General features: G+C 32.3%; 60 protein-coding genes (1 of these 60 running past the window's edge). 13 read left to right on the top strand and 47 right to left on the bottom strand.

Going from position 1 to position 57,671, the window contains the following annotated elements; all coding sequences use genetic code 11:
- The first annotated feature begins 12 nt into the window (after positions 1–12).
- From BLQ93_RS06020 to folD, 4 genes are read left to right on the top strand one after another with little or no spacing between them, the layout of a single operon-like run.
- Positions 13–1,530 carry a 2-isopropylmalate synthase gene (locus BLQ93_RS06020; protein WP_092128920.1) on the top strand — a complete coding sequence of 506 codons (1,518 nt, stop codon included), beginning with the start codon at positions 13–15 and terminating at the stop codon, positions 1,528–1,530.
- A gap of 55 nt (positions 1,531–1,585) precedes the next feature.
- Positions 1,586–1,765 carry a hypothetical protein gene (locus BLQ93_RS06025; protein ID WP_092128922.1) on the top strand — a complete coding sequence of 60 codons (180 nt, stop codon included), beginning with the start codon at positions 1,586–1,588 and terminating at the stop codon, positions 1,763–1,765.
- Positions 1,737–2,606 (top strand): DNA integrity scanning protein DisA nucleotide-binding domain protein, encoded by an 870-nt coding sequence (locus BLQ93_RS06030; RefSeq protein WP_025391373.1) that lies wholly within the window; start codon positions 1,737–1,739, stop codon positions 2,604–2,606. Before BLQ93_RS06025 ends, BLQ93_RS06030 begins: the two co-directional genes overlap by 29 nt.
- Before the next feature lie 9 nt (positions 2,607–2,615).
- Positions 2,616–3,464 carry a bifunctional methylenetetrahydrofolate dehydrogenase/methenyltetrahydrofolate cyclohydrolase FolD gene (folD, locus tag BLQ93_RS06035; protein ID WP_092128924.1) on the top strand — a complete coding sequence of 283 codons (849 nt, stop codon included), beginning with the start codon at positions 2,616–2,618 and terminating at the stop codon, positions 3,462–3,464.
- On the opposite strand, the gene BLQ93_RS06040 is transcribed toward folD, so the two are convergent.
- The 28 genes from BLQ93_RS06040 to mobA all read right to left on the bottom strand — a co-directional run bounded on the left by BLQ93_RS06040 (position 3,461) and on the right by mobA (position 31,854).
- Positions 3,461–3,997, bottom strand: coding sequence for a DUF805 domain-containing protein (locus tag BLQ93_RS06040; RefSeq protein ID WP_092128926.1), 537 nt, complete (start codon positions 3,995–3,997; stop codon positions 3,461–3,463). The two genes, folD and BLQ93_RS06040, sit on opposite strands and share 4 nt — an antisense overlap.
- 62 nt (positions 3,998–4,059) lie before the next feature.
- Entirely contained in the window at positions 4,060–5,229 is a 1,170-nt protein-coding gene (locus tag BLQ93_RS06045) for a nicotinamide-nucleotide amidohydrolase family protein (RefSeq protein WP_092128927.1), read from the bottom strand.
- Positions 5,226–6,446, bottom strand: a complete 1,221-nt coding sequence (locus BLQ93_RS06050; protein WP_084323507.1) for an MFS transporter — start codon at positions 6,444–6,446, stop codon at positions 5,226–5,228. Before BLQ93_RS06050 ends, BLQ93_RS06045 begins: the two co-directional genes overlap by 4 nt.
- A 67-nt stretch (positions 6,447–6,513) precedes the next feature.
- The gene (locus tag BLQ93_RS06055; protein ID WP_092128929.1) at positions 6,514–7,314 is read right to left on the bottom strand and encodes a tetratricopeptide repeat protein; all 801 of its coding nucleotides are present in this window, start codon (positions 7,312–7,314) and stop codon (positions 6,514–6,516) included.
- A complete protein-coding gene (locus BLQ93_RS06060; protein WP_092128931.1) occupies positions 7,307–9,202 on the bottom strand; it encodes a type II secretion system protein GspD in 1,896 nt (631 codons plus the stop codon). Before BLQ93_RS06060 ends, BLQ93_RS06055 begins: the two co-directional genes overlap by 8 nt.
- Positions 9,186–9,596 carry a hypothetical protein gene (locus BLQ93_RS06065; protein ID WP_092128934.1) on the bottom strand — a complete coding sequence of 137 codons (411 nt, stop codon included), beginning with the start codon at positions 9,594–9,596 and terminating at the stop codon, positions 9,186–9,188. Before BLQ93_RS06065 ends, BLQ93_RS06060 begins: the two co-directional genes overlap by 17 nt.
- Positions 9,593–9,976, bottom strand: a complete 384-nt coding sequence (locus BLQ93_RS06070; protein ID WP_092128936.1) for a hypothetical protein — start codon at positions 9,974–9,976, stop codon at positions 9,593–9,595. Before BLQ93_RS06070 ends, BLQ93_RS06065 begins: the two co-directional genes overlap by 4 nt.
- Complete coding sequence (locus tag BLQ93_RS06075; RefSeq protein ID WP_092128938.1) at positions 9,963–11,288, bottom strand: hypothetical protein; 1,326 nt, start codon at positions 11,286–11,288, stop codon at positions 9,963–9,965. The genes BLQ93_RS06070 and BLQ93_RS06075 overlap by 14 nt, the downstream gene beginning before the upstream one ends.
- Entirely contained in the window at positions 11,289–12,119 is an 831-nt protein-coding gene (locus tag BLQ93_RS06080) for an ExeA family protein (protein ID WP_092128940.1), read from the bottom strand.
- Positions 12,116–13,309: a type II secretion system F family protein gene (locus BLQ93_RS06085; protein WP_092128942.1), complete on the bottom strand. Its 1,194-nt coding sequence runs from the start codon at positions 13,307–13,309 to the stop codon at positions 12,116–12,118. Before BLQ93_RS06085 ends, BLQ93_RS06080 begins: the two co-directional genes overlap by 4 nt.
- A complete protein-coding gene (locus BLQ93_RS06090; protein WP_092128944.1) occupies positions 13,306–14,946 on the bottom strand; it encodes a GspE/PulE family protein in 1,641 nt (546 codons plus the stop codon). Before BLQ93_RS06090 ends, BLQ93_RS06085 begins: the two co-directional genes overlap by 4 nt.
- 52 nt (positions 14,947–14,998) lie before the next feature.
- On the bottom strand, positions 14,999–15,937 hold the full coding sequence (locus BLQ93_RS06095) for a type II secretion system protein (RefSeq protein WP_092128946.1): 939 nt from the start codon (positions 15,935–15,937) through the stop codon (positions 14,999–15,001).
- Positions 15,938–15,983: 46 nt separating this feature from the next.
- Positions 15,984–16,682 (bottom strand): type II secretion system protein, encoded by a 699-nt coding sequence (locus BLQ93_RS06100; RefSeq protein WP_092128948.1) that lies wholly within the window; start codon positions 16,680–16,682, stop codon positions 15,984–15,986.
- A 241-nt stretch (positions 16,683–16,923) separates the two neighbouring features.
- Entirely contained in the window at positions 16,924–18,381 is a 1,458-nt protein-coding gene (locus BLQ93_RS06105) for an NADH-quinone oxidoreductase subunit N (RefSeq protein ID WP_092128950.1), read from the bottom strand.
- Between the two features lie 3 nt (positions 18,382–18,384).
- Entirely contained in the window at positions 18,385–19,953 is a 1,569-nt protein-coding gene (locus tag BLQ93_RS06110) for an NADH-quinone oxidoreductase subunit M (RefSeq protein WP_092128952.1), read from the bottom strand.
- Between the two features lie 14 nt (positions 19,954–19,967).
- On the bottom strand, positions 19,968–21,857 hold the full coding sequence (gene nuoL, locus BLQ93_RS06115) for an NADH-quinone oxidoreductase subunit L (protein ID WP_092128954.1): 1,890 nt from the start codon (positions 21,855–21,857) through the stop codon (positions 19,968–19,970).
- Positions 21,858–21,869: 12 nt separating this feature from the next.
- The gene (gene nuoK / locus BLQ93_RS06120) at positions 21,870–22,166 is read right to left on the bottom strand and encodes an NADH-quinone oxidoreductase subunit NuoK (RefSeq protein ID WP_025391355.1); all 297 of its coding nucleotides are present in this window, start codon (positions 22,164–22,166) and stop codon (positions 21,870–21,872) included.
- Between the two features lie 8 nt (positions 22,167–22,174).
- Positions 22,175–22,681 carry an NADH-quinone oxidoreductase subunit J family protein gene (locus BLQ93_RS06125; RefSeq protein WP_025391354.1) on the bottom strand — a complete coding sequence of 169 codons (507 nt, stop codon included), beginning with the start codon at positions 22,679–22,681 and terminating at the stop codon, positions 22,175–22,177.
- Complete coding sequence (locus BLQ93_RS06130; RefSeq protein ID WP_025391353.1) at positions 22,678–23,127, bottom strand: NuoI/complex I 23 kDa subunit family protein; 450 nt, start codon at positions 23,125–23,127, stop codon at positions 22,678–22,680. The genes BLQ93_RS06125 and BLQ93_RS06130 overlap by 4 nt, the downstream gene beginning before the upstream one ends.
- Positions 23,128–23,137: 10 nt before the next feature.
- A complete protein-coding gene (nuoH, locus tag BLQ93_RS06135; RefSeq protein ID WP_216818752.1) occupies positions 23,138–24,139 on the bottom strand; it encodes an NADH-quinone oxidoreductase subunit NuoH in 1,002 nt (333 codons plus the stop codon).
- The gene (locus BLQ93_RS06140) at positions 24,136–26,490 is read right to left on the bottom strand and encodes a 2Fe-2S iron-sulfur cluster-binding protein (RefSeq protein ID WP_092128956.1); all 2,355 of its coding nucleotides are present in this window, start codon (positions 26,488–26,490) and stop codon (positions 24,136–24,138) included. Before BLQ93_RS06140 ends, nuoH begins: the two co-directional genes overlap by 4 nt.
- A 9-nt stretch (positions 26,491–26,499) precedes the next feature.
- Entirely contained in the window at positions 26,500–27,696 is a 1,197-nt protein-coding gene (gene nuoD / locus BLQ93_RS06145) for an NADH dehydrogenase (quinone) subunit D (RefSeq protein WP_025391350.1), read from the bottom strand.
- A gap of 9 nt (positions 27,697–27,705) precedes the next feature.
- Entirely contained in the window at positions 27,706–28,251 is a 546-nt protein-coding gene (locus BLQ93_RS06150; protein ID WP_025391349.1) for an NADH-quinone oxidoreductase subunit C, read from the bottom strand.
- 13 nt (positions 28,252–28,264) lie between these two features.
- Positions 28,265–28,726, bottom strand: coding sequence for an NADH-quinone oxidoreductase subunit B (locus BLQ93_RS06155; protein WP_025391348.1), 462 nt, complete (start codon positions 28,724–28,726; stop codon positions 28,265–28,267).
- Positions 28,717–29,067 carry an NADH-quinone oxidoreductase subunit A gene (locus BLQ93_RS06160; protein WP_092128958.1) on the bottom strand — a complete coding sequence of 117 codons (351 nt, stop codon included), beginning with the start codon at positions 29,065–29,067 and terminating at the stop codon, positions 28,717–28,719. Before BLQ93_RS06160 ends, BLQ93_RS06155 begins: the two co-directional genes overlap by 10 nt.
- A gap of 51 nt (positions 29,068–29,118) precedes the next feature.
- Positions 29,119–29,811, bottom strand: coding sequence for a pseudouridine synthase (locus tag BLQ93_RS06165; protein WP_025391346.1), 693 nt, complete (start codon positions 29,809–29,811; stop codon positions 29,119–29,121).
- Positions 29,808–31,283, bottom strand: coding sequence for an RNA polymerase sigma factor RpoD (rpoD, locus tag BLQ93_RS09805; protein WP_092128960.1), 1,476 nt, complete (start codon positions 31,281–31,283; stop codon positions 29,808–29,810). The genes BLQ93_RS06165 and rpoD overlap by 4 nt, the downstream gene beginning before the upstream one ends.
- Positions 31,276–31,854 (bottom strand): molybdenum cofactor guanylyltransferase, encoded by a 579-nt coding sequence (gene mobA, locus BLQ93_RS06175; protein ID WP_092128962.1) that lies wholly within the window; start codon positions 31,852–31,854, stop codon positions 31,276–31,278. The genes rpoD and mobA overlap by 8 nt, the downstream gene beginning before the upstream one ends.
- Before the next feature lie 84 nt (positions 31,855–31,938).
- On the opposite strand from mobA, the gene BLQ93_RS06180 reads away from it, so the two are divergent.
- The 6 genes from BLQ93_RS06180 (at position 31,939) to rpsT (ending at position 39,040) form a co-directional block, all read left to right on the top strand.
- Positions 31,939–33,924 (top strand): mechanosensitive ion channel family protein, encoded by a 1,986-nt coding sequence (locus tag BLQ93_RS06180; protein WP_092128964.1) that lies wholly within the window; start codon positions 31,939–31,941, stop codon positions 33,922–33,924.
- A complete protein-coding gene (locus BLQ93_RS06185; RefSeq protein ID WP_025391342.1) occupies positions 33,921–34,256 on the top strand; it encodes a phage holin family protein in 336 nt (111 codons plus the stop codon). Before BLQ93_RS06180 ends, BLQ93_RS06185 begins: the two co-directional genes overlap by 4 nt.
- A gap of 11 nt (positions 34,257–34,267) precedes the next feature.
- Positions 34,268–35,422, top strand: coding sequence for a nicotinate phosphoribosyltransferase (locus tag BLQ93_RS06190; RefSeq protein WP_092128966.1), 1,155 nt, complete (start codon positions 34,268–34,270; stop codon positions 35,420–35,422).
- Complete coding sequence (locus tag BLQ93_RS06195) at positions 35,419–36,174, top strand: TatD family hydrolase (protein WP_092128968.1); 756 nt, start codon at positions 35,419–35,421, stop codon at positions 36,172–36,174. The genes BLQ93_RS06190 and BLQ93_RS06195 overlap by 4 nt, the downstream gene beginning before the upstream one ends.
- Positions 36,164–38,653 carry a GGDEF domain-containing protein gene (locus tag BLQ93_RS06200; protein WP_092128970.1) on the top strand — a complete coding sequence of 830 codons (2,490 nt, stop codon included), beginning with the start codon at positions 36,164–36,166 and terminating at the stop codon, positions 38,651–38,653. Before BLQ93_RS06195 ends, BLQ93_RS06200 begins: the two co-directional genes overlap by 11 nt.
- A 105-nt stretch (positions 38,654–38,758) precedes the next feature.
- Positions 38,759–39,040 carry a 30S ribosomal protein S20 gene (gene rpsT / locus BLQ93_RS06205; RefSeq protein WP_025391338.1) on the top strand — a complete coding sequence of 94 codons (282 nt, stop codon included), beginning with the start codon at positions 38,759–38,761 and terminating at the stop codon, positions 39,038–39,040.
- Here rpsT and polX read toward each other — a convergent pair.
- The 19 genes from polX to BLQ93_RS06300 all read right to left on the bottom strand — a co-directional run bounded on the left by polX (position 39,027) and on the right by BLQ93_RS06300 (position 56,768).
- Entirely contained in the window at positions 39,027–40,748 is a 1,722-nt protein-coding gene (polX, locus tag BLQ93_RS06210; RefSeq protein WP_092128971.1) for a DNA polymerase/3'-5' exonuclease PolX, read from the bottom strand. The two genes, rpsT and polX, sit on opposite strands and share 14 nt — an antisense overlap.
- Positions 40,745–42,595 carry a hypothetical protein gene (locus BLQ93_RS06215; RefSeq protein ID WP_092128973.1) on the bottom strand — a complete coding sequence of 617 codons (1,851 nt, stop codon included), beginning with the start codon at positions 42,593–42,595 and terminating at the stop codon, positions 40,745–40,747. Before BLQ93_RS06215 ends, polX begins: the two co-directional genes overlap by 4 nt.
- Entirely contained in the window at positions 42,592–45,198 is a 2,607-nt protein-coding gene (locus BLQ93_RS06220) for a valine--tRNA ligase (protein WP_092128974.1), read from the bottom strand. The genes BLQ93_RS06215 and BLQ93_RS06220 overlap by 4 nt, the downstream gene beginning before the upstream one ends.
- A gap of 3 nt (positions 45,199–45,201) precedes the next feature.
- On the bottom strand, positions 45,202–46,719 hold the full coding sequence (locus BLQ93_RS06225; RefSeq protein ID WP_092128976.1) for a bifunctional diguanylate cyclase/phosphohydrolase: 1,518 nt from the start codon (positions 46,717–46,719) through the stop codon (positions 45,202–45,204).
- On the bottom strand, positions 46,716–47,276 hold the full coding sequence (locus tag BLQ93_RS06230) for an indolepyruvate oxidoreductase subunit beta (protein WP_092128977.1): 561 nt from the start codon (positions 47,274–47,276) through the stop codon (positions 46,716–46,718). Before BLQ93_RS06230 ends, BLQ93_RS06225 begins: the two co-directional genes overlap by 4 nt.
- Positions 47,269–49,026, bottom strand: a complete 1,758-nt coding sequence (gene iorA, locus BLQ93_RS06235) for an indolepyruvate ferredoxin oxidoreductase subunit alpha (RefSeq protein ID WP_092128979.1) — start codon at positions 49,024–49,026, stop codon at positions 47,269–47,271. The genes BLQ93_RS06230 and iorA overlap by 8 nt, the downstream gene beginning before the upstream one ends.
- Positions 49,004–49,399, bottom strand: coding sequence for a preQ(1) synthase (gene queF, locus BLQ93_RS06240; protein WP_025391331.1), 396 nt, complete (start codon positions 49,397–49,399; stop codon positions 49,004–49,006). Before queF ends, iorA begins: the two co-directional genes overlap by 23 nt.
- 43 nt (positions 49,400–49,442) lie before the next feature.
- Complete coding sequence (locus BLQ93_RS06245) at positions 49,443–51,386, bottom strand: transglycosylase domain-containing protein (protein WP_092128981.1); 1,944 nt, start codon at positions 51,384–51,386, stop codon at positions 49,443–49,445.
- Between the two features lie 256 nt (positions 51,387–51,642).
- Entirely contained in the window at positions 51,643–51,837 is a 195-nt protein-coding gene (locus BLQ93_RS06250) for a twin-arginine translocase TatA/TatE family subunit (RefSeq protein WP_025391329.1), read from the bottom strand.
- 94 nt (positions 51,838–51,931) lie between these two features.
- Positions 51,932–52,633 (bottom strand): DNA-3-methyladenine glycosylase, encoded by a 702-nt coding sequence (locus BLQ93_RS06255; RefSeq protein ID WP_159427506.1) that lies wholly within the window; start codon positions 52,631–52,633, stop codon positions 51,932–51,934.
- A gap of 102 nt (positions 52,634–52,735) precedes the next feature.
- Positions 52,736–53,056, bottom strand: a complete 321-nt coding sequence (cutA, locus tag BLQ93_RS06260; protein WP_092128985.1) for a divalent-cation tolerance protein CutA — start codon at positions 53,054–53,056, stop codon at positions 52,736–52,738.
- A 65-nt stretch (positions 53,057–53,121) separates the two neighbouring features.
- Positions 53,122–53,577, bottom strand: coding sequence for a DsrE/DsrF/DrsH-like family protein (locus BLQ93_RS06265; protein WP_092128987.1), 456 nt, complete (start codon positions 53,575–53,577; stop codon positions 53,122–53,124).
- 8 nt (positions 53,578–53,585) lie between these two features.
- Complete coding sequence (locus tag BLQ93_RS06270) at positions 53,586–53,903, bottom strand: TusE/DsrC/DsvC family sulfur relay protein (RefSeq protein WP_025391325.1); 318 nt, start codon at positions 53,901–53,903, stop codon at positions 53,586–53,588.
- A gap of 17 nt (positions 53,904–53,920) precedes the next feature.
- Positions 53,921–54,415 (bottom strand): hypothetical protein, encoded by a 495-nt coding sequence (locus BLQ93_RS06275; RefSeq protein ID WP_092128989.1) that lies wholly within the window; start codon positions 54,413–54,415, stop codon positions 53,921–53,923.
- Between the two features lie 111 nt (positions 54,416–54,526).
- Positions 54,527–54,835: a hypothetical protein gene (locus BLQ93_RS06280; RefSeq protein ID WP_092128991.1), complete on the bottom strand. Its 309-nt coding sequence runs from the start codon at positions 54,833–54,835 to the stop codon at positions 54,527–54,529.
- Positions 54,836–54,849: 14 nt separating this feature from the next.
- Positions 54,850–55,227 carry a tetratricopeptide repeat protein gene (locus BLQ93_RS06285; protein WP_092128993.1) on the bottom strand — a complete coding sequence of 126 codons (378 nt, stop codon included), beginning with the start codon at positions 55,225–55,227 and terminating at the stop codon, positions 54,850–54,852.
- A gap of 8 nt (positions 55,228–55,235) precedes the next feature.
- On the bottom strand, positions 55,236–55,763 hold the full coding sequence (locus BLQ93_RS06290) for a Slp family lipoprotein (RefSeq protein WP_143338711.1): 528 nt from the start codon (positions 55,761–55,763) through the stop codon (positions 55,236–55,238).
- A gap of 8 nt (positions 55,764–55,771) precedes the next feature.
- Positions 55,772–56,266 (bottom strand): hypothetical protein, encoded by a 495-nt coding sequence (locus BLQ93_RS06295; RefSeq protein WP_092128997.1) that lies wholly within the window; start codon positions 56,264–56,266, stop codon positions 55,772–55,774.
- A 10-nt stretch (positions 56,267–56,276) separates the two neighbouring features.
- Positions 56,277–56,768: a hypothetical protein gene (locus BLQ93_RS06300; RefSeq protein ID WP_092128999.1), complete on the bottom strand. Its 492-nt coding sequence runs from the start codon at positions 56,766–56,768 to the stop codon at positions 56,277–56,279.
- 82 nt (positions 56,769–56,850) lie between these two features.
- Between BLQ93_RS06300 and BLQ93_RS06305 the strand changes: the two genes are divergently transcribed.
- The 3 genes in view from BLQ93_RS06305 to BLQ93_RS06315 are tightly spaced (each overlapping or abutting the next) and all read left to right on the top strand, a layout consistent with a single transcriptional unit that may run on beyond the window.
- Positions 56,851–57,159: a hypothetical protein gene (locus BLQ93_RS06305; protein WP_092129001.1), complete on the top strand. Its 309-nt coding sequence runs from the start codon at positions 56,851–56,853 to the stop codon at positions 57,157–57,159.
- A complete protein-coding gene (locus BLQ93_RS06310; protein ID WP_092129003.1) occupies positions 57,105–57,560 on the top strand; it encodes an efflux RND transporter periplasmic adaptor subunit in 456 nt (151 codons plus the stop codon). The genes BLQ93_RS06305 and BLQ93_RS06310 overlap by 55 nt, the downstream gene beginning before the upstream one ends.
- Positions 57,557–57,671 carry the beginning of an efflux RND transporter permease subunit gene (locus tag BLQ93_RS06315; protein ID WP_092129005.1) on the top strand. Its footprint extends 2,924 nt past the window's final position, so the window shows 115 of its 3,039 coding nt (coding positions 1–115); its start codon is at positions 57,557–57,559; its stop codon lies beyond the right edge, outside the window. The genes BLQ93_RS06310 and BLQ93_RS06315 overlap by 4 nt, the downstream gene beginning before the upstream one ends.

The raw sequence follows: 57,671 nt of genomic DNA on the forward strand, positions 1-57,671 counted from the left end.
GGAGGGTTAACCATGAGCTCCAGGATAGTAAAAATATTTGACACAACACTAAGGGATGGAGAACAATCACCGGGTGCCAGTTTAAATATTGAAGAAAAAATAGCAATTGCAAAACAACTTGAAAAGTTAGGTGTTGATGTTATTGAAGCAGGCTTTGCTGCAGCAAGTCCAGGTGATTTTGAAGCAATAAATGCAATAGCAAAAATAATAAAGAATTCTACCATAGCATCCCTTGCCAGAGCAGTAAAGCAAGATATTGAAAAAGGTTTAGAAGCAATAAAACCAGCTCCACGCAAAAGACTGCACACATTTATAGCAACAAGCCCTATACATGTAGAAAAGAAACTAAAAATGAGCTATGAAGCTGTGCTTGATGCAGCAGTAGATGCTGTGAAATTTGCAAGAAATGGCTGCGAAGAAGTAGAGTTTTCTGCAGAAGATGCAACACGCTCAAACTGGGATTACCTTTGCAAAGTTGTCGAAAGTGTAATTAATGCAGGAGCAAGCGTTGTAAATTTACCAGACACAGTGGGATACACTACACCTCAAGAATACTATGAGCTTATAACCTACATAAAAAATAAAGTACCAAATATTGATAAAGCAGAAGTTTCTGTCCACTGTCACAATGATTTAGGTATGGCTGTTGCTAACTCTCTGTCTGCAGTTTTGGCTGGTGCAGATCAGGTAGAATGCACAATAAACGGCATAGGAGAACGTGCAGGGAACGCCTCTTTGGAAGAAATTGTTATGGCTATAAAGGTTAGAAACGATATATATAAAGCCTCAACAAATATAAATACAAAAGAAATCTACCGCACAAGCAGGCTTGTAAGCAAGCTAACAGGCATAGATATCCAGCGCAATAAAGCTATAGTGGGTAAAAATGCCTTTGCACATGAAGCTGGTATACACCAAGACGGTGTAATTAAAGAAAAAAGCACATACGAAATCATGAAACCAGAAGATGTAGGTATTGACTCAAGTTCACTTGTGCTTGGCAAACACTCAGGCAAACACGGACTTGAAAAAAGGCTTGTTGAGCTTGGCTATCAGTTAACCAAAGAACAACTTGAAGACATATTTGAAAAATTCAAAGTCCTTGCAGACAAGAAAAAAGAAGTATACGACGAAGACCTACATGCACTCGTAGAAGATAAAATAAAATTCAGTCCATCAGTGTATGAAATTGTGAGCTTGCAGGTAAGCTCTGGCACAAACATTACACCTACTGCTACAATAAAGTTATCTAAAAACGGTGAGATCTTTGAAGATGCAGCATTGGGAGATGGTCCGGTAGATGCAGTTTATAAAGCTTTAGAGCGCATTACATTCGTCAAAGGTCAACTTAAATTTTATGAAATCAAATCCATAACAGAAAGCAGAGAAGCCCTGGGTGAAGCAACTGTAAAAGTATATTTTCCTGATATTGATAAAAATATAATTGGCAGAGGTGTTGCAACAGATGTTATAGAAGCAAGCGCCAAAGCTTATCTGGATGCTATTAATAAAGCGCTGATGTATATGTAAAATTTTGAAAAACTAAAAACTTTGCAAAATTTTATTGAAGGTGTATAATAAAATTATGGAAAATAAAAGCTGTTTGATTTGTGCGTGGAGAGAATTTTGTGCAAAAAAAGAAATTATAGAAAACAGATATTGTCCAGACTTTACACTTGATGTAGCTTTTCTAAAAAAACAAGAAGATAAAAAAGAAAAAGAAAGGCAAACCGAAAATGCAAATAAGCGAACAAATACTAAATAGCGCAATCAGTATAATAGAAACGGATAAAGATATCAGCTTGCTTGTATATTATAGTGATATAAAAAAATTAAACATAGATGAGCTTCTAAAAAAAGACATAAGAAAAATTATTGTTTTCAAACGTACCGAGATTGAAGAAGATAATCATGAACAACTCCAAAATTTAAAAAACCTTCCAAGTATCACAGTACCAAATATAAGTTTTACAAGAACCAATAAACTGAAAGTAGCCATTGTTATGGCTCTTGCTGCAAATATTTTATCCAAAGATTCAAGGCTTATAGCTTTAACTGGTCTAAATAATATAGATAGTATGATCTATTTAGAAATAGAAAAAGAAAAAGAACTTTTACTTTTTAGAGAAAATATTGATTTTGGTGAGAGTATAAGACCAGAAGTATTTGAAAAAATATTGCGTATTGCACTTGAGCTAGCAAACCAAGGAAGAGAAGGAAAATCTGTTGGCGCTTTGTTCGTATTAGGTGATATTGAAAATATAAAGCCATACATTAAGCAAATGATTTTTAATCCTTTTAAGGGCTACGATCCTAAAGAAAGAAATATTATGTTATCCAACCTTGATGATACAATAAAAGAATACAGTGTGTTAGATGGTGCTTTTTTAATCAGCGGGGATGGTACATTGGAGTCGGCTGGGGCTCATATTGCAGCTTCTGCTGACACTACTGATCTACCCAAAGGTTTGGGTTCAAGACACATGGCTGCTGCTGCTATCACTAGTGTATCAAATGCAATGAGCATAGTTGTATCAGAATCGACAGGAGACGTTAGCGTTTTTAAAAACGGAAAACTAATAACACAAATTGAAAAAGCTATATAAGAGTGTTGCATGGTTGTATTAGACGGTAAAACACTGGCAAATAAAATTAAGTCTCAGGTAAAAGATGAAATATATCAGTTAAAATCTAAAGGTATTATACCAGGTTTGGCTGTTATCCTTGTGGGTAATAACCCGGCAAGCCAAGTATACGTTAATATGAAAACAAAGGCTTGTGAAGAAGTAGGAATATACTCTATAAATCATAGAATGCCTGAAGAAGTAAATGAAAAAGATTTACTTTATGTAATAGATATGTTGAACAAAAATCCTCTGGTTAATGCAATTTTAGTACAATTACCTCTACCTTCAAAAATTAACGAAGAACGTGTAATAGAAGCAATTGATCCTAAAAAAGATGTAGATGGATTTCACCCATACAATATGGGAAGATTATTGCGCGGTAAACCATTTATTTATCCATGTACACCATATGGCGTAATGAAGTTATTTGAAGAGTACAATATAGAATTAAAAGGCAAAGATGTATGCGTAATAGGCACAGGCAATATTACAGGTAAACCCATGTCTTATATGCTTTTGAATGAATATGCCAGTGTACAAATCTGTCACATATATACAAAAAATCTCAAAGATAAAACAAAAAATGCAGATATCATAATAAGCGCTACAGGCAAAGCCCATTTAATTACCCAAGATATGGTAAAAGAAGGTGCAGTTGTAGTGGATGTAGGTATAACTAAAATTAATGATAAAATCGTAGGCGATGTTGATTTTGAAAATGTATCAAAAATTGCTAGCTACATAACACCAGTCCCAGGTGGTGTTGGGCCTATGACTATAGCTGTGCTAATAGAAAATACTGTATTTTTAGCTAAACAACAAAACAATATAGTTTAAGCAAGTGGATTTGGACCATATTTATTTTCTTGACTTGAGCCTTTAATAAAACCAAGTAGGACAAAAAGCCACATATCTATCAAAAAACATACTATGAAAATAGCTACAAAAATAGCAAATTTACTGCTTTCTTCTGACACGTGTTCTAAAAAACTAGATAAATACCCTAGCAAAAAATTACATACAAAAAACAAAATTGTATAAAAACCACTTTTGTTTAAATCGTGAAAACGCCTTGTCTGCAATGAAAGCGCTGGCAATAACAAAATAATCCTCCATACAATAACAAAAGTTGAGTAAATTGCAACTAACTGAGTATAATCTGTAACTTTAAATATATATAAAACAAGCGTTAGTAAAGATATCAAAATAACAAATACTATAATATTTCCCAGATAAAACATCCAAAATTCTTTTCTAGGCGATCGTGTTTTAAAATCCAATGAGTGTTTTAAAACATATAACCAATATTTTAAAGGATTATTTGAACTATAAATTGTTTCTTGAGTTTCATGCATTTCTAGATTGTTCATGAAACCTTCTTGCAAAAAAAGTATAAACAATTATTAGTGTATTGTAAAGCAAAAAATAATTTTTAAGAAAGTGCAAGTCTAACTAAATTTAGGGCAAACTGAGAAATATACAATCTTGTATAGTTTCTTTGTGCCTGATAAATCTCTTTATAAATACTAATATTGTCTTTTACCATAATACCTATATAGTGCAAACCTACTGGTTTTTCAGATGTACCACCACCTGGTCCAGCAATACCTGTATCAGCTAAAACAATATCTGCGCCAAAAAGACGCTTAGCACCAAGAAGCATTTCTTTTGCCGTTTGCTCACTAACTGCACCAAAAGATTTTAGCGTTTGCTCTTTTACACCAAGTATGTTCATTTTTGCCTGGTTAGAGTAGCTAACTATACCACCCAAACAATAATCAGACGATCCTGCTACATTTACAATTCTTGATACAATAAGGCCACCTGTTGAGGATTCAGCTGTCGCAATCGTTAATTGCTTTTGCCTTAATAGCTTTCCAACTATTTCCTCCATTTCAGACTCATCGTGTGCATATATGTATTTACCAAGAACAGCTTCAATTTTACTGGCACTTGTGGATTCTTTGGCATAAACATCAACACCCAAAGCCGAAACATTAATAAATGTATTGCCAAAATCTTTAACTAAACTGCTAACATCACTTTCTTTTAAGCCAAATGTCCTAAACAATGAAATTTCTCTAATTTTTTTTGTATAACCCAACTCATTAAAAGCTTTAATTAGCATACTTTTTGCTTCTTGCGGTATGCCTGGCAAAACAATTGTTACTTTGTGGTTTTTTTCATAGATAAAACCTAAAGCTTTACCGTAATCATTGGTTATTGGCTTTGAATTTAAAAGTCTAAGCGCCATATTTTTCCTTGCATTTGTGAATTCTACATTGCGCAAACTATACTCATTTTCTAAATACTTAAGCCACGCTTCATCGTAAATTAACTTTTCATTGAATGCTTTTGATAATGCCTGACGTGTTACATCATCAAATGTCGGACCCAGTCCACCGCTTACAATAAGTATATCGCACATTTCAAGCGCAAATTGAACACTTTTTTCAATCTCCTCTTCAATATCTTTGCAAATATGTATAAAAGCTACATCAAGACCTCGTTCAAATGCTATTTTTGCAAAAATAGACGAATTTGTATCCTGTTTTGATCCTGTTGCAAACTCACTACCTGTAATTAAAATACCAACATTCATAATAGAACCTCCCTTATGTACAAAATAAATCTCTTCAAGTAAAACAAGCAAACTAAAAATCCAATAACTGCACCACTAAATATTGCAAATCTTATACCAATATAATTTGCGACTATTCCGCTAAATATACTCCCAAATGGCGTAACACCCAAAAATACTAATGAGTATACACTCATTATGCGACCCCTTAGCTCATTTGTAGATAAAAGCTGCATAATTGTATTTGATAGTATAATATATGCAATTAAACAAAAGCCTGCAGCAAATATTGAAATGCTTGCTTGAGTATAGTTTTTAGATATTGCCATCAAAATTTGAAAAATATTTAAACCAAAAGCATTTATAATCATTAATTTGAGGTAAGACGTTTTTTTTGAGATATATGCTATAAACATAGCTCCAAAAAATGAGCCAAGACCCATATAAGTCATTAACATACCAAAGCCAATGGCATTTTGTTTTAGTGTATATTTTGCCAAAAGAGGCACAAGCACACTGAAATTCATTGCAAATATTGACAATATTGTTAGCAAAATAATTATATCAAGTAAAACTTTATTTGTCTTTATGAATGCAATTAATTCTTTTACACTGTTTTTTAGGGAACTTCTTTTGCCAGAAGGCTCACCATCCTTATCAATAAAAAATAAACCAATAACAAGAGGCACAAAGCTTATGGCATTCGCATAAAAGGTAGCCTTGATACCAATCTTTGCAATCATTATGCCTGCAATTGCAGGACCTATAATACGCGCTAGGTTAAATATTGTAGAGTTTAGCGCGATAGCATTTGATAAATCATTTTTACCAACCAAATCTATCATAAATGATTGCCTTGCTGGTACATCAAATGTTTGAGCAAGACCCATAAGAGCAGTTAGCATCAAAACTTCAATATAAGTTATAACATCAAAACCTGTAAGTATAGCTAATATTAGAGAAAAAAGCGCCATAGAGCTTTGTGTAATTATTACAATATAGCGTTTTTTGAATCTATCTGCAACATCTCCTGCATATAAAGAAAAAAACAAAATAGGCAAATACTGAAAAGCAACAACGAGACCAAGTAAAAAAGGCGAGTTTGTCAATTTCAAGACAAGCCACGCCTGACCTACAATTTGCATCCAGGTACCAATTGAAGAAATAATTTGGCCAAACCAAAAAATCCTGAAATTTTTATACCTAAGAGAACTGAAAGTTTGAGATAAAATTTTAATAAAAACTCTCCTTTGGCTGTAATTTTAAACCTTAAATTTATTATATCAAAAAGTACTAAAATAAACACTATTTAGAATTTATGATTTCATTTATTATAGCTTTTTGGGTATCATTAAACATTGAAGGATTTATTGTTTTTAAAATTTCATTAAGCTTAGTTGTATCATTAAGTTTTTTGTAACAATAAATGATGTTAATGTAGGCTGCAGCGGATGGATTTTGCTTTATTGATTTTTGCAAAAGCTTTACTGCCTGTAAATATTGTCCTTCTTTTATGTATATTGCTGCAAGATCGTTTAGGGCAAAAGGATCTTCTTGAATGGATAAATATTCTTTAAGTAGTAATTTTGCTCTATAATAATCGCCATTTTCTATACTATTGTTTATATTGAGTGCTAAGTTAGAAAGTTTTTCTGCTTTTTCTTGCTGGTAATGCAAAACATTTTTTAATTGATTTTCTTTTGTAGACTCCGTTTTTGTTTGGTTGGTTGTGCTAATCTGTTGAGAATATGAAGGTTTGGATTGAATTGTAATTTTTTTATTTGTAGTTTTTTCTGATACAGACTTTAAAATTGGACTTTTTGTTGAATTTGTAGCATTTAATTGTTTTGTTAAAAGTTTTGGATTTGTAGAGTTTGTAGAATTTGTTTCGTTTTGTGTAGAAATCTTTATTGCGTTTTGCGTTTTTTGAGAGGGGGATTTACCAATAAAATCTGATAGATGAATAAGCAAACTACCAACTAAAATTGAAACAAAAAAAAGCACGATCCACTTTATGTTTTTTTTGTCTGGTTTTTTATTATAATTATTGGTAGGTGGTTTTTTTGCTTGCTCTAACCTCTTTAAAGCCTCATATAGTTTACTCACTTTCTCCTCTAACTACCGAAGAATCTGTCCTTAAAATTATTGGTTTTATTAATATTACAAGTTCAACATTACTTATGGACTCATTGTTTTGCTTAAACAAATTACCTACAATTGGTATGTCGCCAAGTACAGGTATACGTGTATTTGATTTATTTATTTGTTTGCTTATAAGACCACCTATTACGATCATCTGATCGCTTTTGGCTGCAATCTGCGTTGTCGCTTCTTCAAGGTTTACCTGCGGTAGTGTATATGAATTTTGACCTATCGTAGTTGGCGTTAGGCTCAAAACAGTGCTTTTTATAGGAGTAATGCTTAAATTAACTGTGTTTGTTGAATTGTTAATATAGGGAATTACACCTAGCATTACGCCATCAAACACGCTATTTAAATTGACAGTAGGCTGTGTGGTTGATGTACCACCGGCTACGGTTGTAGTTGTAACCTGCACAGACTGAATATACGATATGCTTTTGCCTACACTGATTAAAGCAGGTTGACCGTTTGTTACCAATATGCGTGGATTTGAGATAATCTTTACATTACCGTACTGAGCAAGAGCGTCCAGCAATACGCCGAAATTATTTGTATTAAAAGTTGCAGCTATACCTGAGGGCATATAAGCACTATTTGTAGCAACACCTGGTGCCGTTCCAAAAATACCTGGTTTAAAAGGAAAAGTCTGACCATAAATTTCAGGCGGATAATTTGCATTTGATGTTAGAGCATTTAGAGAATTTTGTGGTATATTAGATAAGTTTTGTTGCACTGTAAAGCGACCATTTGCCGCTCTAAATAAAGCATTCCAATTTATGCCGTAGCTTGAAGAATCGTTTAAGTTTACCTCAACGATCTTAACTTCTAAAAGTACCTGAGAATCGTAGTGTGATTTTAAATTTTGGATATATTTTGAAATTAAGTTTAAATTCTGTTCTCTATCCCTTACAACTAAAAGACCAATGGAAGGATCAAGAGAGTATTTACCTTCTTTTGAAAGCATTGCTTTAAGCGTATTTTCTATTTGTGCATAAATATCCGTAGAAGATGTACCAATAGAATCTGTTATTTTGAACTCTCCCGTCAAAGGCGTTGAAGCAGAACCACCCGTTGCACTTGCTGCTGACTGGCTAGCACTACCCAACACATCGCCACCTACACTTATGCTTGCCTGTTTTTTGGAAGCTATAAAGTTTAAATAAAACATCTTTGTACCAAATTCTTTTACATAAAGCGTTTTGCCTTTTATTTCGTAAACCAAATTTAAAGATTGGGATAATGCATCAAGAGCTTCTTTAATAGGTGTATGTTTGAAAGATACAGTGACTAAAGGTACATAGTAAATTTGCTGTTGGTTTTGAGAATGCTGAATTTCTTGAGTGTAGGTTTGGGCTTGCATAGGTTTTGTAATATTGGGATTTTGTGGAGCTTGTAGTGAATTTGGGTTTTGCGGCACAGATGGATTTAAACCAACAAATTGAGGCGAGTAAGAAGAATTTGGTGATTGATTAAAGCTCGTATTTGGAACGTATGGATTATAATAAGGGTTATAAAGTGCCTGGTAATTGGCTTGCGGTTGTATATTTTGTGTTTTTGGCTTTTGAGTAATACTTTCTAAGTTTGAATCAATTACCAAATTAAGACCCGCCACCTTTGCTATTGTATAATATACATCTTTAAAATCTGCATCTTTTACAATCAAGTTTATATACTGGGTATTTATTGGTGAAACGCTTTCAAATTGAGGTTTAAAGATAATTTTATTTGGTAGCGGTGATGTAACATCTTGAGTTTCAGATTTTATAGAAAAATCATTTTTCGCAATTTCTCTGCTTGTAGCGCATGACGTTACTAAAAAACATAACAAAATATACTTAAGGTATTTTAACATACAATGTTTGCCTCCCTATTGGTGTTTGCAGGATAACATAATCACTTCCTATTTTCAAAACTTTAAACCCATCACTTGACTGTCCAACTCTATAAAATTTTCCATCTAAAAAACAAAAATATCCGTATTTATCTTTTGATATAATAGTAAGTTTTGGCATAGTAAACTCAAATGTATTAGGCTGTAGAGTCAAAACATTTTTATTTATAAGAAATATCTCTTGTGGTTTTGTATCTATTTGCTTTTTTACCTGTATACTTGGGATATTCAAACTTTCAATATCTTTTAGACTATCAGGCAATAAAATATTATACGGATTAAGTTTAATAGGCCAAATCAATCCCAACAAAATTATAAAAAAAGGTATATAAACAGTAATGCTCTGAGGCTTCATAAACCCCACCTAAAACCTTCAATTGTGCAATTTAAAGTACCATTTGAAGACTGGATTTTAGCATCCTTTATAACTACCATACCAGAACTATAAAGACTATCTATATCTTCAACAAGCTTAATTAAACTATTTTCTGATAAGTTTATTTTAAAATTTGTCTTTAATTTTGCGTCTATACCTTTAATGATACTTTCGTCACGTTTTAACACACTTAATTTTTGCTTAACTGTAGAAATTTTGTTTTGATAAGATGATAAAGTTGACATAGCTTGATTTAGTATATTTAGCTTAGCCAAAGTATACCTATAAAATATTATCGAAAAACTGCTAAAAACAGATACAATAAAAACACTCAACAAAGCTTTTTTAAGATAATACATTTTTTTCCTCAAGACTCAAATCAAATAGCAATTTTCCATCCAAATAATAAAAGTTAGATACATTTATTTTATAATTTTTTGAAACTTCTTTTAAAAATTCATTAAACTCGCCTTTGGCACTTTTTAGATCACCAAAGACCAAACCTTTTATATTGATTGTATAATTAACAGTTTCAAGCGTATTATTTGATGTAGCGTTTTGAATGTTTGCAGGTTGAGCATTTGAAATATCCACTTCTATAAAATACAAGTTAGGTAATTTATAAGTTGAAAGTTCACTTAAAATTGAGTCTAATCTTGGTAATTTTTGATATTTAATGAACAAATTTATATTATTTTGTATGTTTGTAGCATTGATGTTTGTATCTATTGACCCTAAACTTTTATTATATGAAGATAATTCAGCATTCAACTGATTAGTTAAATCTAAAATTTTAAAGTAATTAATAAAACCCGCAAAAAATATCAAAACCCCACCTATCAAAACAACAATCGAAAGTTTACTAGCAATTTGAGCGTGTTTAAATGTTTCATAGTTTTCTTTATGTTTGGGCGTTAGAAAATTAATATCGCTTTTATAAAGCAAACCCAATACTTCAATATAATCGTTTAATTCAAGCTTGCTATCAAATTTAAAAGTTGGTGCACTAACCTTAATATTTGCATTTTGTAAATTGTCAATCAATTCTTTTGAACCTAAGCAGTAAATATTTTTTACACTGTATTGCGATACAATTTGCTCTATATACTGAATTAACTCTTGAGTTTCAGTGCCAAAACCTTCTTTATGAATTTTTTTTGCATTTAACAATCTATCTTTGTCAAAGGCAATAGTTATGATAAATTCATCTTTTTCGATTATTGCCAAAATAGGCAACTGATTTGCATATTGATTACAAAATAAATTTTTAATTGCAATTTCAACAGGCACACACTGTTCAATTGTACAATCAAGTCTATCTATAAAATCAAAACTATCTTTGTTTACCACTACATAATAAAATATTGCTTTTGTTTTATCTATCGGCTTTAGTTTTTTGAAACTGATTTCAAAATCCTGACCAAAAATACCCAGATTACTTACTGTATTTTTTATTGAAGCATGAGTTGCAAGCTTTGATAAGCTTATAAATTCACCTGTATCTACATACAAATTAGATTCAAATGCTAAGCTAACTATGTCTTTTGGTTTAATAAATTCAGGCAAAGTTTCTATATCAGATTCTTTAATATCCAATATCTCAAATTTTTTCCCATTTTTATATGATACTATTTTTATACCTTTTTTTGAACAATACAGTAGTTTTTTCATTTAAAAACCAAACCTAAGTTTTATATTTAAGCTTTGCAAAGCTTCTTTAACAATAGCAAAATTTATTCTATTTGTATTGAGTGAATATGCAATAAAAAGCGATCTTGAACAAATTGTATTAATTAGCCTTGGTATCCCAAGTGAGCTTTTTGCAATAGTTTTTAGCGCAACATTTGTAAAAGACAGATCGCCTTTTTGGACTTTTGATAATCTAAATAAAATATAATGCAAAGCTTCCTGCTTAGATAATTGATCCAAAGATTCATAAATGCTTATGCGTTGCCTCAACTGGCGCATAGTATAGCTTGAAAGTTTATTATTAAGCTCTGGTTGGCCTACAAGCAAAATTTGCATTAATTTGTTTTTTGTTGTTTCTATATTTGATAATAATCTCAATTGTTCAAGTGTTTCATTAGGCAAGTCTTGTGCTTCATCTATAATAATTGCTAATTTTTTTCTATTTTGAGAAAGTTGTATAAGATAATCTTGAAATTGCCTCAAAAGCACATCAAGGTTAAGTTCACTATCAGTTTTTACGCCCAAATCGTATAAAATTGCTAAAATAAGCTCTTTTGGCTGCAAAATTGGTGATATTAAAACTGCTGTTTCAAAATTTTCAGGTATGTTTTCAAGCAACATTCTAATAAGCATGGTTTTACCACATCCTACTTCACCAACAACTACTGCAAAAGCTTCATTTGACTCAAAAAAATACTTTAATATATCAAGTATCTGCGTGTGCGATCTGCTTGGAAAGTAAAAATCTAAATCAGGCGTTAATCTAAATGGATCATCACTTAACTTAAAAAAATCAAGCACTTCTTGCTTCACCTAACAGCTCCCATTTTAGATACAAGCTGATATACAGGAACAATTAAAGCTAGCACAATGATAAAAAAGAATACACCAGCAATTGTTAATACTATTGGCTCTATTGTTTTTTCCATTACTTCTACCATACGATTAACTTTTGTATAGTATGAGTTTGCAATATAGCTCATCTGTTTGTCAATCTCGCCCGTTTTTTCACCAGCTGATATCATTCGTATAATAAAAGGTTCAAATATTTTGTTTTTTCTAAAAGATTCACTTAGTCCCATACCGTTTTTAATACTTTCATTCGTATTTTCTACAGCAGATTTAAATACAAGATTTTTAAAAGCTTTTTTTATTATATCAAGCGAGTTTGTAATTGATACGCCTACACGCAAAAGCAATGCTTCATACTCAAAAAAAAATGCAAGGTTGCTTGTTAAAATTAGTGTGCCAAAAATTGGCATTTTGTACATGACAGAATCTAAAAAAAATTTCCCTTTTTCACTTAACTTTAGCAAGAAAAAACCAACAAAAAACATACCAAACACTAAAGGAAAAATCCACCAATAATGATTCAAAAAAGCCACACTTTTTATAAGCAAAACCGTAGGCAAAGGCAACTTCAAACCCATTGTGCTAAACACAGCAGTTAATTTAGGCAAAACATAAAACATCCAAAAAGCTGCAGCTCCAAACATAGAAAAGCTAACAAACAATGGATACATTAGAGCCCTTTTTGTATTTGATATAATATCATCAATCTTTTGTAAATGTTCTGCTGCATCTTTTAAAACGCCCGAAAGTGTTCCTGTTTCTTCTCCAATTCTAACTAAATGTATAAGCACCTCTGGGAAAACCTTGTGGCGTTTTAGTGCATCCGAAAAACTCATGCCTTCTCTAATATCAAAAATCACTTCTTCTGTTATGAGTTTAAAACGCTTATTTTTTGTATTTATAGCTAATTCTTCCAATGCTTCAAGCAGCGATATACCACCGCCCAACATTAAAGACAAATTATTGCAAAACTCTATAATTTCTTTACGTTTGATTTTTGGCTCAAAAAAAGAAAACCTTATAGGTTTAAATTTTATTGGCGTTAAATTTTCCCTTTCTATTCTTGTTAATAAAGCTTCTTCAGATGGGCTAATAAATATGCGCACTGCTAAATTACCTTCGCTATCAATAACCCAAACCTTGTACTTCATCTACCAAATACCCTTAACACTTCGTCAATATCTGTAATACCTTGCAGTACTTTTCTTTTTGCATCATCTAAAAGTGTGCGCATACCGCTTTCATAAGCTTCTTTTTCTATTTTATAAAGGGGTTCGTCTTGCGCTATTAGGTTTCTTATTGTATCATTTATAAGCAAAATTTGAGAAACTACCGTACGCCCTATATAACCCGTAAAATTGCATTTTGGACAACCATGTTTTTTATATATACTAATTGGTTTATCAATGGTTAAAAACTCCATATCTTCACGCGATGTTTCAACTTCTTGCTTACAAAAAGGGCAAAGCTTTCTAACAAGCCTCTGGGACACAAGCGCAACAACAGAGCTTGCAATCAAAAAGCTATCTGCACCTAAATCTTTGAGTCTTGGAATAATGCCTATGCAATCATTTGCATGAATAGTTGACAATACCAGGTGTCCTGTCATAGAGGCTCTTATTGCCATTTGGGCTGTTTTTGCATCTCTAATCTCGCCAATCAGTATTACATCTGGATCTTGTCTCATAAATGATACTATAGCACTAGAAAAATCATACCCTGCAAGTTCATTTACTTGCGTCTGGCGTGCCATTGGGTATTTATACTCAATTGGGTCTTCTACTGTCATTATATTTTTTTCCAAAGCATTTATGCGGCGCAGTGCAGCATAAAGTGTAGTGGTTTTGCCAGAACCTGTTGGACCGCTTATCAGTATAATACCATAAGGTTTTGAAAATGCTATTTCCAGTTTTGCAAGATCTTTATCGTCAAAACCCAAATTAGGCATAGAGTACAAACTGGAGCTTGCACCTAATATTCTTATAACAACATTTTCACCATAAACTGTTCTTACAGTCGAAACCCTCATGTCGTAAGTTTTTCCTAAAAATTCAAAGCTAATGCGCCCGTCTTGCGGTTTTCTTTGCTCTGATATATCCATACCTGATCTTACTTTTATGTTTGATATAAAACGATTTGCAAGTGTTTGTGGCATAGAGTATACCAGTTGCAAAACACCATCTATGCGAAAATGTATATGCAGGCTTTTATCTGTAGGCGTTATATGTATGTCGCTTGAGCGCATATTTATTGCTAAAATAAAAATTGAGCGTGTAAAATCTTCCATATTTATATCTGCATTGGGGTTTGACCTAATTACATTTATAACGCGCTCTATATCCTGCTCTATGGGGTGCTCTAAGAGATAATAATTTGTTTCAATTGCTTCTTGTATTTCGCTTTGACTTGCTATATAAAAGTTTGGCTTTAATGTGGTAATGCGAGATATTAGGTCAAAAAGCCGTTCATCATCTGGATTTGCAATAGCAATATTTAAAGTGTTGTCCTTTTTTTCAAAAGCAAGCACCTTATGCTGTCTGCAAAAATTAAGGTTTATAAGCTTCATTGCATTATCATCGGGCTTAATTTCTTTTATATCAATAAATGGCAAATCAAACTGTTTTGATAAGCTTTGAGCAATTTCTCTGTCTGTTACAATGCCAAGCCTGACTAAAACTTCTCCTAAAAGCTCACCTGTAGCTTTCTGTTCTTTTAGGGCAAATTTTATATGATTATCATTAATATATCCTTCGTCTTTTAATAATTCTCCTAAGCGCTTTTTAGCCATGGTTAATAATAATAGACACCACTGCCTACAAGTCCATTTTTATCTGTAAAAGTTATATTTGCTGTGCAAGTAATCCAAAACCTGCCAATATGTTTTTTAATGATACAGATTTATTATTTGCACTGCAACTTGCCTGACAAAACACAGAATTTGTAGTTGCCGTGCAAGTATATGGTGATGAGCCGCCACTTACAGATACAGTTCCTGAACCGGATGAAAAAGTATAGCCAGAAGGTGGCGTTAATGTTAACTGATTTTGCTGTGGTGGCTGTTGCTGTGATGATGAAGTTAAAGTGCAAGTTGTGCCACTGCAGCTACCGCTGTAGGTGTAATTTGTGCAAAACTTGCCAATTGCATCTGTTATGGATAATGCCATTACACTATCGTCGTAAGTATTTGAAAGTGGGTATTGCTGGCTTGCAAAAACTCCATTTGAGTTTGTAATTGTATTTGGACTATCAAGCTTGTTGTTTGCACCGCTTGATATGATAACAAAAGCGTCCATTACAGGTGTAGCATTTGGAGCATTGATTGTTCTAACATCGCTTGAGCTAAGCGTAGGATTTTGAGCATAATAATAATTTAGAGCATAAAGCACTGCACAAAAATTTTGTATACTGCTTGTATTTGCAAGGTTCATACTTGTTGGGTTTGCGCCATTTATAGAAATATTTAAAGTTCTTGTATTTAGCGCATAGTAAAATGTATTGCCATACGCATCCTTTTGGAGCCCACCTATTGTAGTATATGGCAGGTAACCTATGTTTTGATTTGAAGCAGTGCCATTTGTGTTTGATGCAGCCATTGGCAATTTGACATTTGCCATAATGTAGCCAATAAGCGTATTGTAGTTTTGGTTTATAAGGCTTTGATTTTGCGTATATTTTTGCTGAGCTATAAGCCCAGGCAGCAAACTTACACCAACGCCAATTAATAAACCAATTATAACAAGCACAATGGCAAGCTCAATTAAAGTAAAGCCTTTTTTCATAAAATATAAATAGCGGCGCAAAGTTTGCACCGCTAAAAATCAAATTTTAATGTGGCTGCTGGTTGTAGAAGTAAAGAAGAGTACCTGTTGTAGTGTTAGCTGTCGGTGTAGTATAAGTACTTGAATTCGTCAAAGCAGCAGATAAAGCAGATGTAACATAACCATCATAAGTATTGGTAGTAACGCCTGTAATTTCATTTGATAAAAGTGTAAACGTAAATGTAGGAGTGGTATTAATAAACCTTACACTACCAGTTGACCAGCTTGAACTATTGCCATCAATCTTGCTTTTTAAGTAATTTGCATAACCTATAGCAGATGGTGTCCATGTAGATGCACTAACAGTTGTACCGCTAACTGTCACTGGAGTAATTACAATAACAGGATATGTAGCACCACTAGTACTATCCTTTATGCTTGAAAACACTATTCCAAGTTGAGTACTGCCTTTTGTAAACGGATTGTTTAAATCAAGTACGCCGTCAATTCCTGCGTTATACATCTCAAGAAGCGGCTTACTATCATTAGTAGTACTTCCTGTCATTGCAGGAAACTGACCTGTCCTGTCATAATAAGCCATTGCTGCAACCTGTGCTTTTTGAACAGGGTTTGTTACGAAATTTAGCATCCTTGCGTTCTGAATTAAATCCTCACCTTTAAGCACTGCTGCTATAATCAAACCAATTACCACAAGCACAATCGCAAGCTCAATTAAAGTAAAGCCTGCATTTTTTGACCTTTTCATATATACCTCCGCATGTATTATATTCTTATTTATCATTATCGGTATATGATTTAATTTGTCAAGTTTTTTTTAAAAAAAGTAAGCAGTCATCCTGAGTGAAACAAAGGATCTACTTGAGATTCTTTCGGACGCTTTGCGCTCCTTTAGAATGACGGTTAGGTCACCCTGCGCGTGTGTGGTTCTTCGCTAACGCTTCAAAAATGACGAGGGGTATCATCCCGAAGCGTTAGCGCCCCAAAAATTAAAATGCCACAGAGTGCAAAGCAATGCTCAAAATATAGCTTGGAAATATTCCAAAAATGATTGTGCCAACAGCACCAATTAATATCGTAGTTTTAAGCAAACCAGAGTTAAGTATACTAAACTCACCCTCTGTATCGCCTTTCATGTACATTGTTACAACTACATTCAAATAAAAGTATGCAGAAATTGCGCTATTTATAACGCCAATAATTGCCAGCCAGTAAAGGTGAGATTGCACAGCTGCAGAAAATAGGTAGTATTTTCCAATAAAGCCCACAGTTGGTGGTACACCTGCAAGCGAAAACATAAATATAAGCATTGCAACACCAATTAGCGGGTATTTGTAGGCTATACCTTTTAGGTTTGCAATCTCTGTATTTGTATCACCTTTCTTGCTTATAAATTCGGCTACAGAAAAAGCACCCAGATTCATAAATAAATACCCAAATAAGTAAAACAATACTGCACCATATCCGAGGCTATTTGCTGCAGTAATACCTACAAGCATATAGCCTGCATGAGATATACTTGAGTAACCAAGCAGTCTTTTTAAATCTTTTTGCCAGAGTGCTACTGTATTACCAAATGTCATGGTCACTGCTGCTATTATCCATAGCATTTGCGTCCACTCAATCTGGATTGGGTGCATACCTACGATTAAAAGCCTCATTAGAGCTAAAATTGCAGCAGCTTTTGGAGCAACTGACATAAATGCGCTCATAGGTGTTGGTGCTCCAGCATAAACATCAGGTGTCCACGCATGGAATGGAAATGCAGCTATTTTAAACCCAAAAGCTATAAAAATCAGCATGAATGCTAGTATACCCAAAGCTTTGTAAATAGCAGCTGCTTTGGTTAAACTTGCACTTATTACATTTAAATCTACACTGCCAAACAAACCATACATTATACCAATACCAAGCACTAAAAAACCAGAAGCAAAAGAACCCAGTATAAAATACTTCATTGCTGCTTCAATGCTTTCTGACTTATTTTTCAAAAATCCCGTCAAGATATACATACCAATAGAAAGTGTCTCAACGCTTATAAACATTACAATAAGATTGTAGGTAGAAGCAAAAAACATCATGGCAACGCTTGAAAATAGTATAATTGAGTAGTATTCTCCGATATTTATATCTTCTCTGTCAACAAAATTAACGCTCATTGCAATAGCTAATATGCCTGCAATAATTATAACAAGGTCGATAAAAAGCGAAGCATTATCCGTTACGATCATACCAACAAACGCACTTGTTGTGCCTGTATCAAACATCATAACACTTACGATACCAGCTAGTATAAATCCCATTAAAGCAATAAATGCGTTTGCACTTTTTTCACCTTTTGGAAGCCATAAATCAACAAGCGTTACAATAAACCCAAAAATGGTCAAAATCAACTGTGGAGCTATGGCTATTAGATCGTTTATACTGTAATATGCTAAAAAATTCATACTCTACCCCTTGAGTCCACTTTTTTTAATTATTACTTTATTATCGAAAGAAACCTTACCGTTTAAATTTGGATTTACATTTGTAATTTTAGTTTGCTCTATTAAATGGTTAACACTTGCATGCATTTTTGATAAAAATGTATTGGGATAAATTCCAATCCAGAATACAAACACAACGAGCGGTACCATGTAAATCCATTCTCTTAAGTTAAAATCCGTCAGTTTTAACAACTTTGGATTTAGAGGTTTTAAAAATACCACGCGTTTGAACATTGTAAGCATATAAACAGCTGCAAATAACCCGCCAAAAGCAGCAATAATGGCAAACACTTTGTGAGACTCAAATGTACCAAATAAAACCATGAATTCGCCTATAAATCCATTGGTTCCAGGAACTGCGATGGATGAAAGCGTAAATATCATAAAAAAAACACTGAAAATTGGAACAAGAGATGCAAGTCCACCGTACTCTGAAATATTTCTTGTGTGCATCCTTTCGTATATTATACCAACAATTAAGAATAGCGCGCCAGTTGATATACCGTGATTAATCATTTGCATAATAGATCCTTCTATGCCAATTGCGCTTAAAGCAAACATACCAAGCATAGAGTATCCAAGGTGCGACACAGATGAATATGCCACAAGCTTTTTAATATCTGGCTGAACCATTGCCACAAATGCGCCGTAGAAAATACCAATAAGTGAAATTATCAAAATAATATCAACAAACTGGTGAGTCATTGATGCAAACATAGGTAAATTAAACCTTAAAAAGCCATATGTACCCATTTTAAGCAAAATACCGGCAAGTATTACAGAACCAGCCGTTGGTGCTTCCACGTGTGCCCATGGAAGCCATGTATGAAACGGCCACATTGGTACTTTGATTGCAAACGCTAAAGCAAAAGCAATAAAAAGCCAGAACTGCAAGTTTGCTGGTAGAGGTTGAGACATTAGTGTTACCATATTGAATGTGTATTCATGATAATATGCATGATGCAAGAAATATAGTGCCATTAATGCAACAAGCATAAATACACTACCAAAAAATGTGTAAAGGAAAAATTTCATAGTAGCAAATACTCTATTTGGACCACCCCAAATACCAATCATTAAATACATTGGAATAAGCTGAAATTCCCAAAAAATATAGAACAAAAAAATATCCAAAGATACAAACACACCAAGCATACCAGTTTGCAAAAGTAATAATACGATATTGAATTCTTTTGTTTTTTGAGTTATACCGCTCCAAGTAGAAAGTTGAGCAATAGGTGATAAGAATGTAGTCAATAACACTAAAAATAAGCTTATACCGTCAATGCCAAGATAGTAATTCATACCTAAAGAGCTAATCCATGGTACTTTTTCAACAAATTGCATCTGGTATGTTGAAGAATTAAAGTAAAAAAACAATGGTAACGATACCAAAAAATCAAGCAACAAAACTATAAATGTTACCCATCTTATTGCAGTTTCTTTTTTGCTATCAATTAATGAAACCAGTAGTGCGCCAATTACAGGCAAAAACACTATAGTTGAAAGAATTGGAAAATGCAGTTGATTCATCTTTTCACCTCACCTTATATAATCCTAACTAAATACCAGCCAGTAAGCAACATCACACCTATTGATATCCAGTAAGCGTAATGGCTTACAAAACCTGTCTGCAGCGTTCTAAACAGCCATCCAATTCTTTTTGATATCCATCCAAATAAATCTACACCGCCATCTATAATTTTTACATCTACAATTTTCCATAAGAAAAACTCAGACACCCACCAAAATGGCTTTACAATAAAGAAATACACAAACTCATCTACATAGTAGGTATTAGCAAGCAACGTATAGATTGGTTTAAATGTATTTGCAATGGACTCTGCTGTAATCCATTTTTTGATGTAGATAACCCATGCTGTAAATATACCAAGCAAGCCCACGCATGCAGAAAAACCCATAAGAAACGCTTCAGAATAGTGGGCTTCATTTGCTACTTCAAGCGTTGGAGCAGTGCGTGCAATAAAAGCTTCAATAGGTATTTCTCCACTTACGTGCAAACCAACCCAACCGCCAATAATCGACAACACACCCAAAACCCACATAGGAATCGTCATTACTTTTGGTGCTTCATGTACATGCAGCTCATGATACAAGTTGGGTACTTTTTCTTCACCATAAAATACTGTAAATACAAACCTAAACATATAAAAAGCAGTCATAAATGCTGTAACTTCACCCACTATCCAAATTATTGGATGTCCCATCTCAAGCGCGCCTGCTAAGATTGCATCTTTGCTAAAAAAACCTGCAAAAGGCGGTATACCAGCAATTGCTAAAGATGCAATAACCATCAAAATAGCAGTTTGGGGCATTTTCTTTTTAAGGCCACCCATTAAATCAATTGATAATAAGCCTCTCATAGAGTGCATAACTGCGCCTGCACCCAAAAACAATAGGCCTTTAAAAAACGCGTGCGTCATTAAGTGAAATATTCCAGCCCAGTATACACCAACACCAACACCAATAAACATATATCCAAGCTGAGATAGTGTGGAGTATGCCAAAATGCGCTTTATATCTTTGTGTGTGAGTGCCATAGTTGCAGCATAAAAAGCTGTAAATGCACCAACTGATGCTACAACTTCCATTGCAATAGGACTCATATCATAGATTGCATTTGATCTTGCAACCATATAAACGCCAGCTGTAACCATTGTCGCTGCATGTATTAAACTTGAAACAGGTGTTGGGCCTTCCATAGCGTCAGTTAGCCATATGTATAATGGAAATTGAGCAGATTTACCCATTGCCCCTAAAAACAAAGCAAGGCCAATAATGGTCGCAGTCTCTGGTGTTAATACCTGATGAACGAATGGAAACACATCTGCGTAAGTTACAGAATGAAAATTAAATAGAATAAACAATACACCGATTATAAAGCCAGCATCACCTATTCTATTTACAACAAATGCTTTTTCGCCAGCATCTGAAGCTGTTTTTTTATCGTACCAAAAGCCAATTAGCAAATATGAGCATAAGCCTACGCCTTCCCAACCAACAAACATCAGTAAATAACTATCACCTAAAATTAAAAGAAGCATTGAAAACACAAATAAATTTAGGTAGGTAAAATACCTTGCATATCCAGGATCGCCCTTCATGTATCCATTTGAATAAATATGTATCATCCAGGAAACAAATGTAACAACAAAAAGCATAACAGCAGATAAAGAGTCTATCCTTAAGCCAAAAGGAACGCTAAACTTACCAAGAGGCATCCATGTAAAATAAACATAATCGTAAATATTACCCAAAATTACCTGCCATATTGGGTAAACTGCACTTAAAAAGCTTAAACCCAAAGCACTTGCCGCAATTATGCCAGCATAATTTTTGGTCCATTTGCCAAATAGACCATTGATTAAAAAACCAATTAGAGGCCAGATAATAATTAGCAACACCAATGTTTTCATATCTTTCCCCTTTTACTTTTTGAGTGTAGTATAATCATTTATATCTACACTCTTCTTATTTTTGTACATCATAGCAGCTATAGCCAAACCCACGGCAGTTTCGCTTGCTGCAACTGCTGCAACAAACAAAAACATAACCTGCCCCGAAATATTACCAGTAAAATATGACATTACAATAAGAGCCATACCGGCACCGTTAATCATTAATTCTAAAGACATCAGGACGATTAAAAAATTTCTTCTTATCATTGCCCCTGTGGCCCCTATTGCAAAAAGCAATACACTAACAAACATATACGCAGCTAACATTTTGCCTCCTAAAGATCCTTCTTTGTAAGTGCAACTGCACCAAACAACGCAATTAAAAGCACAATTGCAGTTATCTCAAAAGGCAACAAATATGATTTAAAAAGCACATCACCAATAGCTTTAACATTACTACCTGCAATTGATAGATTTTTACCCATCTGTGCTGTATTTATTTTAAGCTTTGCTGCTATAACAATAAAATCCAATAGTATACCAATACCAAATAATGCGCCAAAATACGCTTGGTTGTTAAATCTTTTTAAGCTTGCAATAGTTAACCTGTCCATTGTATACATTGCTATTACTATCATTACAGTAATAGCACCAGCATAAACTATTAATTGAAGCATTGCGATAAATACTGCATCAAGCATTACAAAAAGTCCAGCAGAGCCAATAAATGATAATACCATCCACATTGCGGCTCTAAATGGATTTTTTGTTACAATTATACCAAAACCACCACCAACTGCCATTAATGCTAAAATTGCGAAAACTACTATTTCCACACTCATAGGGCACCTTCTTTCTTTTGCAATTTATTGTTATATTCTATCCCAACTTTGATCAAGTCTTCTTTGGTAAAAACAAATTTTTCCCTGTCGTATCCTGCAAGTTCGTATTTATCGCTCATAGATATTGCAAGTTCTGGACAAACCTCAACGCAAAGACCACAAAAACAGCATCTACCTAGATCTATATTGTAAATTGCCGGGCTTTTTGTATGATCTTCGTTTTCTGTGGGTATTATTTCTATGCATTTTGACGGACATACTTCCTCGCAAAGTCCACAATCAATACACTTAATCTTTTGACTTTCTTCGTGCAAATTAAGAGCATGTAGCCATCTGCCACGTTCTGGCACATTGAGCCTTTGAGTTGGGTACTGGCAAGTTACTGCATGCGTAAATAGATATTTTAATGTAACACTTAAACCTTTTCGTAAATCTTTAAATAACATACCAACCTCCTTAAATTATAGGCATATGCACTATCAGTGCAAATCCTGTCCACAGTATATTCAGTACTAGAAGAGGTAGTAGTTTTTTCCAGGCTATATCCATTAACTGGTCATACCTATATCTAGGAAATGTTCCCCAAAACCATGTAAACATAAATATAAATAACAGTACTTTAAGCCAATACCAGACAAATCCAGGCAGTATTGCAGGACCACTCCATCCGCCCAAAAATACTATTGCTGCTAAAGCTGATACTACAAATATAGTTACATATTGACCAAAAAAGAACATAGCCATTTTAAGTCCAGTAAATTCTGTATTAAAACCTGCTACAAGTTCATTTTCGGCTTCTGGTAAGTCAAAAGGCACCCTTGAAGCAGATGCTACCATTGCAATTACAAATGCTACAAATGCAAAAGGCTGATAGAAAATCAACCATAAATGCTGTTGTTGGAAAGTTACAAAATCTGTTAAATTAAGTGATTGTACCATAAGTATGGGATTTAATAAAGCAAGGGCCAAAATTATTTCGTAACTTACAACTTGTGCAATTTCGCGCTGAGCCCCAAAATATGAATATTTATTACCACCTGATGCAATACCTGCAAGCATAACACCAAAACTAGATAAACCCATCATTGCCAAAATGTATAGTAAGTCCACATTGGAATGAAATACGCTAAAGTAAAACATTGTACCATTTGAAAGCTCAATTGGCGGGAAAAACGGTATAGCAGCCGCAGCAGCAAATGGAAAAGTAGGCGCTAAAATAGGAGCTAACCAAAACAGAGGTTTATCTGCCCTTGCTGGTATAACATCTTCTTTAAAAAAACTCTTAATTGTATCTGCTAAAGGTTGAAGTAAACCGTATGGTCCAACCCTTTTTGGTCCAATGCGCTGTTGCATGTGCCCTATAACTTTTCTTTCATACCAAGTAGCATACATAACATACACACTTAAAACTGCAACAAGCAATATTAATTTAACAATACCAATTATTACTTCTATCATTTTAATCCCCCTTGAGCTTTTGTAAGGTTAGCTCTTACTAAATTATTAAAACCTCCCGTTATATTGTATGGATTGGTGTTTTCAAACCATAATTGTGCAGCAAGAACGGACTTTGGCATTTGTTCATCAATTTTTACAGGAAGAGCTATTGACGCTCCATTTGCTTCAATACTTGCGAAATCACCATCATTTAAGCCAATCCTTTGAGCATCTTCTTTGCTTATATGCAAAACTGATTGACTTTGTGCCAGCTTAGCTCCCTCACCATAACCAGAGTAAACAGAAGTCCTAAATTTAGAATAGTTTGCTATAAATACAAATTCACCATCACCTTTAACACTAGAATTTGTATTTATTGTATAAATTTTATCTGCAGGACCATTTAGAGTAATTTTCTTATCTTTTAATTGTAGTTTTGCACTTGAAAGGTTGTATCCCAAATTAGTTGATAGTTTAAATAAAAACTCCCATGCGCAAGGTACATTACACTCTATTGCTTTATTTATCTTATTTACCCTTCCTTCTGCATTAATGAAGGTACCGCTTTGGCTGGTGAAAAAAGGTACTGGCACAATTGCATTTGCTATAAGAGAAGTTTTGCTTTCAAAAGTATCGAATAAAACAATATTTTTTACACTATCCCTTACTATTTTAGCCTCGTTATCGCTCAAAAAACTAAACAAATCTGCATTAAGCAATATTAATGTTTCAATTTTACCTTCTTTTGCAAATTCAAGTAGTCTTTGGATGCTAAATTCATTAGATGAACCGTAATTATTGTACAAAGCACCAAATGCATTATTGTATTTACTTGATGCATAAACTTTTATCTTATCTTTAAGTAAAAGAGCGATATTGGAAACAGCTTTTGCAATTTCTTCGCCATTTGAACGCTCAAGCGCTTCTTGACACACAATAAAAGCTATATTTGAAGCTTTTTTAACTTCTTCCATTATACTTGAAACATCAAATTCGCTACCTGTAAGACTATCAAGACCATCAAGCCCTGCACCATATCCTTCAGATTTTAATGCGAACGCAAAAGAAGTTAAAAAATCAAGTTCCCTTCCGGGTTCATACCTTAGCGGTATAGAACCAAGCGTGTCAATCTTTGTATCTTTCCAGTAGGCACTTATCACTTTTGAAGTTTTAAGTAGTTTTGCACCCCTTGTTATAGACCAGTCAATACGTGGCATCTCGTTTGCAATATCTCCGCCAAAACATATTATAAGATTAGCATCAGAAATATCCGAAAAATCATAAAGTGTATTTACACTTTGAGGCAAGTACTTATAAAGTTTACCTATATGGGTAGACGATAGACTATCTATGTTGTTATTTGACAATGTATTGTTAAAAAACATTTTAAATGCAAGATTGTCTTCGTGCGTTTCTCTTGCGCCACTTATACCAAAAATTTTCTCTTTTGGTGTATTTTTTAAAATTTGAGATAATTCTAATAACATTGCTTCCTGATTTAGCGTTTTTGAATTTAATGAGTAATCCTTAATAAGTCTATCTGATTTACTAACAGAATAATTAAACCTGCCCAAATTGCAAAGGTTTGCCATATTCGGAGTATATTCTTCGCTTGTTACTCTTAGGATCTCATTATTTTTAACATTTAAATCCATCTGACACCCAGAAGAACAAAAACCGCAAGTTGTGGGAACCTTTTCCATTTCCCATGCTCTGGCTTTGTATTTGAATAACTTGCTAGACATTGCACCAGTTGGGCAGACACTCACACATTGACCGCAAAACTCGCAATCTAAAGGTTTACCATCTTTTGTATCAATCTCTTTTCTATCTCCATCTTTTTTTACCAAAGCTAAAATACCAAAATTAACTACCTTGTCGCATACTGCCACGCACCTTCTGCATTGAATACAAAGATTTGCATCATGATGGATAATCTTCCATTCATAGTGTATTGTGCCTTGAGGTATGCTAAGCGGGTCTGTTTGAGCCTCTTTTGGGTTTTCTGTTATATTAAATTCGTAATTTATATTTTGAAGCTCACACTCACCACTTTTATCGCAGACACCGCATTGAAGCGGGTGAAATGTGTCCCACTCATAAATTATCTCTCTCCTTAGCTGATCCAGTACAGGAGAGTTAGTTGTAACCTCCATACCATCTTTTACCTTTGCTGCACATGATAACATGGGTTTTTTCATGCCAGCAATCTCAACTGCACATATTCTACAGGCACCAATGGCGCCAAACCTATCAGAATAGCAAATAGCTGGTATATAGATGCCATTTTCTCTTGCTGCTTGTAAAATACTTTTTTCACTATCCACTTCAAATTCTTTTCCGTTTATTTTAATTTTAACTTTTTTTTCCATAATTCACCTCTACCTATCGCATTCGCCAAAAACAAAATCCAAACTACCAATTACAGAGATAATATCCGCAATATAATGCCCCTTTAACATAACTGGCATGGCACTTAAGTTTATAAAAGATGGTGATCTGATTTTCATCCTATAAGGCACACCTTCACCGTTGGAGTAAATGTAAAATCCTAATTCACCTTTGGGGTTTTCAGCGCCAAAATAAGTCTCTCCAGGCGGTGCCTTAATGCCTTGAACAACCTTTACAAAATGTTTCATTAAAGCATAATTTTTTTTCATTATGTCTTCTTTTGGATCCCATACATATGGGCTATCTTTCATCATTACAGGTCCATCTGGAATTTTTTCTATACATTGCTCTAAAATCCTATTGGACTGAATCATTTCGTCCATACGCACAAGGTAGCGATCGTACACATCGCAATTATGATAAACTGGTATCTCAAAATCCAGCTCAGGATAAACTGAGTATGGCATATCACGCCTTAAATCCCAATCAATACCGGAACCTCTTGTGCAAGGGCCTGCAATTCCCCAGTTAATAGCATCCTGTTTCGAAATATAACCGATACCTTTTGTACGCTTAAGCCATATTCTATTTTTTGAAAGCAAAGTGTGGTATTCTTTTACTTTTGAAGGAAAAAGTTTTACAAATTCTTTTAATTTGTCTAAAAATCCATCTGGCAAATCACGTGCAACTCCACCTATTCTTATATAATTATATGTAAGCCTGTTGCCACATGCCATCTCATACATATCAAGTATATACTCTCTTTCTCTAAAACAATATAAAAATACTGTCATAGCGCCAATATCCAAAGCATGTGTAGCAAGCCAAACCAAATGCGACGCAATCCTTCCAAGCTCAGCCATGATTACACGGATGTATTCAGCTCTTTTTGGAATCTGGCTGCTTATACCAAGCAATTTTTCCACAGCCATTGCATAGGCAAAGTTATTGTTCATTGAAGCTAAATAATCAAGCCTGTCAGTAAATGGCATGAATTGTTGATATGTCATGTTTTCGGCAAATTTTTCAAAACCACGGTGTAAGTATCCTACATCAGGATCCGATTCAACGATTTTTTCACCATCAAGTTTTACAACAAACCTCAAAACACCGTGTGTTGATGGGTGTTGTGGCCCCATATTTACAATGACTTCTCTTTCGTTTTCAACAACATAAGTTTTGTTCATTTTAAACTCCTATTTTTGGACTAAACTAAAAGGCTTTCTTGTATGCCTTGGCCTTTTTAGTTGACCAAGCGGTAAATGCTTATCCAGCCAATCATCGTCTTCTGGTCTGCCTTTTAGAGGGTAATCCTTTCTTAATGGATATCCTGTCCAATCCTGAGGCATTAAAATTCTTCTTAAATCCGGATGATTTCTAAATATTATACCAAACATATCATAGGTTTCCCTTTCGTCCCATGTAGCAGATTTATAAATATCCACAACACTTTCTATATCTTGATTTTCTTTTATATTGGTTTTAACACGTATCTGAAGCTTATGTAAAAGAGATCTGAGCTCATAAACTACTTGAAATCTATATTCAGCATCAATGCCAAAATCTACAGCAGTAACAAATACTAGATACTCAAAATTCAACTCATCATGCAAATATTTTAGACATTCGTGAGCAATATTACTTGAAACAAGGATGCTGTACTCGCCTCTAAACTCACTTGCTTCCAAAACACCATCACCAAACTTACCCTTAACCAACTCTACAACGCTTTGACCATCCATTGCTAACTCCTTATTATGTATTCATCGACCCTTCTTTCTTAATCTTTTCCTGTAATTTCATTATACCGTATAATAAACTTTCTGGCCTTGGAGGGCACCCCGGAACATATACATCAACTGGTATTATTGTATCAACACCTTGCACAACGCTGTAAGAATCAAACATACCACCTGTATTTGCACAGCTACCCATTGATATAACCCACTTTGGCCTTGGCATCTGGTCATAAACTTTGCGTGCGGCTATTGCCATTTTTTTTGTAAGCGTACCCGCCACTATCATAACGTCTGAATGTCTTGGCGATGCTCTAAACACCACACCAAATCTATCTAAATCGAATCGTGAAGCTCCTGTTGCCATCATTTCAATAGCGCAGCATGCCAAACCAAATGTTACAGGCCAAAAAGATGAATACCTACCCCAGCTAACCAACTTATCCAGTTTTGTAGTAATCCAGGCATTCTCTATTCCCATACAAGCGCTCCTTTCTTATAAGCATAAATCCATCCAACAAATACCATAATAATAAACAAACCCATCTCAATAACACCCAAAATACCTAATTCTTCAAAATATACTGCCCATGGATACATAAAAATCGCTTCAATATCGAAAAGTGTAAACATAATCGCAATAATATAAAAGCGAATATTAAAATACCTGAACTCACTCACCATAGGCGCACCACACTCATAAAGATCATACTTTTCCTTATCATACTCACGTGGCGCAAGGTATTTAGCGGCTATAACCATACCGGCAAATATTACAAACAAAAGCACCAATGCAATAAACGCAATAAACCAATTAGCCATACACCAACACCTCCATATTGGAAAGTTATAATTCGTGTGAATTTTATACTATCATTTGCTTTGTGTCAATTGCAATATTTCACTTTCTTCCAATAATCTATACTCCCCTGGAGCTAAATTTCCTAATTTAATACCACCAATTGATATTCTTTTTAAAACATCAATTCCAATATCAAATTTTTTAAAAAACCTTCTTATAACCCTATTCCTGCCAGAATCCATTACAAGCTTTATCCATAATTTATTTTCTGTAAAAGAAATAAATAATGGTTTAAAAAATCCATCTTCAAGTATTGTCCCTTTTGAAAGTTCATTTAATAGTTTACTTTCTATTTGTTTTTTTGTTTTTATTAGATAAGTCTTTTTAACCTTTTTTGAAGGATGAGTAACCTTGTTAGCAAATAATCCATCATTGGTTACAAAAATCAAACCTTCTGATAAGTAATCAAGCCTCCCAACTGGAAAAACCCTTATATCTAAATGACCAAAAAAATCTCCTATACACCTGTGTGTCCCATCTTTAAGGCTTGATATAACAAAAGGAGGCTTGTAAAAGGCAAAATATAATTTGTCTTGCAGTTTTATAGGTTTGCCTTTATATAAGACATTTTCGCTTCGCGGATCAATATCTATAAAATCTCTTACAATCTCTCCATTTACGCTTATGAGACCGTTTTTAATTAATTCTTCAGTCTTTCTCCTAGAACCCAACCCGCAGGCTGCCAAATACCTATTAAGCCTCATTCAATAAAGCTCACAAGTGCTTTAGAGCGTTTTGGATGCCTTAATTTTTTGATTGCTTTTGCTTCAATTTGTCTTACACGCTCCCGTGTTACGCCAAGCACTCTACCCACCTCTTCAAGCGTATGATCAAAGCCTGTAGATATGCCAAACCTCATACGCAAAACCTTTTGTTCTCGCTCGCTTAGTGTAGCAAGCACTGCTTCTATTTTTTCTGAAAGATCAGCTTCTATAACTGTATCAAGAGGCGAAGCAGCATTTTTATCTTCTATAAAATCTTCCAGTCTTGTATCTTCTTCGTCGCCAATTGGTGTCTCCAGTGATATAGGTTCTTTTACAATTTTTAAAATATTTTTGATTTTTTCAACAGGCACATTAAGGGTTTCTGACAATTCCTGTACGGTTGGTTCTCTACCATTTTCCTGCACAAGCAATTTTGAGGCTCTTACAATCTTGTTTATTGTTTCTATCATATGAACAGGGATACGAATGGTTCGTGCTTGATCCGCAATGGCTCGCGATATTGATTGTCTGATCCACCATGTAGCATATGTAGAAAACTTAAAACCTCTTTTATAATCAAATTTATCAACAGCTTTCATAAGTCCAATATTGCCTTCCTGGATAAGATCCAAAAATGACAAACCCCTGCTTAAATATTTTTTGGCAATGGATACAACCAGTCTCAAATTTGCTTTAATCATTCTTTGCTTTGCGTTTTCAATTACAAGCTTGCTTTTTTCAAGTTTATTTATTTGGTCAAAAATTTTATCTTTTTCTGGAGTCTGTTCAAGTTTATAAACTTTTTGTTTAAAACTTTCTATCATATTTCCAATACATGTATCATTGAGCGAAACTTCAGTAAGATTGCGAATGATTTTTTCCTTGTATTCTGGTTTTTTTTCTTTTTTATACAAATTAAGTGTCTCTTTTATTTCTGAGAAAACAATCAAAAACTTCTGCTTAGTTGTAAAATCTTCTTCATCTTCTTGCTTTACATCATCAAAAGAACTATCAAGGGCATTTGATATATTTTTAAGCTTTATAATATTGTTGCTTACATTGTATATTAAATCATCCAAAGCCGAACTAAAAAAGGGTACCTCTATTAATGTTTCAAGCAATGTGTTTTTTTCATCAATAATTTTTTTTGCAAGTTCAATTTCTTCATCTCTGTCAAGCAAATCTATGGTACCCATTTCTGAAAAATACATTTTTATTGCACTTTTGATTTCTGTGTCTTCTTCTAAAAGTTCTTCTTCTTTTACTATTGCGCTTAATTTTTTTGCATCTGCTTCACTATCTAGTATATCAATATTTAGATCATCGCACTTATCCATTAAATCATCAATTTCTTCGATGTTAATCTCATCTGGCAAAAGTTTATTTATATCATCATAAGTTAGGTAGCCCTTTTTCTTGCCTTCTTCTAAAAGGCTGCTTGAAAAAATTTCATCACTTGATGTTTTATCCATTTGCTCCTCCTAAAAACTTAATGTAATCTTCTTTTGTATTTATATTTATAACCGATTCTTTTATATTACAATTGAATTTTGATATATACTTAACTTTAACATCATCCAAAAGTCCTTTTATACTAAAATAACTACCGGACTCAATTTTGGTATATAATGATTTACTGTAAAAACCATGTAAAACCTGAGGTTTTTCTAAAAAAGGTAATATGCACTCATACGAGTAATCTATATAACCTGCAAGTTCAATTATGCAGTCTTTTGAAATGTTTGGCATATCGCACCCACATACAAAAATGTAATCTTTTTGCGATATTTTTAAACCTTGCCTTAAGCCTTCAATAGGTCCATAATAATTTCTTTTATCCTCCACTACTTTTACCCTATTATTTATAATTTGTGTATATTTTTGGGTTTCGTCAACCGCAATTACCACTTTTTCAAAAATCTCTAACAATCTATTGACAATTATACTTATAAATGGCTCATTATCTTTTAATAGGTAAGCTTTATTTTTGCCAATTCTTTGAGATCTACCCCCACACAGTACAAGCGCACCAAATCTTAACATTTCTACCACTTGCTATAAAGTAATAAAAACTTCCAAAAAGTCAATAGTATTGACACATAAAAGTTTTTCATATATAAGTTTCATATGAGTTTCTTAAAAATACTTATATTAGCAATATTCTTTACGGTAACTATAAATTCACACTCATTTGGCTTAATACAAAAGTCCTCAGATAATATTGCTGCAATAAACAAAATGGAACAGCAAACCTATAACCAAATAAGCAAAACAAAAGATCCAGAAACATTGGATAAGCTTTATGTAAAAATCGATCTTTTAAGAGAACTAAAGAGCCTTTACTCAACAAAACCAAAGGTTCAAAATAACGAAAAGCTGGATCGTCTATTAAAAGCCAAAGTCATTTACTTTGATGAATTCAATAATTTTGTTGACTATTTAACAAACCTTAGCAACACAATAAATAGCTTAGAAAAAACAATACAACACTTAAGTGAAAGAAAGAAAATTTTAAACGAAGAATTTTTATCAATTCAAAAAAATACGCTTGACGAAGAACTTTTAGATTTGCGCTATAAAATTACACAGGCAAAACTTGACCAGGCTAAAAAAAGTATAGACAATATAAATAAATTCCTAAATGACTCATACAAATCAATGAATAGTTTAACGCATAAAATTGCTCTGGACAAATACGCTTTAAAAAATATAAATGAAAAAATCAAATCACAAGAGAAATACTACGATGAAATGCAAGACAATATAGTTTCTCAAAATATACAGCTTGATACTCAAATACAGCTTTTAGTATCTCAAATAATGCATTCTTCTACTAGCTCTACATACCTGCAAAACAGGCTTGCCCAATTGGAAAATCAAAAGCTCTACAATGAAAATCAATTGTTTGGCATAGCAATATCAATAATTGATCTAAAAATCAGGCGTTATTTGATAGAAATTATAGAAAATAAAAACTCTACACATGCTGTAGCTGTATACACACAAATCCAAAAAGAAATACAAAAAATTGAAAATTCAATTGATACAAACATTCAGTTTATAACCAACTACTCCCCACCAAATTATACAGCTAACTCTCAAGTTTCTTATTTTGTGTATTTTAAGCAAACATTACTTGATTTAATGACATACAAGCAAAACTTAAGCTTACTGGAAAATAAACTCAATACAATTAGAAAAATATTACTGCATATACAAAATCCCTCAATATATGCATTAAACAAAGCTGCAAAATCTCTCAAAAACATAGGCATACAGGTTTCACATGTATTAAATTACTCATTCTTTGAGTACAAAGGAATTGATCTATCTTTATCATTGATACTTAAAATAATCATCTTATTGTTTTTAGGATTTTTGCTTGATAAACATTACAAAAAAAGCCTGGAAAAGCTTAAACTTCGCCAATCTATAGGTGAAGCAAATATTCAAATTTTAAAAACACTTGGATCATATATTATCGTAATAGTGATTTTGGCCATATCATTAACATTTATAGGCGTCAATGCATCTACCATAGCTTTAATTGCAGGCGCGCTAAGCGTTGGTTTAGGATTTGGACTGCAAAATATTGCCAACAACATGGTTTCTGGTATCATAATCATATTTGAGCAGCTAGTTAAACCAGGAGACATAATAAACATACCAGAAAACAACATATCGGGCATTGTGGTAGAGACAAAATTAAGATCCACAATTATCAAAGCTTACGACAACACTGATATTATTGTGCCAAATTCTTACTTTATAAATTCGAAAGTTATAAATTCTACTTATTCATCTGGTGCAATAAAATTGAAAATACCATTTATTGTAGATATAAACTCAGACATTGAAAAGGTTAAAGAAATTGTTATTGAAGAACTAAAGAAACAAGATTATATTTTAGACAATGAAACATACTCGCCAAAGTGTGTTTTGATTAAACAAAGCATATACGGCCTTGAGTTTGAGGCATGGGCATGGATTGAAAAAACTGACTTAAAGGCACCTGTTTGGCTTCAAGAACTCTATTATGTAAAAATCATTGAAGCATTAAAGAAAAACTCAGTGGTGCTTTCTACAATTAACCGTTTTTTGGAAGTAAAATGATATTCATAATTAAGTGGGTAATTAATTCTATTGCTTTAGGTATTAGTGTAATGATTGTCAAAGGTTTACGTGTTGAAGGTGTATTTTCGCTAATTGCAGCAAGCTTGGTAATTGGATTATTAAATACATTCATACGACCATTTTTGATAATTTTGACGCTTCCCATTAATATTTTAACACTTGGTTTATTTACGCTTATTATCAATGCTTTACTTTTTTACCTTGCCTCGTACATTGTAAAAGGTTTTGTCGTTGAAAGTTTTTTTAGTGCTCTTGCAGGCTCAATAATAATGAGTATAATAGGCTTAATATTAAATGCGTTTGTAGATTAAGGGGGTAAAAATTGTTCATTTCAACAAAAGAAGATATATTAAATGCAAAAGTAACAGATGTATATTTTGATAGGACTGTTTATACACTTAAAGTAAAGGGTCTGGATAAAAAAGTAAGAGCTGAAATTAGCGTAAAAAAATTGCCAAAAAATTATAAATGGGGAATTTTTGTTGGATTAGAAGAAGTTTTGGAATTGCTTGAAGGTAAAAATTTAAATATTCGTGCTATTAAAGAAGGCAGTATTTTTAGAGAAAACGAACCAGTGCTTGAAATTGAGGGTCTATATAGTGAATTTGCAAAATTTGAAACGGCTATTTTAGGCTTTTTATGTCAAGAATCTGGTGTTGCAACAAAAGCTGCAAGACTTAGAAAATTGGTTAAAGATAAACAACTTTTATCATTTGGTGCAAGAAGAATGCACCCTGCTATTGCTGTTGCAATTGAACGAGCTGCATATATTGGTGGATGTGATGGTGTATCTACTGTGCAAGCTGCAAATGTATTAAACATTCAACCAAGCGGGACAATACCGCACTCACTTGTGCTACTTTCTGGTGATACAGTTAGTGCAGCTCAATACTTTGACGAAACAATGGATAGTAATGTGCCAAGAATAATACTAATCGATACATTTGGCGATGAAAAGTTTGAAACTCTAAGGGTATTTGAAGCTCTTGGAAAAAAATTATCAGGCATTAGACTTGATACTCCAAACTCAAGAAGGGGAAACCTTAAAGCCATTATTGAAGAAATCCGCTGGGAATTATCTTTAAGAGGCGCAGATAATGTAAAAATATTTGCAAGCGGTGGGCTTGACGAAGAAACAATTGAGCCACTTGTTGATGTTGTGGATGGTTTTGGCGTTGGCACAAGCATATCAAGTGCGTCTACAATTGATTTTTCTATGGATATTGTAGAAATTGAAGGCAAACCAATTGCTAAAAAAGGCAAAAATTCCGGATCAAAAAGCCTTTTTAGATGCAAAAAATGCTTTAGCGATAAAGTAGTGCCATACACTATCAAAACCCAAGAATGTTCTTGTGGCGGATCCATGCAAGATATCCTTGAGTATGTAGTTCAAGGTGGCAAAACAATAATAGACCTACCCAATATAAAAAGCATAAGGGAACATACACTAACAAGCCTAAGATTTGTCGATTTATGAAAATCATAGATACACATGCCCATCTTCAATCAAAAGAATTTGATAATATAATAGACGAAGTTATTCAAAGATTTGGTATTGTTGAAAAAGTTTTTCTTGCTACATCATATATCAGTGATATAGAAAAAGCATATAAACTAACACATAATTATGAAAATTTATACTTTTTTGCTGGGATTCATCCTCATCATGCAGGCGAGTTTAAAATTGGTGATTTAGATATCATAGAAAGTTACCTGAAAGATGAAAAATGTATAGGCATAGGAGAGATTGGCTTGGATTACTTTTATAACTACGCTCCTAAAGAAACTCAAAAAATACTATTTTCAAGTTTACTTGACTTTGCAATCTTTCACAATAAATGGGTATCAATTCACATAAGGGATGCGGTTTCTGACAGCATTGATATACTAAGTTCAAAATTAGATTTAAAAGCCATTATTCACTGCTTTAGCGGAGACTTTGATCTTTTAAAACTTGCTTTAGATCGTAATTACCTATTGGGAATAGGTGGTATAGTAACATTCAAAAATTCACTTATTAGAAAAAACATAAAGCATGTACCGCTAAAAAATATGGTATTAGAAACAGATTCACCTTATCTTGCACCTGTTCCAAAACGCGGGCACACAAACGAGCCATCCTTTCTACAATATACGCTTTTTGAACTTAGCAATTTACTAAAATTACCACCAGAAGAAATAGCTCAGATTACATATGAAAATAGTTTAAGAGTTTTAAATGACAAATAATTACTTTGATTCTAATTTAAAAGATATTAATAAAGAGATACTAAATAGACTTTACAATATCTGTGAAACAATTCAAAATAAAAATGTCAATGAAAAAACTAAAGAAATTCTAAGAAAATATATAAACAATAAGCTCAAAACAATTGATTTAGATTCTTTTGACAATCCGGCAAATTTTTTGAGTTTTGTAAATGAATTTTTGGATTTTGCACATGGTGTTTTTTTGGATCATAAGGTTGAAAACATAGAACAACTTGAAAACAATTTACTAAAAACAATCTTGCAGGAAAGTTTATCCGTATCAAAGCAATGCGTTTCAAAAACACAACTTAAACTGGAAGAAATAAAATCAATTTTTGATAAACTTTACGATGGCGTTTTGGTTATAGATACAAATACGCGTAAAATACTCTCTTCAAATAAATCTATCGAGTATATTTTAAAAACAAAAAATATAGTTAATCAGGATATATTAAATTTTGCTAAAGAAAATAAAAAAGATTACTATCAAGAATTATTTAAAAAGTTTGTCAAACAAAAAAAAGGCATCACTGAAATTTTGGAGTTTAAAACTGCAAAAAACGAGCCTCTCATGCTTGAAGCAAGCGTTAATATGCTAAATGAATCTGCAATGGTTGTAGTTTTTAGAGATATAACAAAACGTATTGAAAATGAAAAGCTTCTAATCAGGCTAAATAGACTCTATGAAGTACTATCAAGAATAAACAATCTGGTTGTTCGCATACAGGATGTAGATGCATTATTTGAAAAAGTATGCAATATACTTGTTAATTTTGGCAAATTTAAGCTTGCATGGATTGGATGCGTTGACTCAAAAACAAAAACAATAAAACCTAAAGCGTATGCAGGGGATAAAAAGTATTTAAGAAACATCGTTGTTTCAATAGAAGAAGACAAACCAGAAGGCAGTGGTCCATCAGGTATAGCAATTAGAAACAACAAAATCGTTGTGTGCAATGATATACAAAAAAGCCCTATAATGAGCCCATGGAGAAATCAGGCAAAACAATCTAATTTCCACTCATCAATAACTGTACCTATAACTATTTTGGAGTCTCAAGGTCCTTCAAAAGTTTTAAAAGCCTACTCAGATGAAATAGATTATTTTAATGAAAAAGAAATCAATTTATTTGAAGAAATAGCAAGTGATATAGCATATGCAATAGATTTTATTGAAAAAAAGAAAAAGGTTGTTTTTTTGTCATCTTTTGACCCTTTAACTAATTTACCAAACAGAATAATGTTTGGGTATACAATTGAGTCTTTTATAAAACATAAAAAAAATTTTTCTGTTATTATCTGTGATATCAACAATTTCACGGCTATAAACAACAAATATGGTTATATAAAAGGAGACAGTATAATTAAAAATGTCGCTAAAGCAATCCTGGAAGTGGACAAAATCTATTATGCAGCAAGAACCGGTAGTGATGAATTTGGCTTTATTTTAAGTACATCAAACAAAGATGAAATTTTAAATATCGCAAAATCCATTGAAGAAAAAATAGAATCTTTATCTTTTGATATAGATATGAATCTTGGCTTTACAATAGGAGTTAGTATTTACCCAACAGATGCAGATACGCAGGAAAAACTCATAACAAACGCTGAAATAGCTCTTGTTGATGCAAAAAAGAAAAATCTGTTTTTAAGCTTTTATCAAGAAGACTCAAATATACTGATCCAGGCAAAACTTCAGCTTCAAAGCAAACTCAAAAATGCTATAAAAAACAATGAATTTATACTTTTCTATCAACCAAAATTATCTTTGAATGATTTACATATACATTCTGTTGAAGCTTTACTTAGATGGAACTCAAAAAATGGCATTGTTTTGCCAAATGAATTCATGGCACTATTAGAAGAAACAAATTTAATAACACAACTTGGCTACAAAATTTTTGAACAATCAATAAATCAAATTATAGCATGGCAAAAAATGGGATTTAACATACAAATAGCTGTTAATGTTTCGCCTATCCAATTGGATGATCCAAACTTTGTAGAAAATGTAGTTGAATTAATAGAAAATTCTAAAATTGATAAAAGCTTGATAGAAATAGAAATAACAGAAAACACACTTATTAAACACTTAGATAAGCTCACTATATTAAACAAAAATGGCATAAAAATCTTTATAGATGATTTTGGCACAGGATACTCATCTTTGTCTTATTTAAAAGAGATACCTTTAAGTGGAATCAAGATAGATATATCCTTTATTAGAGAAATGTTTGAGAAAAAAAACTTCGAGATTCTAAGAACCATAATAAATCTATCAAAAATTTTAAATCTTAAGGTAATCGCAGAAGGTGTTGAAACAAAAGAACAATTAAGAGCTCTAAAGGAGCTCAATTGTGATGAAGTACAGGGTTTTTTGATTGCAAAACCAGATTTGCCACAAAATATTGAGTATCTTTTCAGTCAGACTTTGTTTTACCAGGAACTGTCATTCTAATTCAGGCTTTTTATAAAACTTTTTAACAATAATGTTAACAATTAAAATTTGACTTTACAATTTTGATATGCTATTAATTATGTAGTTTTTATAAGGAGGTAGTTTGTGGCAAATCATAAATCGGCTCTAAAAAGAGTTAAACAAAACAAAAAAAGGTATGCTAGAAATAAGTCTTATAGAACGAGACTGAAAAATGCTGTAAAAAGAGCAAGGCTTGCTATAAATAGTCAAAATGTTCAAGACTTACAAGAAGAATTAAAAAAAGCACAAAAAATAATACATAAAATCAAAAGTAAAGGTGTTATACATAAAAATAAAGCTGCACGATTGGTTTCAAGACTTGCAAAAGCAGCAAACAAAAAATTACAACAATCTAGTGCTTCTTAAGAAATTGCTTAAGCTGGCTATAGTTTAGCGTATTCAAACAATCGCTTTTTTCTATCCAGCCTCGCTGAGCTGTTAAAACACCATAAATCATATAATCTAAGTTTTCTTTGGTATGTGTATCTGTATTAATACATATTTTAGCACCTGCATTTTTTGCCAATCTTGCATGTTCATCGTTTAAATCAAGGCGCAAATAAAAAGAATTTATTTCTAATGCTGTTTTGTGTTTTGCAGCGTATTCTGCAATTTTTTGAATATCAATCTCGTATGGTGCTCTTTGGCCAATGAGTCTACCAGTTGGATGAGCAATAATGTTTACATATGGGTTTTCTATAGCAGAAATAATCCTTTTTGTGTTTATTTCTTTTGAGTTTGCAAAACCCTGATGTATGGAAGCTATAACAATATCTAAATCCTTTAGCACATTATCGTTAAAATCAAGCTCTCCGTTTTGCTTTATATCAACTTCACTGCCTGCAAGTATGTGTATCTTGCCTTTGTATTTATCCTTTAGTTTATCAATTTCATTTAATTGGTCGTAAAGACGTTCCACGCTTAAACCATTTGCAACATATGAAGAAACTGAATGGTCAGTTATTGCAATATAGTCATAGTTTCGCTTAATTGCTTCTTGAATAACTTCTTCAAGACTCATTAACCCATCTGAATAATTAGTATGCACATGCAAATCGCCTTTTATATCGCCAAGCTCTACCACGTTTGGCAATTTATTAGCCAAACACGCTTCGATTTCGCCTTTGTTTTCTCTTAATGTTGGCTTTATGTAGCAAAGACCAAGCGCATTATAAATATCTTCTTCGGTTTTTGTTTCTATCTTTTTATCTTTTTCAAACAACCCATACTCATTTAGTTTAAAACCTTTTTTTATTGCAATATCACGCAAGCGCACATTGTGTTCTTTTGATCCACTAAAATATTGAAGAGCGCTTGCAAAAGAATCTTCATTTACAAGCCTGAAGTCCACTTGCATATTATTTGATAAAAGCAAACTTACTTTTGTATCACCCATTGCAATTATTTGCTTGTGTTCTAAATTTGCCAAAGCTTTTGATACACTATTAAAATCTTTGGTACAAATAAGTATATCAAGATCTCCAACAGTTTCTTTACCCCGTCTGACGCTTCCTGCTATTTCGACTTTTTTTACATTATCTATTTTGTAAACTCTATCAACCAAATCTTTTGCAATAGGATAAGCTACTCCTAAAGGAAATCTGCTTTGACCTTCTTCGTAGAGCTGTATTCCTTCTCTTATTTTTTTTATACTTTTTTCAAGCAATGATATATCTTTTAACTCATCATTTTCAAATACAAGTTTTTTGATGTCTTCAAGTGTCCTTACACGATACTTCTCAAACATTTTATACAAAGTTCTAGGGCCCAGTCCTCTTATATCTTTTAATCGAAACAGTGTGTATGGCACTTTTTCTAAAAGCTCATCTAAATAAGCTACTTTTTGTGTTTGAATATATTCTTTAATTTTTTGTTCCAAATCTTTGCCTACACCTTCTATTTTTTTAGGATTTGGTTTAGAATAAATTTCTGTGATACTTTCGTTTAAATTTCTGATAGATTCTGCTGCATTTCTATATGCCCTTATTTTAAATGCATTTTCATTTAAAAACTCCAGAGCATCTGCTATTGTTTCAAATATTGAGGCAATTTTTTCATTGTCTTGAAATTTCATTTGTTAATTTCAAATATAGTTAACCTATAAATGTCGTCTTCACCCAATATAAATCGTGTAAAAAATGGTGCAGGTGTTGCAATTAAACCCACAATATAATCATTTTGCCTTGCAAAGCTTACAATACGCCCAGAGACACTCCCGGAGTTCCATATATCCTGTAATTTATCGTTTTCTAACCTGTACATAGATATACTATACGCATTGTAATGGCTACCTGCAACTTGAACCACATTACTTCTATAGCTTGTTTGTGAGAGTACGTAATAATTCTCACCCTGCTTGTAAAATTTCAAACTATTTTTAATATATACTTTTCCAGCATTTTTGTTTTCAAAGTAGCTTTCATTGGGGTTATAATTGTGAGTGTACCTTTGTATAGGCTCTACACTTGAACCAACATAATAACCTGTTAAGTAATTCTTTTTGGTGTCTAAATCGTATATAGCAATTTCATTGTTTGGCGTTGCATAAACTAACTTGTTGCCAATTTGCTCAAATTCATAAAAAAATGCAGGATTTATTGGCAATTTTAGTTCTTTTATAATTGTACCATCTAAATTCATTCCATAAATAGGCCCATAAAATTTTGAACCAATGGATAAATTTTGGGCAATTAGCTCTGGCTTTGAGTATTTATCAAAAAATCTTATACAATAACCTATTGAATCTTTTACTATATGTATAGAGGTACCTTCAATATAACCTATTGAAGATGATAACTGTCCATAGGCATTAAAATTTGATATGGCAAGGTATGTTTTACCATCAATCTGGGCGCTATCAATATTAAATATATTATAACCTACTTTGGTGCTTGCAACTTTATTTAATGAGTAGCCATCAAACCTATATAATTCAAGATCACCCTTATTTGCAACAACAATTAAATCTGAAGTTACAGCCAATGCTTTTGCAGAATAGCCAATATTTGCGTAATTAACTAGTCTCATAGTAGCACTGGATGCACCCACATTTGAGTATCTGCTATATAGTCCAAATTTATTAAGCAAGCTTTCCCATAATGTCAATCTAGGCTCGATGTTTAAAGTACTTGGTACAATATTTTCCGGAGGCAAATTTTCCACTTTGGCAGTTTTTATATTTTGCATTTCTTGCTCAGTTAACTTTGAACTTGTTGAAAATATTAAATCACCTGTATATCCATTATAGATATTGTAAGAAAGCTGATTGTTACTTTTTAGATATACTGGAATTACAAAATCGCAGTTAATATCACTGCATAATCTTTCTACATCTTTTGGTGTGCTAATTGACGAAATCTTTTCCTTTGTCATTGCAATTTTAATTGTATCTGGATCAATTACATCAAACTTATTTGTAGAATTAAGCGCGTTTCTTATGTCGTCAAATAAAACAGGATTTCTTGTAATAATAGCTACCCTATATAAACTCTTTCCTATTATCCACTCATCATTATCGCTTACATGGGCTTTTGAGTAAGTATAGCCATTTGGTATCAACGGTAAGCCTAAAAAGTATTTTTGTATTTTTTGCGTACCTCTTATAATCTTTGCTATGCTTTTATCAGGTTTTACTTCCACTACCTGAGCATAAGCTCTACCACTTTTTAATTCAACACGCTTTTGTGTTGTAGGATCAACAAAAGTTCCTAGGTTTTTATAAATATATACAAGCTCACCTTTTAGTACACCACTATTTGAACCTTTATCAAGTATAACATAATTGTTTTCAACACCAATAACTTCCCCTTTTTGCTCAACTAATTTTGAAACAAGTTCGTTTGCAAAATCCTGCCCTACATTTGCTTTTACAATATTTACAAAAATAAAAAAAGCTAAAACAGAAAATAAAAATTTTTTCATAACACACTCTGAAGCTGTTCTATTCTTTTTTTGGCATTTTCTTTAATTAAAATTGCCTCTTGAAGCTCTTTTTTACTTTTTTCAATAAGCTGTTTTGGAGCTTTTGAAATAAACTCTTGATTGCGAAGTCTTTTATTTAAAAAATCAATTGATACTTGTGCTTTTTCTATTACTTTTTTGAGCCTCAAAATTTCACCTTCCACATCAATATTTTGACCTGCTTCTAAAAAAATATCGCCATACTTAGTAGGCTGTATAAAGCTTTTTGGCACATCTGTTTTAATTATAGATATTTCTTTAGCATTTGCAAGTAGCAAAACATACTTTTGATATTTTTCTATAATATTTTTTGCAAATTCATTTATTGGTCTAAAATAAAAACTCAATTTTTTAGTTGCAGCAATTGTGTTTTCGCTTCTTAAAATTCTCATAGCTTTAATAAGTTCAATCAAACATTCAAACTCTTCCTCAATCTGCGTCGCAAATTCTTGAGAGTGCGGGTATTTAGCTATCATTATTGACTTAGCAGATTTGTTTGGCAGTTTTTGCCATAAAAATTCGCTTATAAAAGGAACAAATGGATGCAATAACCTAAGAAGTTGCTCAAATACTTCAAGCAAAGTACCTTTTACTTCATCACTAAACTCATCTTTTCCTATATGGGCTTTACTCATTTCTATATAGTAATCGCAAAATTCATGCCACACAAACTGGTAAATGCTATCGGCTGCTTCATTAAATTTGTAATCATCCAAACTTTGCCTAACTTGTTCAATTGCTTTGGAAAGCCTCGATTTTATCCACAAACTTGCACTTGAGTAAGCATTTGTATTAACTGCTGGTTGGAAATCTTTAGTGTTCATCTCAATAAACCTATAAGCATTCCAGATCTTATTCATAAATCGTCTGTATGATTCTATCTGATCGTAGGAAAGCTTTATATCTCTGCCTTGCGCTGCAAGTATTGCCAAAGTAAAACGCAATGAGTCTGCTCCGTATTTTTCAATTACATCAAGAGGATCTATAACATTACCTTTGGTTTTGCTCATCTTCTGGCCAAACTTATCCCTTACCAAAGCGTGTATATACACATCTTTAAATGGTACATCATTCATAAAAAACATACCCATCATTATCATTCTTGCAACCCAGAAAAAAATTATGTCAAAGCCTGTTACAAGAAGACTTGTAGGGTAAAATTTCTTTAAATCTTCTGTGTTATCCGGCCAACCAAGCGTGGAAAATGGCCAAAGAGCAGAAGAAAACCATGTATCTAATACGTCGGTTTCTGGTATAAGCTTTCCAGAGCATTTTGGACATTTATCGATTGGATTTTCGCTTACAAAAACTTCACCGCATTGCTTGCATGTATATGCTGGAATTCTATGTCCCCACCAGATCTGTCTTGAGATACACCAATCTTTTATATTATACATCCACTCAAAATAAGTTTTTTCCCAGTGTTTTGGAATAAACTTAATCGATCCATTTTCAACAACCTCTATGGCTTTTTTTGCCAAATCTTTTGTTTTTACAAACCACTGCTTTGATATATATGGTTCAATTACAGTCCCACATCTATAACAATGACCAACAGAGTGTACATAATCTTCTATCTTATAAATCAAATTTGCTTCTTTAAGTTTTTCTATAGTAATTTTTCTTGCTTCAAATCTATCCACACCCTCTAATCCGGGCGCATTGTGCGTCATTTTACCGTAATCATCAATTGCGATTATAATATCCAAATTGTGTCTTTTGCCTACTTCAAAATCATTTACATCATGTGCTGGCGTTATTTTTACAACACCACTACCAAAACTCATATCAACATACTCATCTTCAATAATCTCAATTAGCTTATTAACAAGTGGCAAAACTACTTTTTTACCCACAAGGTGCTTGTAGCGTTCATCTTTTGGGTTAACTGCAACAGCTGTATCACCAAATAGTGTTTCTGGCCTTGTGGTAGCAACTACCAAAAAATCGTCTGAATTTTCTAAAAAATATTTTAAATAGTAAAGTTTTGAGTTTTCTTCTTCATATTCCACTTCCAAATCAGATAAAGCCGTGTGGCAGCTTGGACACCAATTTATTATATACTCGCCTTTGTAAATATAGCCTGCGTCGTATAACTCAACAAATGCCTTTCTAACGGCTCTTGATAAGCCTTCATCCATTGTAAAGCGCAGTCTTGAAAAATCGCAACTTGCCCCCAGTCTTTTAATTTGGTCTATTATCCTATTACCATAGGTATTTTTCCATTCCCATACTTTTTCAATAAAAGCATCTCTACCAATTTCTTCTTTTTTTATGCCTTTTTTTGCAAGATCGCGCTCTACCATTGTTTGTGTTGCAATACCAGCGTGGTCTGTGCCTGGAAGCCACAGCACGCTATAACCACACATACGTTTGTATCTTGCAAAAATGTCCTGGAGTGTCTGGTTTAATGCATGACCAATATGCAAAGCACCTGTAACATTTGGAGGTGGAATTACCATACTGAAAGGTTTTCCATCTTTATTTACTTCTGGCTTAAAAAGATCATTTTCTTCCCAGAATCTGTATATATCTTTTTCAAAATCACTATTATAGGTATCCATAGCTTACGAAATTCTCCTTTTATAAAATATTTTATTTGTTAGCTCTTGTAAACAAATATTAATATTATCAGTATCTTTATAATCACAACAAGCATACCAAAAAGATGGATTTATGCTTGTAAATGATGCTTTAAGTTTGGAATCTAAATCAAGTATATCGTTTATCAAATTACTTGGTTTTTCTTTTAATACCACTATAAATGAATCACCGCCTACTCTAAAGAATTCACTGTTGTACTTTGCAAAAACTTCTCTTATAAATTGAGAGAATTTATAAATCAACTGATCTCCAATAATCCTTGAGTATGTAAAATTAATTGTTCTCATATCTTGTAAATCAAGCAACAAAAATTGTACTTTTTTATCTAACCTATGCGAAAATTTTGGTAGATAGTATTTAGAGTAAAAGCCTGTTTCATAATCTATAAAAAATACCATATTTCTCATCTCTTCAAATTGTTTATTATAATCTTGATCATCGCAAATCATATTTTTTGCTTCTAACAAAACTCCAATTGAGTTTCTTAATATGCCTTCGTCAATTTTTCCTTTAAAATTATCAAACATAAATTCTATAGCTTCATCTGGCTTCATTGCTTTTCTATACGGCCTATCTGTTGTTAGTGCATCAAATATATCTGCAATAGTTATAATTTTTGCTTCAAGCATTATCTGTCCATTTTTTAAACCATCAGGGTAACCACTGCCATCTAAAAATTCATGGTGAGATCTTATTATTTTCACAATATCCTCAAAACCTTTTACCTGAGATAATATAAACTCAGAAAATTCAGGGTGTTTTTTTATAAAATTGTATTCTTGCTCTGATAATTTGGAAGGTTTTAGTAAAATTGCATCAGGTATACCAATTTTTCCAATATCGTGCAAAAGCGCAGCTCTTTCTATAATATCAATATTTTTTAGTTTTAAATTAATAGCTATTTTTTTAGCATAAAATGCTACACGTTGCATGTGACCTTTGGTGTAAAAATCTCTGATTTCAGCTAGATTTGATAAAAGATTTAATGAACTGTTTAAAATAGATTTTGCATTTTCAAGTGATTTTTTTAAATTATTAATAGAAAATAGGTATTTTAATTTTAACTTTATAACATTCAAGAAACTTTCCATGTATTCAAGAGAGTCTTTGAACAAATCTTTCACGCCAAAATTTAAAATAATATCAAAACCATTTTCACAAACAAACGATTGAGCTATAAAATAGTTTAATTTGTTAAATTTCAAAATTTTGTGCAAATAATCTTTGCTATCAATATTATCTACATGAACGATAAAACTTTCGTTACTTATTTTATACAACTTTTTGCAATCAAAAATTATTTGAGCATCAAAATTAGTATATATAGGTTTTATAATGTTGTTTTCTTTTAAAAAAAACCCAAAAAAAGTTGCATCGAAAATTTTCTTTAGAGCATACTCGGTTAGTTTTGCAACTTGTTCTATTTCTTGAGTACTATCCAGGCGTTTTGTAAATTCATTTAGATGCAAAAGCCGATTCATTTAAGATTAAATCCTACTTCAAAAGCTTCTATATTTATATCAATCAGTTTTGTGTTTAAAGTTTCAGATATTGCTCTTATAAAATGTTTTTTATCTATTTCTATGATTTTTGAAAAATACCCAAGCATTATAGTATTAACTGCTTTTTGCATGTTATGTTGCTTTGCTAAATCATTGAAGTTTATGAGCTTTAAATCCAAAGAGTAACTTTTTAGGCTTTCTTCAATTTGAGCTTCGTCTATATTTGCACCAACAATAGGAACAATCCTATCATTTACAAGAAGTTTTGAGTCTGGGTTTAAGTAATCTACATTGCGCAAAGCTTCAAGTTTTTCACTTGCAAACATATAATTTAAACTACCTTTTGCTGGCAGAAAAGAGTAAACTTTTTTACCAAAAACCAAAAATGCATTAACGCTTCCACCCCTTTGACTCATACCATGAACTTCGCTTTTTTTAACATCAAAATTAGCTCTCATTAAAGCCACGGCACAGATATTTGATGCAGTAATAATACCATCACCACCCACACCACAAAATATTATACCTTTATTCATTTGATTCACCTTTTACTATAGCAAGTGTAGGACAAACTTCAGCACACAATGCACATCCTGTACATAAATCTTCAATAATATAGGCTTTACTTTCTTTGTATCCAATCGCAGGACAGCCTATTCTTAAACATCTCTTGCAATCAATGCATTTATCTGCAATTACAAAATAAGGCGTTTCTTTGATTTTTATTGGCGCTAAAACACAGGGTCTTGTAGCAATTATTACACTTAATTCTTTTGTATTTATCTCTTGCTCTATAATTTCTTTGGTTTTTTTGTAATTATACTGGTCAACTTTAAATACTCTTTTTATGCCAATTGAGCGCACTAAATTTTCCAAATCTACCTTTGGAGCAGGTTCATTTTTTATATTAAAACCAGATACAGCATCAGGCTGACCACCAGTCATAGCTGTAATAGAATTATCAAGTATGATTACGGTGTAGGCTACATTATTTACATAAGCATCAATTAATGGCTGGATACCTGTATGCAAAAATGTAGAGTCTCCAATAACAGATACAACCTTGTGATTTTGGCTGGCTTTTGCAATCCCATAGCCCATAGAAATACTGGCACCCATACAAACAGTTGTATGTATACTGGATAATGGTGGTGCTGCACCCAAAGTATAACATCCTATATCTCCTGTTACATATACTTTCAATGAATGCAGTATATCAAATATTGGCCTATGAGGACAGCCCGGACATAAAACAGGTGGTCTTTCCGGCAAATTTTTAGGCACTTCAAAGTACTTTTTATGAGATTTTTCCAAAAATGATGCTTTAACTAAACCTTCCTCTACAATATCTAAATTAAATTCTCCATCTTGGGGGAAAAACTTTTTACCTTCTACATTATTTATGCCAGCTATTTTGAGTTGCTCTTCAATGTATGGCTCAAGCTCTTCAATAACAATAACTTTTTCTAAGTTTTTAGTAAATTCTTTTGCTAAATCTATAGGAAAAGGCCAGCTTAAACCAATTTTTAAAAAATTTGCTTCTGGCAAAAGTTCTTTTGCATAAAGGTAAGAAACACCGCTTGTTATGATGCCAACGTTTAAACTGCCTTGCTCTATCCTATTTAATGGTGTTTCGTTTGTTAGCTTTTGTAGTTTTGTATTTCTTTCCAACAACTTTTTATGCCTTAAAAGCGCATTTTTTGGCACAAGCACATATTTTGAAATATTTTTAGCTAAAAGTTTATCTTCCGTTCCACCCAGTTTGTGCATATCAAAATACACAAGCTCTTGGGTGTGAGACACACGTGTTGTAGAACGTAATATTACAGGCGTATCGTATTCTTCGCTTAGAGAAAAAGCATACTGCATAAATCCCATAGCTTCTTTTGCATCAGATGGCTCTAAAATTGGCACTTGTGCAAATTTTGCAAAAAGCCTGGTGTCTTGCTCATTTTGTGAAGAATGCATCCCAGGATCATCTGCAACCACAACAACAAAACCAGCATTTACACCAGTATAGGATGAACTCATAAGGCTATCTGCGGCTACATTTAAGCCAACGTGCTTCATTGTAACAAAACTACGCCTACCTGCCAAACTTGCACCAAGTGCCTGCTCAAAAGCACTTTTTTCGTTGCTTGCCCACTGAACTTTTATATCTTCAAAAGTTTTTGTATATTCTAAAATCTCACTGGATGGGGTTCCAGGATAGCCGCTTGCAAAGCTCGCGTTTGCCCTGTATGCGCCTATTGCTATTGCTTCATTACCGCTTATTATTTTTCTCAAAATACTCCCCCTGCATATTAGAATCAATTTTTATTATAGTTTTTACATTACCTCTGGGGTTAAAATCTCCTATAATTTCAAGATAAATGGGCTCTAAAAAATTAAACAAAGTGGAATAAATTAAATTTATTGAATCTTCGTGCGATATATACTTGTTTCTAAAACTATTTAAAAATAATTTTAAGCTTTTAAGCTCTACAACGTATTTATCCGGTACGTATTTAATCCTTATTGTGGCAAAATCTGGATAACCACTGCGTGGACACAAACAAGTAAATTCTCCAAACTCAATATGTATTTCAAATTTAAATTCATTCTTATTTTCCCACTTTTCAAGTTTATTGTTTAATATCGCTTCCTCGCCATATCTCATACTCAATAAAGTATACTAAACTTGAAAAGCTTTTTCAAATTTTTCAACCAGACTGCATGTGTGTTTTTTTAAACAAAAAATTTGACATTATAAGTGGTAAATGATTTGGCACGGGAAAATTTTCCACAGGTTTTCCAGATAAAGCATTTTGCATATAATTTAACCATATAGGCAAAGCCATTGTAGCGCCTACTGCGTAAGGCCCACAAGGTTTATAATCATCAAATCCAACCCAAACGCCAGTTACAAGTTGAGGTGTAAAACCCATAAACCAGTTATCTCTAGCATGATTGGATGTGCCAGTTTTTGCTGCTATAGGTCTTCCAAGTGCTTTTGCGTAGACACCTGTGCCTTCTTTTACAACTTTTTCTAACATTTTTGTTAAGATAAATCCTAAATCTTTAGGAAAAACTCTTACTAATTTAGGATTATTTTCGTAGACCAATTGATTGTCTTTATTGTAAATCTTTCTTATAAAAATTAATTTTGGTTTTAAACCATAATTATCTATTGTGCAATACACACGGCTTAGTTGCTCTAATGTTACAGAAGATGAACCAAGGGCTATAGTTAAATTATGCGGTATTGGTTCTGTAATACCCAATTTTCTTGCATTGGCAATAACATTTTCAATACCAATTTTATCCAGTAATTTTACTGTCGCAACATTTACAGAATGTGCAAGAGCATACTCAAGTGTAATAGGACCATGGAATCTTAACGTATAATTTTGAGGTGCCCAAACTTTATTGCCGTATCTATACTCAACTGGCTCATCATCAATCTTATCCAAAGGTGTGAAACCTTCCTCTAATGCTGTAAGATAAACAATAGGTTTAAAAGCACTACCTGGCTGCCTTTGAGCTTGAATTGCCCTATCATACTGAGTTTTTTTATAGCTAACTCCACCCACCAAAGCCTCTACATAGCCATTTTTTGGGTCTACAGATATCAAATCTGCTTCCAGATCAGGATTTTTACCATAATGCTCAATCAACCACTTTCTAACATCTACCACGTAATATGGAGCTTTAAGATTTTTTGTGAGCCTTGCTATGCCATTTTTGACTGCTAGATAAGCATAGTATTGAAGTTTAGGGTTTAAAGTTGTATATACTTTTAAACCACCTTTATCTACCACTTCTTCACCATAATGTCTAACAAGCCAATTTTTAACATGCTCAATAAAATATCCATCTTTATATTGATATCCATAAGCATAAAACGAACTTTGCTTTCTTAGAATAATTTTAGAATGTACTGCCTGCCAGTACTGTTTTTTTTTAATAAACTTATCTTCATACATTCTATCTAAGACATAAAGTGTTCTTTTTTCTGCAAGAGAAGGGTTAACATAAGGATCGTACAATGTCGGTGCTTGGACAAGACCGGCAAGCATATCTGCTTGAGGTATGGTTAATTGGTCAGCATTTTCATTAAAATATGATTTACTTGCCATTTGAATACCATAAGCACCGTTTCCAAAGTAAACTGTATTTAAATACAGGGTAAGTATTTGATTTTTTGTAAGATGCCTTGATATTTTGTATGATAATACCGCTTCTTTGAGTTTTCTATAAAGCGTCTTTTTAGGCGTCAAATATAAATTTTTGACAAGTTGCTGCGTGAGTGTGCTACCACCCTGCACAACCTTACCATGTATTAAATCTTCAAAAGCTGCACTCAGAATGCTTCTAAAACTTACTGGTCCATGTTGATAAAATCTGCTATCCTCTGCCGCCAATATAGCTTTTTTCATATTCAAATCAATTTGATTAAATGTTACAATCTGTCTGTTTTGTGGTCCTATAATGGCTATACATTGACCATTTTGAGCATAGATTTTAGTGGGTTTTGAAAACTTTTCTCCATTTAAAAGATTATTAAAATCTTTATTTGTCTGTAAATAAAGCATATATGCAAACGAACCCAATCCCATAAAAATTAAAAAGAAAAATAAACCAACTATGATAAGAATTTTTTTCATAATTTTAATCGATTCATTTCTTTTTTAAAAACAGAAGAATAAGTCCACCAGATAAAACAAAAAAAATAAATACTCCAATTCCGATGCTAAATGGTGAATTTTGCATAAACCACCTTCAAAATACAAAAAAAATTAAAAAAAATGAAATTATAACAAAAACTACTGATGAGACAAAACCTAACACATCCATTCTTTACAATCCGTTTAACATGATTAATTTTTTTAAAACTTATAACTATATTATATTATAAATCACTCAATCTTTTGAATGTGTTTTGTCTTCAATTATTTTTGTATCCTCGCTATTTGGTGTTTTTTCTTCATCCTTTAATGATTCCTTGAAATTTTTTATACCTTTACCTATACCTGAACCTATCTCTGGCAACTTTTTTGCTCCAAAAATCAAAGCAAATATCAAAACCACAACCATTACATGCCAATCATCCAACATTTTAAAACCTCCTTATTTTGTTCTGCTAAGTATATAAACTATAATATGAAAATTTTATGGAATATTTGTGTAAAAAATTTTAGTAAATGACTCTTTAAAATTGTATTTTATGGAACAATTGTGGCAAAATCACAAACCTCAAAGGTATATTTGCCCATGCTTTTGCGTAATCTACACCAATGCGTGGAGTTTGTTTAATCATTTTCTTATCAATATATAAATTTAAATCCAGTATACAAATTTCTGGTAATTCCAAAAAAATATCAAATTTGTCTTTACAAATCTTTAGCATATTATGTTTCATTGTAATACCCAAAGCCTTCGTAAGCTTTCCTGGGCCATTTGCAAGCATTGAATCTTTTATAAATCCTCTTCTTTTTCTCATCAAATCAATACCTATTATCGGAACAATACCTCTTATTAAAATACCATGTGGTATATTTTCTTTATTCGTCACTACATTCAGCATCACATGACCTCTACATGTGTGTACATACAATATGCCACCTTCCTTATACAAAGCAGCATTTCTTTTTGTAATTTTATTTTTATGAGCATGGCAAGCAAGATCAATTGAACCAAAATAACCTTCTGTTTCGCAAATTATACCTCCACTTAAGCCCTCATTTGTATTTGTAATAAGTAATTTACCCAAAAGTTGTCTTGCTATTTGCTGTATATCGTTTCTGACAAAAAATGATCTATCAAGTATTTCTAATTTTTTTATATCAAGATTTTGAATTTCTTCTAAATTTAACATAAAAATTCTATTTAGTTTTAAAATCCCAATACTCAACTAGCTTATAGGCAATACAGGCTACCAAAATATTACCAAAAAACATTTAACTTAAAGTTTACGTGAAATTAAATTTTTAAAAATCGCTCAAAAATTAAAAAATCAAATATTTAATACTTCTTTCATCCATTTTAGGTAGTCTAAATTTAATTTTTGAATATCAATCTCTACTATTTCAGGTGTTTTGTAGTTATGTAAAAGCTTTATTGCGCTTTCGACTTTGTTATACAAACTACTATGTGTTTTTATTATGCATAAGTACTCATCTGTATGTTCAAATTTACCTTCATAAATATAAAAACTTTCAATTAGGCCTATAATCTGACAACATGCTGCAAGTCTTTGTTCAACTAAATAATTGGCAATACGCTCAAGTGTTTCTTTTTTATCTGAAGTTGTAAGAATAATTACAAAATCACTCATAATTTTTATATTAACAAAAAAGCTCCTCGCTTTCAAGCAGGAAGCCTATGCAAACAAAGAGGGGGCTATGTAAATATAATATGTCCATCTAATGACATTTCGTAAAACTGACCCACTGTTACAATATCATCAAGTTGCTCGCAAAAATCTTCCTTTTTTAAATGAAACATATCCACTGTAGCCTTGCAAGCATAAATCTTGCCACCAGCATCATGTATCATTTCCATGAATTCACCAACTGGTGGTATATCCAATTTTTCCATTTCTTTTTTCATTTGAGCAGTAGCAAAACTAGACATACCAGGCAATATACCAATTAAAGAAGGTATATGTAGTGCGGGATTGCCAACAGTTGCTACTTTTAGCTTATTCATTCTAGACTTAATAATCGCATCTAGACCAAAAAATGTAAAAAACAATATTGCCTCATGACCTTCCATTAAGGCTCCATTTGCCATTATAAGACCAGGATAAACCCCATCTAGAGAACCTTTTGATATAATAATAGAAATTTTACTCATAAAAACCTCTAAACGCAACCAACTGGTTTTTTGATACCAGCGATTTTAGCTGCTTTTTTAGCTGGCCCTTTAGGAAACAATTCGTATAATTCTTTTGTAGACACACCGCTTTCTTTTGTTAATTTTCTCATAGAAGGGCCAGTGCCGTGTTCTTTAAATTCTTTTTGCATAAACTCAATTACAACCCAATGCCTATCGGTTAGCTTATCAATTCCTTCTTGCTTAGCTATAACTTCAGCTACTTCTTTACTCCAATCAGAAAAATTCACTAAATAACCCTCATCATCCGTTTGAATACTTTTTTCTCCAACAATTAAAACTCCCATAAAAAACCTCCAAATTTTTATTGTTTTTGGTTTAGCTTGTTAAAATGTTCTAAAAAACTTACAAAAAATGCCAAAGTTGTTTTTATTTCTTTACTATTTAAAAGCTTTACCATACCTAAAAATGATAAATCATCAGCTTTTTTTGTATCAGCTAATTTTAAAGCTTTAAATGTGAGCAAAAGTGTCTTGCTAAGACGGTTTACATCTTCAACTGTAATATTTTTTACTAAATCATCCATCAAACTTTTAAATTCTTTTAATAACGAAAAATAGCCAATTTTTTCTAAATTATCCAAGTAATCTTGCGTAGAAATTGCTATTTCTCTTGTTAAAGGCTCAAAAGATTCCCAAAAATCTATTAAACTTTCCAATCTATTAAATAGCTTTGTTAAATTATCAATATTTCGTGCGAGTTTTTTTAGAAAATAAAATACATTATCTATACTTGTATACTCAGAAACTTCTTCAAGATTTTCTAATGCTATATCGTATACACTCTCCCCTATTTTCATCACGATTAATAGTTTATTTTTTCAACATTATTGATAATTTTACTAATTTGGGTATTACCATTAAATGTGGAAAGTTTTAAAACGTATCTTTTTAGATGTGTAAGAAAACTATTAAAGTTTTCTTGCCATTGTTTTTTTTGTTGGATCATTAATTTGATTTTTAATATATCGGAAATAACTTATGTTAAAAAGATACAATGGCAAGTCTCTGAAGTCTTTGTATCTTTGTGCATTTTTGATGGCTTTTTTTTCAAAAAACAAAGCTTTTGATATTTTATTATCAAAAAAATAAGTGTATGCTAAATCGTTAAAAACCAATGAACGATAATCTTTACTACTTGTTTTTAAAGATTTGTGAAAATAAAAAATTGACTTTGAAAACAATTTATGAATCAAGTGCAAAGCTACCATATCATTCATAGAAACATATAAATTTAAGTTATGAATATCCGGTGATTTAAATAAACATCCCTGTAATAAAGAAATTTATTTTGTAAATAAAGATTCAAATAAGCAATTGCCATATACCTATAAATTTTTCCTTTGTAAGATAAATTAGACGGTAATTGTTGAGCTTTTTTAAAAAAATTTATCGCGGTTTTTGGGTGATTTAAATTTAAATAAATCCTGCCTAAGTAAAAAAAACCATCTATACTGTTGGCTTTAGCTTCTTGTTCACAACTTTTTGTGGCCAAATCAATGTTTTTATTGTCAAATTGAACCTTACAAATATCTATAGTATTGCCATAAACAATACCGTATATACCAAATAAAAAAATTATATTAAAAAATACAAAAAATCCTTTTTTCATGATAAGTTTTAGTAGAGATATGGCCAGGGTCCCAAACTATATGTAGGACAATTACAATTGCATGGAAAGCAATTTTCATGTTCTTGTTTTGGCCATAAATATAAATTTTTTACATCAATTAATGGATAGGTATAAACAAAATCTCCAACCTTTTCTTTTTTAATACCCATAATTTTGCCAACAAAAGTTACTTTACTGCCTTTTTTATAAATTTCTGGGTCATAGTAGCCTTTTGCATATGCTATAAATCTACCAACAAAATTTTGTGGCTCTTTTCTATATGGTTTCCCATTATCGTGCAATTTCAAGCCTAAAACAACAAAACATGTTTGATTATTTTGTTCTGGAATAGTAGATATTATGGTGCCACCAAATCTCACTTCTTTTCCAAAAAATTCTCCATTTTGGGCTTGTATTGGTGTTATCTGAGTAAAATTGCCACTTATTGGCAAAACCGTAGAACAACTTTGTAGTATTCCAACTCCTACTATTACAATCGCTGCAGCTTTTATCTTTTTCAAAATTCTATTCAGCATAATAACGCTCACTTCCTTATATAAACGATCTTTTTAAAAGTTCTATACAATAGAAAATTATAGAGCAAATAGTTATCAATTATTATAAATATAAAAACAACAAAAGAATAAAAAGAAATAGTTGTAAAAATATTTTGCCAAGCTGTTATGATACTTTGAATAATATTAGCTAGAATAGAAATAATTAAAAAAATTGAACTATCAAGCACAAGCATATTAAAAAGCAGTAATTTGCCCAAAGACTTATAAATCTCTTCTATATTATTAAAACTGTTATTGGCGCTTTTTAATTCACATCTATTTAAAAAATAAAATTCCGATGAATATAAAGAATGGGATGAGGTATTTACTACAAACAGTATCATTAGCATAATGGCTTTAAGTCCAAGTATTGATTCACTTTGGCTTGCCGGTAATTTAAAATAAACTGCTAAAATTACCGTTACAATCCCAATTAAATTGGTCGATATAGCGATAATTTTAACTAATTTAATATATTTCATTTTAAAAATTCTAAATAAACTTCATAAACTTTTTATAAAAGTTTACCTGCTGGCTTAAAGAAGAATAATCTTTAATCAAGTTTACACCATGAATTGCAAGATAATAATATAACAGAGTATACAAAACAGTACTTGTAATCATAGGTACATAAAAATACAAAATTACATTTTTTTTATCTTCTACTAATCCAAAAAGTAAAGCAATAAACAATTCTCCCATAAATAATTGGCCTACAAAAAATCCTATATACGCACCACTTTTTACCCACTTTTCGTTTATTCTTGATAATTTTTTATTAAATAATTTGAATCTGCTAATATAATTAGCAAAATGAAAACTTATCGCACACACTAAAATTTCTGTTATAATAATAACCATTAAAGATGTATACGGATTAAGGCTTGCAATGCTGGCATAACTTACAGCTACAAGTTTACCACCAAAAATAGGGTTTATGTTTAAAAATGTTAAAATAAGATAATTCAATCCTGCACTGTTCATAATTAAAAATTATATACTCTATTGCTTTAAAGTCAATAACACTTACTTGACAATACCCTTTTATTTAGTTATATTGCTCGTAATGAAAAAAATAGTTTTACTAATCATTGCTATTGTAATTGCAAATTATTATACTTTAGCTAAGGCAGTTGAGGTAAAGATAGGCTACCCAAAAACTTGTACAGGCTATGAAAAAATAAAAGCTTATGGTAAAGTACAAACAACACAAAATATAACAATTTTTGCACCTGTAAGCGGTATTATCAAAATAGACTCAAATTTCAGTACTGTAAAAAGTGGCCAATTAATTGCTAGAATATATCCACCTAAGCTAATTTGGCAGGAAACACGAATTTATGGATTAAAGCTTATGTATCACCAGATTATATAGATAAATTAAAAATAGATCAGATTGTCTATTATTATTCCCACAACATAAAGCATAAAGGTTCAATTGCTCAAATTGAGCATAACGCAGATGTAAGTGGTCTTGTCCCCATTTTTATAAATACGAATAATAAAGCTCTCATTGCCGGACAATGGGTAAATCTTGAAATTCCTGTTATAAAAAACACTCAATTTTGTGTGCCAAAAAGTGCTATTGTTTCTAAAGACTCTAAAACTTATGTATTTATTGTAAAAGATAATGTAGTCTACCAAAAACAAGTAAATCTTATAAATATTTCAAACAATACAGCATATATTAATGGTAATCTCAATAAAAACGAACCTTTAGCTATCAGTGCAACAGATAGACTAAAAAACAATATTAAAGTAAAAATTATAAAATGAATAAATACTTAAATTTTTTGTGGAGTAATAAAACTACTGTATTTTTATGCGGTATTTTAATTATTTTTGGCGGCATATTTTCCCTTTTTAGATTACCAGAAAGTATCTTTC

The organism is Desulfurella multipotens (assembly GCF_900101285.1).
Lineage (GTDB): Bacteria > Campylobacterota_A > Desulfurellia > Desulfurellales > Desulfurellaceae > Desulfurella > Desulfurella acetivorans.

What these genes read in the sequence shown, in the direction of transcription:
- BLQ93_RS06020 (WP_092128920.1), top strand. Translation starts at nt 13, where the DNA reads ATGAGCTCCAGGATAGTAAAAATATTTGACACAACACTAAGGGATGGA.
- BLQ93_RS06025 (WP_092128922.1), top strand. Translation starts at nt 1,586, where the DNA reads ATGGAAAATAAAAGCTGTTTGATTTGTGCGTGGAGAGAATTTTGTGCA.
- BLQ93_RS06030 (WP_025391373.1), top strand. Translation starts at nt 1,737, where the DNA reads ATGCAAATAAGCGAACAAATACTAAATAGCGCAATCAGTATAATAGAA.
- folD (WP_092128924.1), top strand. Translation starts at nt 2,616, where the DNA reads ATGGTTGTATTAGACGGTAAAACACTGGCAAATAAAATTAAGTCTCAG.
- BLQ93_RS06040 (WP_092128926.1), bottom strand. Translation starts at nt 3,997, where the DNA reads ATGAACAATCTAGAAATGCATGAAACTCAAGAAACAATTTATAGTTCA.
- BLQ93_RS06045 (WP_092128927.1), bottom strand. Translation starts at nt 5,229, where the DNA reads ATGAATGTTGGTATTTTAATTACAGGTAGTGAGTTTGCAACAGGATCA.
- BLQ93_RS06060 (WP_092128931.1), bottom strand. Translation starts at nt 9,202, where the DNA reads ATGTTAAAATACCTTAAGTATATTTTGTTATGTTTTTTAGTAACGTCA.
- BLQ93_RS06065 (WP_092128934.1), bottom strand. Translation starts at nt 9,596, where the DNA reads ATGAAGCCTCAGAGCATTACTGTTTATATACCTTTTTTTATAATTTTG.
- BLQ93_RS06070 (WP_092128936.1), bottom strand. Translation starts at nt 9,976, where the DNA reads ATGTATTATCTTAAAAAAGCTTTGTTGAGTGTTTTTATTGTATCTGTT.
- BLQ93_RS06075 (WP_092128938.1), bottom strand. Translation starts at nt 11,288, where the DNA reads ATGAAAAAACTACTGTATTGTTCAAAAAAAGGTATAAAAATAGTATCA.
- BLQ93_RS06085 (WP_092128942.1), bottom strand. Translation starts at nt 13,309, where the DNA reads ATGAAGTACAAGGTTTGGGTTATTGATAGCGAAGGTAATTTAGCAGTG.
- BLQ93_RS06090 (WP_092128944.1), bottom strand. Translation starts at nt 14,946, where the DNA reads ATGGCTAAAAAGCGCTTAGGAGAATTATTAAAAGACGAAGGATATATT.
- BLQ93_RS06095 (WP_092128946.1), bottom strand. Translation starts at nt 15,937, where the DNA reads ATGAAAAAAGGCTTTACTTTAATTGAGCTTGCCATTGTGCTTGTTATA.
- BLQ93_RS06100 (WP_092128948.1), bottom strand. Translation starts at nt 16,682, where the DNA reads ATGAAAAGGTCAAAAAATGCAGGCTTTACTTTAATTGAGCTTGCGATT.
- BLQ93_RS06105 (WP_092128950.1), bottom strand. Translation starts at nt 18,381, where the DNA reads ATGAATTTTTTAGCATATTACAGTATAAACGATCTAATAGCCATAGCT.
- BLQ93_RS06110 (WP_092128952.1), bottom strand. Translation starts at nt 19,953, where the DNA reads ATGAATCAACTGCATTTTCCAATTCTTTCAACTATAGTGTTTTTGCCT.
- nuoL (WP_092128954.1), bottom strand. Translation starts at nt 21,857, where the DNA reads ATGAAAACATTGGTGTTGCTAATTATTATCTGGCCTCTAATTGGTTTT.
- nuoK (WP_025391355.1), bottom strand. Translation starts at nt 22,166, where the DNA reads ATGTTAGCTGCGTATATGTTTGTTAGTGTATTGCTTTTTGCAATAGGG.
- BLQ93_RS06125 (WP_025391354.1), bottom strand. Translation starts at nt 22,681, where the DNA reads ATGAGTGTGGAAATAGTAGTTTTCGCAATTTTAGCATTAATGGCAGTT.
- BLQ93_RS06130 (WP_025391353.1), bottom strand. Translation starts at nt 23,127, where the DNA reads ATGTTATTTAAAGATTTACGAAAAGGTTTAAGTGTTACATTAAAATAT.
- nuoH (WP_216818752.1), bottom strand. Translation starts at nt 24,139, where the DNA reads ATGATAGAAGTAATAATTGGTATTGTTAAATTAATATTGCTTGTTGCA.
- BLQ93_RS06140 (WP_092128956.1), bottom strand. Translation starts at nt 26,490, where the DNA reads ATGGAAAAAAAAGTTAAAATTAAAATAAACGGAAAAGAATTTGAAGTG.
- nuoD (WP_025391350.1), bottom strand. Translation starts at nt 27,696, where the DNA reads ATGAACAAAACTTATGTTGTTGAAAACGAAAGAGAAGTCATTGTAAAT.
- BLQ93_RS06150 (WP_025391349.1), bottom strand. Translation starts at nt 28,251, where the DNA reads ATGGATGGTCAAAGCGTTGTAGAGTTGGTTAAGGGTAAGTTTGGTGAT.
- BLQ93_RS06155 (WP_025391348.1), bottom strand. Translation starts at nt 28,726, where the DNA reads ATGGGAATAGAGAATGCCTGGATTACTACAAAACTGGATAAGTTGGTT.
- BLQ93_RS06160 (WP_092128958.1), bottom strand. Translation starts at nt 29,067, where the DNA reads ATGGCTAATTGGTTTATTGCGTTTATTGCATTGGTGCTTTTGTTTGTA.
- BLQ93_RS06165 (WP_025391346.1), bottom strand. Translation starts at nt 29,811, where the DNA reads ATGAGGCTTAATAGGTATTTGGCAGCCTGCGGGTTGGGTTCTAGGAGA.
- rpoD (WP_092128960.1), bottom strand. Translation starts at nt 31,283, where the DNA reads ATGGATAAAACATCAAGTGATGAAATTTTTTCAAGCAGCCTTTTAGAA.
- mobA (WP_092128962.1), bottom strand. Translation starts at nt 31,854, where the DNA reads ATGTTAAGATTTGGTGCGCTTGTACTGTGTGGGGGTAGATCTCAAAGA.
- BLQ93_RS06180 (WP_092128964.1), top strand. Translation starts at nt 31,939, where the DNA reads ATGAGTTTCTTAAAAATACTTATATTAGCAATATTCTTTACGGTAACT.
- BLQ93_RS06185 (WP_025391342.1), top strand. Translation starts at nt 33,921, where the DNA reads ATGATATTCATAATTAAGTGGGTAATTAATTCTATTGCTTTAGGTATT.
- BLQ93_RS06195 (WP_092128968.1), top strand. Translation starts at nt 35,419, where the DNA reads ATGAAAATCATAGATACACATGCCCATCTTCAATCAAAAGAATTTGAT.
- BLQ93_RS06200 (WP_092128970.1), top strand. Translation starts at nt 36,164, where the DNA reads ATGACAAATAATTACTTTGATTCTAATTTAAAAGATATTAATAAAGAG.
- polX (WP_092128971.1), bottom strand. Translation starts at nt 40,748, where the DNA reads ATGAAATTTCAAGACAATGAAAAAATTGCCTCAATATTTGAAACAATA.
- BLQ93_RS06215 (WP_092128973.1), bottom strand. Translation starts at nt 42,595, where the DNA reads ATGAAAAAATTTTTATTTTCTGTTTTAGCTTTTTTTATTTTTGTAAAT.
- BLQ93_RS06220 (WP_092128974.1), bottom strand. Translation starts at nt 45,198, where the DNA reads ATGGATACCTATAATAGTGATTTTGAAAAAGATATATACAGATTCTGG.
- BLQ93_RS06225 (WP_092128976.1), bottom strand. Translation starts at nt 46,719, where the DNA reads ATGAATCGGCTTTTGCATCTAAATGAATTTACAAAACGCCTGGATAGT.
- BLQ93_RS06230 (WP_092128977.1), bottom strand. Translation starts at nt 47,276, where the DNA reads ATGAATAAAGGTATAATATTTTGTGGTGTGGGTGGTGATGGTATTATT.
- queF (WP_025391331.1), bottom strand. Translation starts at nt 49,399, where the DNA reads ATGAGATATGGCGAGGAAGCGATATTAAACAATAAACTTGAAAAGTGG.
- BLQ93_RS06245 (WP_092128981.1), bottom strand. Translation starts at nt 51,386, where the DNA reads ATGAAAAAAATTCTTATCATAGTTGGTTTATTTTTCTTTTTAATTTTT.
- BLQ93_RS06250 (WP_025391329.1), bottom strand. Translation starts at nt 51,837, where the DNA reads ATGTTGGATGATTGGCATGTAATGGTTGTGGTTTTGATATTTGCTTTG.
- cutA (WP_092128985.1), bottom strand. Translation starts at nt 53,056, where the DNA reads ATGAGTGATTTTGTAATTATTCTTACAACTTCAGATAAAAAAGAAACA.
- BLQ93_RS06265 (WP_092128987.1), bottom strand. Translation starts at nt 53,577, where the DNA reads ATGAGTAAAATTTCTATTATTATATCAAAAGGTTCTCTAGATGGGGTT.
- BLQ93_RS06270 (WP_025391325.1), bottom strand. Translation starts at nt 53,903, where the DNA reads ATGGGAGTTTTAATTGTTGGAGAAAAAAGTATTCAAACGGATGATGAG.
- BLQ93_RS06275 (WP_092128989.1), bottom strand. Translation starts at nt 54,415, where the DNA reads ATGAAAATAGGGGAGAGTGTATACGATATAGCATTAGAAAATCTTGAA.
- BLQ93_RS06280 (WP_092128991.1), bottom strand. Translation starts at nt 54,835, where the DNA reads ATGAATGATATGGTAGCTTTGCACTTGATTCATAAATTGTTTTCAAAG.
- BLQ93_RS06285 (WP_092128993.1), bottom strand. Translation starts at nt 55,227, where the DNA reads ATGAAAAAAGGATTTTTTGTATTTTTTAATATAATTTTTTTATTTGGT.
- BLQ93_RS06290 (WP_143338711.1), bottom strand. Translation starts at nt 55,763, where the DNA reads ATGCTGAATAGAATTTTGAAAAAGATAAAAGCTGCAGCGATTGTAATA.
- BLQ93_RS06295 (WP_092128997.1), bottom strand. Translation starts at nt 56,266, where the DNA reads ATGAAATATATTAAATTAGTTAAAATTATCGCTATATCGACCAATTTA.
- BLQ93_RS06300 (WP_092128999.1), bottom strand. Translation starts at nt 56,768, where the DNA reads ATGAACAGTGCAGGATTGAATTATCTTATTTTAACATTTTTAAACATA.
- BLQ93_RS06305 (WP_092129001.1), top strand. Translation starts at nt 56,851, where the DNA reads ATGAAAAAAATAGTTTTACTAATCATTGCTATTGTAATTGCAAATTAT.